Here is a 56,218-nt window from a genome sequence, read left to right as displayed (position 1 = left end):
GCTCGATCTGCGAGCCCGATCAGCACGCCGCCGATTTCGGTCTTATGTTCAATGTCGGGGGAGACGATCTTCATCACGACAGGATAGCCGATCGTATCGGCAGCAGCCGCCGCGTCTTCGGCATCGGTCACGAGATGTTCGCTGAGGAATGGGATACCTGCCTTGCCAAGCAAGGCCTTTGCCGCGTGCTCGGACAGAGCCTCGCTCGCAAGGGAATCGGCCACAGCAACAAACGGCGCCACCGCCGCCCGGTCAAACGACCAGGCAAAACGCGTCAGAGCGGAGAGCGCAAGAATTGCCCGGTCGGAATCCTCGAAGATCAGAAAGCCGCTCTCCTCATAGGAGCGCACGACATCATCATCGCCGACCATCGAGAGCGCGATCAAACGGTCAGGGAACTTTGAGCAACCATCGGCAATCGCCTTTCTCAACGGGCCCGAAAGAGTGCGGGTATTCGGAACCGTGGAGAAGAAGCCGATGAGCGCATCGTAGCCGCCTTCATCGAGAATGACCTCCAGGTTTTTAGCAAGGAGGTTCATATCGTTCAGCGCCTGTGCCGTCGTGTCAACAGGGTTCTCAACCGATGCGAAGGGCAGCAACTCCTTGAGCTTTTTCTGGGCCGCGAGCGGCATCGGCGCGACGTCGAGGCCGTGACGCTCTGCCGCATCGGAGATCAACACACCCGCCCCGCCCGACAGCGTGACGACGCCGAGCTTGTTGCCCTGCGGAAAAACGCCTCGCGCGCAGGCATAGGCCACGTCAATCTGCTCCTCCGTCGTCGTCGCGCGATGCACGCCATATTGCCGGAAAAGAGCATCGTAGATCGCATCGGAACCCGCGAGAGAGGCGGTGTGCGAACTCGCGGCCTTCGCCCCCACCTCAGACCGCCCAACCTTCATCATGATGATGGGTTTGCGGTTCCTCTGGGCGAGTTCAAGGGCAGCACGGAAACGCGCACCGTCACGCACACCCTCGACATAGGCCATGATCACCTTGATGTCCGGCTGCGCCGCCATCCATTCGAGGCATTCGGCGATATCGATATCGGCTTCGTTGCCCGTCGTAATCCAATAATTGATGCCGATGCCGCGACGACGTGCCAAATACGCGATATGCGATCCGTAGGCACCACTTTGGCTGACGATGCCGAGCGGTCCGGGCTTCGGCATCTCCTTGTCGAGGGACTGGGTAAAAGTGCCGTAGAAACCGATCTGCGGGTTGAAGATGCCGAGGCAGTTCGGCCCGAGGAGACGCAAACCGCCGGCCCGCGCCATGGCGCTGATGCGCTCCTGGATGGCGAGGCCTTCCTCGCCGCTCTCGGCGTAACCCGCGGAGAAAATCACTGCACCGCGCACGCCTTTCTCGATGCATTCATTGACTGCCGCCTCCGTCAGCCCGGCGGGCACCGCGATCAACACGATGTCGGGCACTTCGGGCACCGCCGCAAGCGAGGAATAAGCTTTCAATCCCTGAACGGTTTCCCGGTTCGGATTGACGGGGTAGATCGGCCCCTTGAAGCCACCTTCGAGGAGGTAGCGGACCGGGCGTCCTGAAATGCGGTTGCCGTCATCCGACGCCCCCAAAATCGCCACCGATTTCGGGCGAAAAAGGCTATCGAGACTGCTGGGTGTTACATGCTTCATGGTTCAGTTCGCCTCAGAAGTTCACGCCGTTCGCAATCAGGTCACGGGCGATGGTGCGCCGCTGGATTTCGCTGGTGCCGTCGGGAATGCGCATCGAACGGGCGAAGCGATAACCCGCCTCGAGGCGTAGCTCGTTGGTCAAGCCCATGCCGCCATGCACTTGCATGCACCGGTCGAAGACGCGATTTGCCGCTTCGGTGCAGTGGAGCTTGACCATGGAGGTTTCGGCCAGGGCACGTTCGCCGCGTTCAAGTTTCAATGCACAATCGATCAGCATTGTCTCCGCCGCATAGATATCAGCCGCGCTGTCCGCAATCAGGATTTGCACCGCCTGATGCTCGCCGATGGACGTGCCGAACGTCTTACGCACCTTTGCATATTCCACCGCCTGGTCGAGCGCCCAGCGCGCGAGGCCGATACAGGTTGCAGAAAGACCGAGCCGGCCAGTATTGACGCCCTGCAAGGCGACCCTTAGCCCATGGTCGACTTCGCCCAATCGGTGATCATCCGCGACACGCAGACCGTCGAAAGCCAGAATGCCGATCTCTGCGCCGAGCTGTCCCATGATCGGGATTGTCGAAACGACGGAAAAGCCCGGCGATTTCGTGTCGACGAAAAAACCAGTGATGCCGCCCTTCCGCTGTGCAGCAAGTTCCGGATCTGTGACGGCGAAGATCATCGCATAGTCAGCGTAGGGACCGTTGGTGATCCATTGTTTCGTGCCGGTGATGACCCAATCGTCGCCGTCTCGCGCGGCACGCGTTTTCATCGCGAAAACATCGGAACCCGCATCGGGCTCGCTCAAGCCGAAACAGAGCGTCTTGTCGCCGCTGGCAAGGCTCGGAAGATAGCGATCCCGAAGAGAAGGATCGAGATTTCTCAGAATCGGTGACAACCCGTTGGTAAACGGCGACGGAATGACCACGGGATGGACAAGGACGCGGCCAGGACCACAATGGCTCGACAGGCGCGCATTGAGATAGACCGCCGCCAGCGGCCCCAATCCGCCGCCGCCGATTTCCTCGGGCCCGAACATCGTATAGAAACCCTGCTCGGCGGAGCGCATACGCACCTCCCGCTTCAGGGTCTCGACTTCGGGCGTGAACCGTCCCTTTTCGTCGAAGATCGTGCGTTCGCTCGCCAGGATCGCTTTGTTCGCGTTCTCGATTGGAACAATGACCTGCTCGACGAAGCGAATCAAACTTTCGCCGACAGCGACAATGTCTTCGGGGACATGCGTCGAATTCATCTCAGGCCTTGTCCAAGGTAAATTTTGGCAGGGTTATTTCAGGCGTCACGTCATCGAAATGAACAGTCACGCGGTCGCCGATGCGGACGTCCTCGACATCCGCGGTGACAATATTTGTCAGCATGCGCGGGCCTTCATCAAGGGCGATCATGGCGATGACATAGGGAACGTCGGCGGCAAAGACCGGACCGGCGGGCTTGCGGGCAATCGTGTAGGAATAGATCTCGCCCTTGCCGCTGACATCCGTCCATTCGAGATCCGCCGAATGGCAATGCGGGCATAGCTCGCGCGGGTAGAAATGATGTTTGCCGCACGACCGGCAACGTGGGATCGACAGGCGGTGTTCGCGCGTCGCATCCCAGAACGGCTTCGTGCCCGGATCGATAACAGGAATGGGCTTTTCATATGTTGCGTTCTCGGACATCTCAAAGCCCTCAATGGTTCGCGAGAATAACAGTGCTGCCGGAAGAAAGCGTTCCGCCGGTTCCGTGGACGAGTGCCGTTTTGGCACCTTGCACCTGGCGTTCGCCTGATTCTCCACGCAGCTGGCGCACCGCTTCGATGAGCAGGAAGATGCCGTACATGCCGGGATGGCAATAGGACAGACCGCCGCCATTCGTGTTGAGCGGGAATTCGCCGCCCGGAGCAGTACGTTGGTTGGCGACGAACCGGCCGCCGGCGCCCCGCTCGCAAAAGCCTAGTGCTTCAAGAGTAAGAAGGACTGTAGCCGTGAAGCTGTCATAGCACTGGACGACGTCGATAGCGTCGTGAGTGATACCCGCCATGTCAAAGGCCGCCTTCCCCGACATCTCCGCCGCCGTCAGGCGCGCGAGATCCGGCATCGCGCCGATGCTCCAATGGGTATGTGCCTCGCCATAGCCGCGAATGTTGATCGAACGGCACCCATGCGCCTTCGCATTCTCAGCCGTCGTCATCACCACCGCGCCCGCGCCGTCCGTGACCAGGCAGCAATCGAGCAGTTTCAGCGGATCGGAGATGGGTGTGGATTTCATCACATCGTCGATCGAAATCGGATCGCGCATCGTCGCGGCCGGGTTGAGGCTCGCCCATTTGCGCGTCGCGACCGCGATTTCAGCCAATTGCTCCGGCGTGGTCCCGTGCTCATGCATATGACGCATCGTTGCGAGCGCGTATCCACCGACCGGCTGCGGAATACCCCAGACATTCTCAAATTGCATGGTGAGAATAGGCGGGCGTCCGCCGAGCGTCCGGCTGCGCTCGCTCTTCTGCATGCTGCCGTAGGCAATCAAGGCCACGTCGCAATAGCCGGCCTCGATGGCCATGGCCGCATGTGCCACATGGGCCTCGAAAGCGGAGCCGCCGATGTTCGTCGTGTCGGCGAACCGCGGAAAGATGCCCAGATATTCGCCCAGCGTCACAGACGGCAACTGCCCGGGCCCCGGAACGCCCCACAATCCCGCGACGAGAAGTCCATCGACATCGCGCATCGCGATGCCTGCATCATCCATCGCCGCTTTCGCCGCGCGTGCCTGAACCTGCAGAACGGAACCGCCGCCGACAACTTTCCCATCCTTCAACGGGACATCGCCAACGCCCACAATCACTGCTTCACGCGCCATGACTTATTCTTTCTCTGTCGATTCCAAGGGCTGCATGGCGGTTCCGGCGAGAACCTGCCGCTCGCCGGCTTTGCATGTCAGCCTGACTCGCGCCGCTGCATGCCCTTCGTGCGAAAAGATTTCCTCGACCGTACCCGAAATCGTCAGGACGTCACCGGCGAAGACGGGACCGATGAACGCGACGTCGATCTCGCCGCACTCATCGAAGGTCCCTTCACTCCACGCGTTCAACATCTGCGCGGCAAATGCGAGTGTCATCAGACCGTGCGCGATGGTGCGCCCGAACGGACCGGTTCGGGCGAATTCCGGATCCACATGGATCGGGTTGAAATCGCCGGACGCTTTCGCGTATTCGTCGATCATCTGCTGGGTGATCTGACGAATGATCAAAGGCAACTCGTCGCCAGCGACAATGGAACTCTGTCTTCCGTGGATAGGGAGGTCGAGGCTCATAGATCCCTCCCCCAAATCGAGGTGATCCGACCACTGGCGGCGAGACCGCCGTCGCTGCCTCGGGCCTCGAAATCCGACACGACATAGGGTCGTTCCTTGCGGACGTATTTGTCCACGACCCGTGCCTGGATCTCCAATGTTTCACCGACCGCGAGGGGCCGGTGGAACCGGATGGCCTGCTTGGCGTGGATTCCGCCGGGTGGGGAGCGGCGAGCCATCAAGAGATCGATCAGATAAACCGAGGCCACCATCGACGGCGCACGACGGTTGTCATCCGCGCCGGCGTAAAGGCCCGTGTCGTCTCCAGTCGCTACAAGAAAGCCGTCCACGACCGCGGCGCTGACCTCGAAAGCCAAGGGTGCCGTCGGATAGACGTCACCGATCTCGACTTCGTCATAGCGCTGAAACGGTTCCATTGTCAGACCGGCATCCAGGAGAACACGTCGCGCGACATGTCGAGCGGGATGAAAGATGTCTTGAGTGTCGGGAGCAGATGATCGCGCAATGTCTCGGGCGTCCAGCCCTCCGAGCGATGGACCGAGCGCAACGGGCGCGGCTGGCTCATGAGGAAAACCTCATTGCCGCGCACCGCCAGAATCTGGCCGTTCACCGCCTTCGCGGCGTCGCTGGCAAGGAACACCGCGACCGCGGCGGTTTTGTCCGGCGTGAGCATCTTCAAGGTCTTCAGTCGCTCCTCCTGATCCGGCGTGTTCGGGATCGAACCGACCATGCGGCTCCACGCGAAAGGCGAAATGCAATTGGAGCGGACATTGAAGCGCGCCATGTCAAGCGCCAGAGATTTCGACAACCCCACGAGGCCCATCTTGGCTGCGGAGTAGTTCGCCTGACCGGGATTTCCGACGAGTCCGGAGGTCGATGTCATATGCACGAAGGTGCCGCTCTCCTGCTTACGGAAATGCTCCGCGGCGGCGCGGCTGACATTGTAGCTGCCATAGAGGTGGACTTTGAGGACCGAATCCCAATCTTCGTCGGTCATCTTGTGGAAGATGGCGTCACGCAGGATGCCGGCGTTATTGACGACGATGTCGATCTTGCCGAACGTCTCGACTGCGGTGTTCACCATGGCCCGCGCCTGGTCCGCTTCGGAAACCGATCCGAAATCGGCAACCGCCTCGCCACCGGCTTCCTTGATCTCGCGCACGACTTCGCGCGCAGGTGCATCGGTCTCGTCATTGCCGTCGAGCGAGACGCCGCGATCGTTGACAACGACCTTCGCACCGTAGGATGCCATCAGCATGGCAACCTCGCGACCGATGCCACGACCAGCACCTGTTATGAGCGCCACCTTGTTTTCCAACATCTTTTCCATTCTAAGCGCTCTCTCGATTGATGTGCCTGTGAATTCAAACTTTTGTTCGATTTTTCGCGTTGGACGTAGACGACGCTTGCCTTCGCGTCCTGGTCTGCCCGTCAGATCATCCAGCGCCCGCCGTCGACCACGACGGATTGGCCCGTCATGTAACGGGAATCGTCGCTGGCGAGGAAAGCGGCGGTCGCCGCGATGTCCTCGGGTTCGGCGAAGAATCCAAGCGGGATCGATTTGCGGATCTGCTCGAGAATTTCATCGGAGATGCGTTCGATGACCCGGGTCTTCGTGACGCCGGGGCAAACCGCATTGACGTTCACCTTAAATGGCGCGAGTTCGCGCGCAAGCGAGCGCGTAAAGCCGATCACGCCCATCTTGGCGGCGGCGTATTCCGAAAGTCCGATCTCGCCCGCCATGCCGGCATTCGACGCGACATTCACGATCTTACCGCGACCCGCCTCACGCATCGACGGCACCACCTGACGGGATGCGATCAGTGTCGACATGAGCGAAACGTTCAGCGTGAAGCGCCAGACTTCCGAGGACGATGCGTAGAATTCGGATGCCCGTTCACGTGCGCTTTGCCCGACATTGTTCATCAGAATGTCAACGAAGCCGGCCTCGGTGTAAATGCGCTTGAAAGCGTCCGTAACGATTTTTTCATCGGTGCAGTCGGCGGTGATAGCCCACACCTTCGCGCCTGCTTCACGAGCTTTCTCCGCTGTGGCGGAGAGGCCCTCCTCTTCCATATCGAGGATGGCGACGTTTGCCCCTTCTGCAGCGAAACGCAGTGCACTTGCGCGACCGATTCCGTTTCCCGCGCCGGTGACTACGGCAAGTCTACCTTCGAGACGACGCATCGCTTTCCTCCTTCTCAGCCCCACGAGCGCAGACGCGTCCGATAGGCTCTCGCGAGCACAAATGGCTGCTTTATCGCCGCCTTTCGGGCGACTTCAAACAAAAACTAACACTCGTTCGAAAATGCTGCAAGTGTCGATTTTCTTCCGCATTCATTTTCGCATCGTCAAAGCACATTGAACCCCGCCAAGCGCGCTCTCTGAGATACGAGGAGAGCATCTTGGGATCGAGCGTCCGCGCAGACAGTGGACACCCCCCTGGATACTCGACTATAAAAACAAACATCTGTTAGATTTTAAAACAAGTCGAGCCTGCGAGAGAAAACGATCATGACAAGACGAATTCTGGTGACCGCAGCGACCGGCACCGTCGGCGGTGCCGCAATGCGACTTCTTGCGAGCGACGCGAAATCTGGTGAGTTCGAGCTGATCGGCGCAGCACGCAGCGCCGCGAGCGCGGACCGTTTACGCGCCGAAGGTTTTGATCCTGTCTCATTCGACTATGATCGTCCCGAGACCCTGCGGCCGGCGCTCGAAGGCGTCGATTCGGTTTTCCTGATCACAGGGTATACGGTTGACATGCTGGTGCATTCCAAACGCCTGCTTGACGCTGCCAAAGCAACGGGCGTGCGTCACATCGTTCATCTCGGTGCGCTCGCGTCAGATGACACGCCGCATGCTCATTTCGCCTGGCACCAGCTCATCGAGTGCGCGATTGAATCGATGGGATTTTCGTTCACCCATCTGAGACCCAATTTCTTCATCGACACCGTCTGGGCAGGATTCAGGCACAGGCCGGACCGTCTCGTCCATTTTATGGGCGACCGAAAAGTCAGTTGGATTTCTTCAGAGGATATCGCGGCCGTGGGGGCAGCGGCTTTGCGCGATCCGGACAGACATAGCGAAAAGACGTATCCGCTCGCCGTCGAGGCACTGTCCCTGACAGAGATCGCGACGCTCCTTTCGGAAGTGACGCACCGCTCGGTTGAGTACCGCCCGCGCGAACCCGCCGAACTTCTGCCGATCCTGCTGAAGCAGGGCATGGACCCAGTCTACGCTACGAGCCTTGCGGGCGGCGTCGCAGCAATCGAAGCGGGCAATATGCCGCTTGCCGACGCCGTTTACGACACGGTCAAGAGTGTCACTGGCCGCATGCCGCTAGGCTGGCGCGCGTTTGCCGAAACGAGAAAAGGCGAACTCACCGCGAGCTAGGCCGCCGCTCTCATCTTAGAGCGTCCGGCCGATCAGTTCCTTCATGATTTCATTCGTGCCCGCGTAGATCCGCTGGACGCGCGCATCTGCAAAGGCCCGTGTGATCGGATATTCCCACATGAAACCATAGCCTCCGTGAAGCTGAAGGCACGCATCGAGCACCTTTCCTTGCATCTCGCTCGTCCACAACTTCACCATCGCGGCAGTGGTGGTGTCGAGCTTACCCTCGAGCACCAGTTCCAGGCAGCGATCGAGGAAAATCCGGCCGACCTGCACTTCGGTCTTCATCTCGGCCAACGTAAAACGTGAGTTCTGGAACTCGATCACCGCCTTGCCAAAAGCCCGGCGACTTTTCGTGTAGTCGATCGTCCAGTCGAGCGCTGCCTCGCAGCACGAGACCGCCTGAATGCCGACATGCATGCGCTCCCAGGCAAGCTCCTGCATCATGTAACCGAAGCCCTTCCCCTCCTCACCGATGAGATTTGTTGCCGGCACACGCACTTCATTGAAGAAGAGCTCCGAAGTGTCTTGCGCCTTGGTGCCGAGTTTCTTGAGCCGACGCCCGCGTTCGAAACCGGCACGATCAGCCTCCACCATCACGAGACTGATGCCGCGTGCGCCCTCGCTACGGTCGGTCTTGCAGGCGACAAGGAAGAGGTCGGCCGTCTGACCGTTGGTGATAAAAGTTTTCTGACCTGAAATGACGTAATCATCACCGTCGCGGATAGCCGTCGTACGGATTGCCTGGAGATCGGAACCACCGCCCGGCTCCGTCATTGCGATGGCCGCGATGTAATCCCCCGTCGCCATCTTTGGAAGCCATGCCCGCTTCTGATCGGGCGTGCCGTAATGATGGATGTATGGTGCTACAATGTCAGAATGAAGCGGAAATCCGAGACCCGTGAGATTGAGTCGAGCCTGCTCTTCCATCAGAATGATCGAATAGCGACGATCTGCACCCACGCCGCCCCATTCCTCGGGGATCGCGACACAAAGGAAGCCCTGCTCGCCAGCCTTTTTCCATGCCCAGCGAGGCACCTCCCCCTTTTCCTCCCATTCTTCATGGTGCGGCGCCAGTTCGCGTTCCATGAAGCGGCGAACCGATTCGCGGAACATTTCATGCTCTTCGGAAAATAGGGTGCGCGCTATCATTTTTCCTCCGGCGAGATCTTGGCGTGGGAGACACACTCCGCGACGTTTCGGGCAAAATGCGTACAAATCTGCAATTATTTTTCTAACATCTGTTTGAATTTAATTGCAAGCCGGATTAGCGTATGGCCCCGACACTCGGCATGAGGAGCTTTGCTCGATGATCATCGAGAAACGCACTTACACATTCCACCCCGGCAAGGTGCAGGAATTCCTCGCATTATACGAGGCTGACGGGCTGGCTCTGCACACCAAATACCTACCCATGATCGGCTATTTCGTCTCCGAGATCGGGACGTTGAATCAGGTCGTCACCATGTGGGGCTATGAAAGCATGCAGCAGCGCGACGAGCTGAGGGCAAAGCTCTATGCGGATCCGGAATGGATTGCGTTCGGTCCCAAAACCACGCCCTTCATTCAGAACATGGAAACGGTGATCCTGCGACCGACGAGCTTTTCACCGATCCGTTGACCCGCAGCGACGCCGTTACGGGCCGGCTATCAGCTTGCGAGCCTTCAACCCGGCGATTTCCGCACACGACAATCCAAGCCCGGCGAGCACCTCATTGGTGTCTTCACCGACGAGTGGTGCCCTGCGGAATACGCCACCGGGCGTGGCTGTCATGCGGATCGGCGTCGAAGCGATCGTGACCGGCTTGGACGATCCCGGATGCTCGACCTCGACCAGCATGTTCCGCACGGCGACATGCGGATCGCCGTAGATGTCGGCTGCCGTATTGACAGGTCCGAATGGCACCCGGCCATCGAGGGCTTCCGCGATTTCGGCCTTGGTCCGTGCGGCACTCCATGCCTCCACGATCGCCACCGTTTCAGCCGCGTGAGCCAAGCGGGCGTTGTTGGTGGCGTATTTCGGATCGTGTGCGAGTTCAGGGCGACCCATGATGGCAGTGAGGTCGCGCCAGAAGGAATCGCGCGGACACCCGATCGTGACTTGTCCGTCCTTGGCGGGGAACGTGCCGAACGGACAAAGAATCGGATGCCGATTTCCCTCTGGAACCGGAGATTCCCCAAGATACGAATATTGATAGACGATGCGCTCACACATGGCGAGAATGCCATCGTACATGGCGACATCGACAAACTGGCCCTGACCGGTGCGGCCTGCATGATGAAGCGCCGCCATGATGCCGAAGGCGGCGAGAGAGGCTGGAAAAATGTCGCCGATGCCCGGGCCGATTTTCATCGGAGTCACGGAATCCGGCCCGGTTATTCCCATGGCCCCGCCCATCGCCTGCGCGACAACATCGAAGGCTGGACGGTTGGTATAAGGGCTTCTTCCCGTCCGCGGATCGCCAAATCCACGGATCGCCGCGTAGACCAACCGCGGATTGTCGGCCGCCAACACTTCGTAGCCGATGCCCAGCCTGTCCATGACACCGGCGCGAAAGTTCTCGACAACAATATCCGCATCCTTTGCCAGTCGGCGAAATAATGCTTTGCCTTCGTCAGATTTCAGATCGAGCGCGACGCTCTTCTTGTTGCGATTGGTGCTCTGGAAATAGCCGCCGAAATAGTGAGCTGTATCGTCCTTCGGAAAAGGTCCGAATTGTCGCGTGGGATCACCTTCGACCGGTTCGATCTTGATGACGCTCGCCCCCTGATCGGCAAGGAGCATCGTGCAATAGGGACCGGCCAGCATCTGCGTCAGATCGACGACCTTGATGCCGGCCAATGCACCCGAGACCTCAGTCATTTCATAACGCCTTTTTCAGTTCAGGCAGGATTGTGAACAGATCGCCAACGAGGCCGTAATCGGCGACCTGGAAGATTGGGGCCTCTTCGTCCTTGTTGATGGCGACGATGACCTTGGAATCCTTCATGCCAGCGAGATGCTGGATGGCGCCGGAAATGCCGACTGCGATGTAGAGATCGGGAGCCACGATTTTGCCGGTCTGCCCCACCTGCCAATCGTTCGGCGCGTAGCCCGCATCGACCGCGGCACGCGAGGCTCCGACTGCGGCTCCCAGTTTGTCTGCGATGGGAAGAATGACCTCCGTGAAACTCTCCGACGATCCGAGCGCCCGACCACCGGAAATAATGATCTTCGCCGAGGTGAGTTCGGGACGGTCGCTATCCGAGAGCTTGTTTTCGACGAAAATTGAGACGCCTGGATTCTCGGCGACTTTGACGGTCTCGATGGGTGCCGAGCCACCCTCCCCCGCAGGGTGGAAAGACGCCGTGCGCACGGTGACCACCTTTCTTGAATCGGTGGATTGCACGGTCTGGATGACGTTGCCCGCATAGATCGGTCGCTTGAAAATATCCGGCGACACCACTTCTACAATTTCCGACACCTGCGCGGTGTCGAGCAGCGCTGCGATGCGCGGCATGACGTTCTTGCCCGATGCGGTGGCAGGCGCGACGAAGGTGTCGTAATCTCCGGCCAACGCGACGACAAGGGCGGCTAGCGGTTCAGCCAAGCGCTGTTCGAGTTCGTCGGCCTCCGCCAGCAGAACCTTGGCCGCCCCATGCAGTCTCGACGCCGCGTCGGCTGCCGCTTTTGCGCCTTTGCCAGCGACGAGAATATGAACATCCGGACCGATCTTCAACGCTGCCGAAAGCGCTTTGGACGTCTGGTCGGAAAGCGACGCATTGTCATGTTCTGCGATAAGAAGAATTGTCATTTCCCTCGTCCTTTTCTTACCGCCCGATCAGAGGACGCCGGCTTCGTTCTTCAGTTTGTCGACAAGCTCGGCCACCGACTTCACCTTCACGCCTGCCTGTCGACCGCCGGGCTCCTCGGTCATGAGCACTTTCAGCCGCGGCGCGATGTCAGCGCCGAAGTCGGCGGCCGTTTTTTCATCGAGCGGCTTCTTCTTCGCCTTCATGATATTGGGCAGAGATGCATAGCGCGGCTCGTTCAGCCGCAGGTCGGTCGTGACGATCGCCGGCAAACTAAGCTCGATGGTCTGCAGTCCTCCATCGACTTCGCGCGTCACCCTGGCCTTGTCGCCGTCGATCTCCAGCTTGGAGGCGAAGGTCCCTTGCGCCCAGCCCAGAAGGGCGGCCAACATTTGACCGGTCTGGTTGGCATCGTCGTCGATCGCTTGCTTGCCGAGGATCACAAGGTTCGGTTTTTCCGCCTCGACAATGCCCTTCAAAACCTTGGCGACACCGAGAGGCTCGACCGGATCCTCAACCTTGATCAGGATCGCGCGATCCGCCCCCATTGCAAGCGCCGTGCGCAGCGTTTCCTGCGCCTGCGCGGGACCGATCGACACCGCGATGATCTCTTCGACTTTGCCGGCTTCCTTGAGGCGGACGGCTTCTTCAACGGCAATTTCGTCGAATGGGTTCATCGACATCTTTACGTTGGAGAGCTCGACACCTGAACCGTCTGATTTGATCCGGACCTTCACGTTGAAGTCGACAACCCTTTTAACCGGGACCAGCACTTTCATAAGCTTGTAACCTATCCGACAATTTGGAGCGCATCAGCGCTCGTGAATGGGCGACAATCAGCCCGAAATGGCGCGCGGGCGCTCGACCCGTTCAGTGATCGGCTGGTATATCCAGACCATGCGTTCCGGAGAGAGTGCAGGGGAAAGAGGCATTCGATCGGTCCCGCTTGCAGCTTTCAATGCAGACAGCGTCTCCGAGATATCATCGATCTCGATTTCGTAGACGGCCATGTAGGACCACTCCAACGGCCCCGGCCGATGCTGCACGTCAGCAAGGCGATAGCGCTGCGCCGCCGTTACACCCGGCAACTTCAGAACATCTGCGAGATGGACGTTCGTGTACCATTCGTTGAATTCATCGTCCCGCCCATCGCGTGGGTTCGTGAGTGCGATCAAATTGTACTTCGGCATAGCGGCTTCCTTCGACTGCCGGCAGGGGCCGGCGCGGCATTTGTCGAAATCTAACAAACGTTCGAAATATTGGCAATAGGGTCTGCAGTGCCGTCCGGAGTCGCACTACTGCGCGGTATAACCGCCATCGACAAGGAGGTCCGCGCCGGTCATGAATGTTGAGCGATGGGAAGCGAGATACCAAACCGCGTTCGCAATATCCGCCGGCTTTCCGGTATGTCCAACCGGATGAAGTTGCGCAAGATGGTTCTCCGCGGCCTGCTCTGATCCGAACAATTCGATCAACCGTTCAGTGGCTATGCCACCCGGCGAAATTGAATTGACGCGAATGCCTTGCGCCGCGATGTCGAGCGCCAGGCTTCGGGTGAAGGCGAGGATCGCACCTTTCGTGGTCGAATAGGCAACGCGTCCCGGCGAGCCGACATGAGCGAAGGTCGAAGCGATGTTGATGATCCGTCCGCCCTTGCCCATGAGAGCGAGCGCACTGCGCGTGACATTGAAAGCACCGGTAACATTGACGTTGATCGTCCGCTGCCATTCCTCGGGCGAAAGGTCCGTGATCGGCACTGCGCGAGTGACGGTCGCAGCATTGTTCACGAGCACGTCGACGCTCGTCCCGGAGGCGCGCAGCCGTGCGAAGAATGCCTCGACCGTGGAAAGATCTGTTATATCGCAGTGCTGAAAATGCACATTGCGGTGACCGACAAGGCTTTGCTGAGCAGCCGCGTCGAGCGAATGCACCTCGGCACCTTCGACTGCAAACATTTCAACGATTGCCCGACCGATTCCTCGACCTCCGCCCGTAACTACGCATGTCTGCCTCTCAAACTCGGCCATTCATCCCCTCCAAGAGCCACCACGGCGCATGACCTGAAAATATCAAACAAATGTTAGATTAACGAAAGGCCTCTTTCATCAATTGACGGATCCGCCGTTCGCTGCCCTTCGTTTTTCTCTCCATGGGATGACTTCGTCAGCGCAGAGTAGTTGACGCGAATATCTAACGGCTGTTAGATAACTGAGAGTTCGCCGATGAGAAGGACCTGCCATGCAGCCGCCATCGAGAGACGTGAGCTTCGATTTCACCGGCAGAGTTGTGCTGGTCACAGGTGTTGCGTCCGGAATTGGCGAGGCGGTTGCCCGTGCTTTGGCTAAAGCCGGAGCAGCCGTCGGCATTGGGGATGTCCAGGCGGAAACGGCTGAAGCGTTTGAGTCGTCGCTTCGCAAGGCCGGCGGCAACGCCATCGCATTACCCTTCGACGTGCGGGACGCTGAGGCGACCGATCACGCTGTCGCGAAATTCGAAGCGAAATTTGGCCCCCTCAGCGGGCTCGTGACGGCGGCGGGTCTGTCTCGACCCGCTCCCGCTGAGAGCATGGACGAAGCGACCTGGGATCTTGTCGTCGACACCAATCTGAAGGGGATGTTCCTCTCTTGTCAGGCCGCGGGACGGCGGATGCTTGTCCATGGACGCGGCGCGATCGTGAACATTGCTTCTGTCAACTCGCTGGGCGGCTTTGCTGGACGGTCGAACTATTGCTCGGCGAAATTCGGCGTCTCCGGCCTCACCGACGTACTCGCGATCGAATGGGGGCGCCGGGGCATCCGAGTCAATGCGGTCGCGCCAAACGGCGTCGACACGCCATTGGTTCGACAAGGGATTCCACCCCGCTTCGTCGACGAGGTCCTGAACAATCGAACGCCTCTGGGACGTATGGCCCATCCGGACGAGGTCGCCGCCGTTGCCCTCTTCCTTCTGTCCGATGCCGCCTCCTACGTGACTGGTGCAATTCTGCCCGTCGATGGTGGCCTCTGCGCTGGCTTTTACACCAATCGGCAAGGCGCCGACCTTGCTTCCGCATCACTTCTGAAAGCCGGAGTCTACGCCGAATAGTGTTGCCGGACGCTCATCAATGTCCATTGACCGGCCTAAAAATCTAACCACTGTTAGATACTTAAAACAAAAGAGAGGGAACCATGTCCAACGATTTCTCACGACGCCAGATCACAAAGTCTCTGGCCGTTTTCGGTGCCGCCGGCGCCCTTGGAAGCTTCACGCGACCGAGCTTCGCCCAAGGCGCGCCCATTCGGCTCGGTCTGATCGCGCCGCTTAGCGGCTCGCAGGAGGTGATCGGACGCTACCAGCTTGCCGGCGCGACAATCGCAGTGAACCAGATCAATCAGGCGGGCGGCATCCTCGGTCGGAAGATCGAACTTGTGACCCGCGACGACAAGGCGGCCCCTGCTGCAGGTGTTGCCGCTGCGAAGGATCTGGCAGGCAACGGCGTGAACCTGATGTTCGGTGTATTGTCGAGCGGCGTCGCGCTGGCGATCGCGCCAACCCTTCAGGCTGACAAGTCGGTGCTCGTCGTATCGGCGGCTGCGGCCAACGAACTGACGCATGATCAGTTCAGTCCCAACGTTTTCCGTACCGCCGACCATGCCTATTCACGTCAGCGCGCTCTCGCAAAACTAGTGGCCGCCGACTACCCGGCTGTCCACGACTGGACCGCCATCAATCCGCAGACCGCCATCGGCACGTCGAACTGGGATTCTTTCGTCGACGGCATGCTCCAATTCTATCCTGAGCTCAACAAGAAGCCCGTGACGATCACGGATCCGATTTGGGCGAAGTTCGGTGCGACAGATTACAAGAACGAGATCGCGCAACTCATGCGCAGCAAGTCGGAAGGCCTTTATTGCGGCGTCTATGGCGGCGATGCCGTCACAATGTTCGGGCAGGCGGCCGCCTATGGTCTCACAAAGAAGTTCAAGGTTCTGGTGGACCCCGGAAGTGAATTCATCATCGCGCAGGCCATGGGCAAGAATACGCCACCGGGCCTCTGGTCCGGATTCCATTGGTTCTACGGCGCGTACAAGGGCCATAAGATCAACGACGATCTTTATGAAACCTATGTGAAGATGACCGGCGATAAATATCCGGCCGGGTATGTAGGCGAAGCGCACACATCCGTGCTCGCCTACGCAAGCGCAATCCAGAAGGCCGGCAGCACGGATACCGACAAGGTTATTGCCGCGCTGGAGGGTCTTGAATTCGACTCCTGCAAGGGCATGCGCAAGATCCGCAAGGAAGACCATCAGGCCATCTGCGACATCAACTTCGTTCAGTTCGGTCCCGACGACAGTGAACAAGGGTGGAAGATCACCGGGCACAAAGTTATCAAAGACGAGGGCTTGAGCGAAGAGCCGTCGCCGGGCCAACCACTGAAGTTTCTTTACAACAAGCGCTGAGCCGACGCCTTGGTTGCTGAGTTGAACTCCCTCTCAAGACCTGCCGGCGCATCGTCGGCAGGTTGAAGGACAGGTGAACATTCGTGCTTGCGCTATTTCTCGGCCCGCTCTTCAACGGTCTATTTACGGCCATGGTGGTGTTTCTCTTCGCCACTGGGCTAACGCTCGTCTTCGGCATCCTCCGCATCCTGAACTTTGCCCATGGCGGCTTCTTCATGATCGGCGCCTATCTGGCCTTCTCTCTCGTCAAGACATTCGCGAGCGACACCTCGACGATCGCGTACATCTTGATCAGCATCGTGGCGGGGATCATGGTCGGCCTGTGCGGGCTCGTGGTGGAGAGGTTGGTATTCCGGCCGCTTCAGCATGTGGACGAAGCCTATTCGTTGATCGCCACCTACGCACTGCTGTTGATCTCCGAGGGCGCCGTCAAGGCGATCTGGGGCGTATCGTTCTACAGCGTCATGACGCCCGCTGCGCTCGGCGGCGCTCTGATCGCAGGTGATCTCGTCATGCCGGTTTTCGCCATCTTCATCATCGGCCTCGGCATTCTCTGTTACGGTTTACTCGAGTGGATTCTTCAACACACCGCAACAGGCAAACTCATGAAATCCGTGGCGAGTGATCCGTGGATGGCCGGCATGCTCGGCGTCAACGTGCCGCGCTTTTACGCGTGGATCGTCGTCATCGGCTTCTTCCTCGCGGGACTCGCAGGCGGCTTGCTGCTGCCGAACCAGACCCTTTCACCGAACCTCGCCAGCGTATTCGTGGTGCAAGCTTTCGGCGTTCTGATCGTTGGCGGAATGGGCAATATTCGCGGCACGTTTCTCGCCTCGATCCTGCTCTGCGTGATCGATTCCTATGGGTCCGTCATTTTCTCCGAGGTGCCCGGGGTGTTCTTCTATGTAGCCATGGCCGCGATGCTTCTGATGCGTCCGCAGGGACTGATCGCAGGAGCACGCCTATGACGTCTCAGGCAAGCAACAGCACCTGGAAGCGGGACGCGGCCATCGCGTCCATCATCCTCGTGGTCCTCGTCTCCCTCCCGTTCGCGACCAACAAAGGCATCGTGTTCGTAGCCGGCACTTTGGCGCTGCACATCGTCTTCGGTCTCAGTTGGAACCTGATGTTCGGCCAGACCGGACTGGTCAGCTTCGGTCACGCGTCATTCTTCGCCATCGGCGGCTACGCATTCGCGTGGGCTTCTAAAATTGCACCCGGGCTACATCCGCTGCTGTTGTTTGCCGGCGTGGGTCTACTTGGATCGTTTGTCGCGCTCATCGTCGGGATTCTCGCTCTGCGCCGCTCCATCGGCGTCTATTTCGCGATTTTGACGCTCGCGTTGAGCCAGATCGTCTATCTGCTGCTGTCCTACATCCCGGCTCTCGGCCGAGAGGATGGCTTCACGGGCATCCGCCGCCCCCATCTGTCTCTTGGCTTCACGACGATCGATCTCGCGAGCGGCAACAACTATTATTACTTCATGATTGTCATGTGCACGCTTCTGGCCATCGGCTTGTGGTGGGTCATGCACGGGCGCATGGGCCGCGTGTTCAAGAGCATTCAGCAGGATGCGGAACGCGCAGCGTTTCTTGGCATCGACGTGCAAGCCTATCGTCTCCGTTCCTTCGCCATCGCGTCGGGAACGACAGCGATCGCCGGCGCGCTTTATGCCCCCTGGCTGCAATTGCTGACGCCCGAGATCGCACACTGGACATTCTCGGCAAGACCGATCCTCTATACGCTTCTCGGCGGTGTCCAAAGCTTCTGGGGGCCCGCAGTGGGAGCTTTCGTCTTCGCGGTGCTCGAATACGGAACCCGCACCCTGCACGGATTGTCTGAGATCATTATCGGCTCGATCCTGTTGGTTGTTGTTCTTGCATTCCCAGGTGGTCTCCTCGGTGGCCTGTCACGATTGCGGACACGGATGACCCGCAAGACGGCTGTCGCTGCGAGACCGGAGATCGTTCGATGATCCTCCACGACGCCACCACCAATCCCTTGCTTGTCGCCACGAATGTGGTGAAGGATTACCCTTCCGTCAAAGTTCTCAAGGGTGTCAATCTTTCGGTCACCGAGGGCGATAGCTTCGCGGTCATCGGCCCCAACGGGGCAGGCAAGACGACCTTGTTCAAAGTGCTGACCGGCGAAGTTTTCGCCGACAGAGGCACGGTTCGGTTCGAAGGGAATGACGTCACCCGCATGCCGGAATGGAAACGCGTCCGACTCGGGTTCGGCCGATCCTTCCAGGTCGCGCGTGTCTTCAAGGAACTGAGCACGCAAGAAAACGTCGTCATCGCCATCGAGGCCCATGAGCGCAATACGGGTCGTCGCCCCGCGCGGCGTCTCGCTTGCCGTCCTTCGCCCGACGTGCGCGAAGCGGTCGAGCAAACCCTTTTAGAGGTCGGCCTGATCGACAAACGCGACGAGCCCGCGCGGCTCTTGTCTCACGGTGACAAGAAGCGCCTCGAACTCGCCATGAGCCTGGCGTTGCAACCGCGGATTCTCATGTTGGACGAACCAACCGCAGGAATGTCACCGGCAGATCGGCGCGCCGCGACGGAGCTCATCGCCGCCATCAGGGTTCGCCACCGTATGACGATCATTCTGACCGAACACGATATGGAAGTGGTATTCGGCCTTGCCTCTCGTGTCGCCGTCCTGCACCAGGGCGCCGTGATCGCCACCGGAACGCCCGCGGAAGTCCGCGACGATGCGATGGTGCGCGAGATCTATCTCGGATCGGAGTCTGCCCATGCTTGAGGTCGGACCGCTCAATGCCTTTTACGGCGACAGCCATATCGTCCAGAACGTAACCCTCGCAATCGGACAAAGCGAGGGTGTCGCTATCCTGGGACGGAATGGCGTCGGCAAAACCACCTTGTTCAAGAGCATCATGGGTGGTGGCCCACGCGTCGTCGGACCGGTCAGGCATCGCGGAGAAAATATCGCCGCATGGCCCGATTTCCGTCGCGCCCGCCGCGGGCTTGGATTCGTGCCCGAGGACCGCCGCATCTATCCTCACCTGACGGTGGCGGAAAACATTGCCATGGGCCGTCACGCCACGCGTCCCAACGTTGCCTCATATTCGGTCGACGAGATATTTGCGTTGTTTCCGATGCTCGCTGACCTGCGGGGGCGCCTCGGTTTCGAGCTCAGCGGCGGTCAGCAGCAATTGCTGGCGATCGCGCGGGCCATGTTCGCGCGGCCGGAATATCTTTTGCTGGACGAGCCGACCGAAGGATTGGCGCCAGTCATCGTCGAACAGCTCGTTCATCAGCTCATCGATCTGCGGCGTCGGAACGGCATGGCGTTGCTTGTCGCGGAGCAGAATGTCTGGTTCGCGCGCATGTGCACCGAGCGGCTCTACCTGCTCGACAGCGGCCGCGTGGTGTTCGAAGGATCCTGGGCGGCGTTTGATTCCAGCGCGGACCTCCAGCAGCGATATCTGGCTGTTTAACATTCGAGAGCACGGCCCCAGAGGCTCTGCGCCTTCACGAAAATCCGCGGCAGCAAGCCCACTACGATATCTCGCTCGCGAGCACCAGTTCGGCATTCAGCAACGGGGCCATGCCGGCGACCACGGTTCGCTCTAACCCATCGGCGCGGGTAGCGATGTGATCCGCGAAAAAGCGAGCGAGAGCAATTCGACCGCGATGCGCGGGCGCGGTCTCGCCTCTCTGAATTGCCTCATGAGCGGCCAACGCCAGCTGCGCCAACGCTACACCTCCTTGAACAATGCCGAAGAGGCTCAGATAGGGTGTCGCGCCTGCGAGAGCCTCCTGCGGCGTATCCGCGGCAAGCGCTCTCAAGAGAAAATTCGTTGCGCGTTCGAGGCTCCCGGCAGCCGCGTCGAGCGTGGGCGCGATAGAAGCCAGTTCTACGCTGTCTGTCTTTGTCAGGCGCGCGACGATCTCTCGCATGGAGGCAATCTGCGCCGCCACCGTTTCACCGCCCGCAAGAGGCAACTTGCGGGTGACCAGGTCGAGGGCCTGGATACCGTTCGTTCCCTCATAGATTGGCGCAATGCGTGCATCGCGATAGTGTTGAGCCGCACCGGTTTCTTCAATGAAACCCATACCGCCATGAACCTGCACGCCAAGCGAGGCGACCTCGACACCGATATCGGTGGAGAAAGCCTTCGCGACCGGGGTCAGGAGAGATGCACGCTCGTTGGCCTTTCGTCGGTCCAACTCGTCCTGTTCGAGATGAGCGCGGTCAATGGCCTCAGCTGTCAGGTAACAGATTGATCGCGCCGCTGCGGTGAGCGCTTTCATCGTGAGAAGATTGCGTTGGACATCGGGGTGTTCGACGATGGGGCTCATCACATCTCTCGCACCGCCAGGCGCCCGGCCCTGCCTACGCTCATGCGCATAGGCCAGCGCCGACTGATAGGCACGATCAGCGATGGCGACGCCTTGCAGGCCCACGGCCAGGCGTGCGTTGTTCATCATCGTGAACATGCAGTTCAAACCGCGATTCTCCTCGCCTAAGAGCCAACCGATCGCGCCGCCATTGTCGCCGAAGATCATAGTGCAGGTGGGTGAGGCATGGATGCCGAGCTTGTGCTCGATGCTGTGGCACCGCACATCGTTACGCGTGCCGTCCGGCAGGAATTTGGGCACCACGAATAGCGAGATGCCGCGCGTGCCGACAGGCGCTTCGGGAAGACGCGCGAGAACGAGATGCACGATGTTTTCAGTCAGATCATGCTCGCCATAGGTAATGAAGATTTTTTGGCCCGTTATCTTGTAGGTGCCATTCCCTGCAGGTTCTGCGCGAGAGCGAAGGGCTGCGAGATCGGAGCCGGCCTGAGGCTCCGTCAGATTCATGGTCGCGGTCCATTCACCGGAGACGAGTTTCTCGAGGTAGCGGCTCTTCAGCTCCTCCGAACCATGTTGGATGAGCGCCTCGATGGCACCCATCGTCAGGACCGGTCCGATGCCGAATGCCATGGAGGCTGCGTTCCACATCTCGACACAGGCGGAATTGAGAAGCGTCGGCAGCCCCTGCCCGCCATATTCGGCAGGCCCTGGAAGAGCATTCCAGCCCGCCTCAGTCCAGGCCTTGTAGGCCTCCTTCCAACCGGGCGCCGTGGTGACAACACCATCTTTCAGAGTGACGCCATGCTTGTCGCCCTCACGATTCAGGGGCGCGATGGCATTGTTGGCGAAACGGCTCGCCTCCCCCAAGATCGTCTCCACCAAATCGGCGGTGAGCTCAGGATAAAGGCCATCCTTCAGAGCGCGATCGAGGTTTGCCACGTGTCGCATAGTAAAAACGATATCGGACACAGGCGCTCGGTAGGTCATGAATTTTCCTTAAATCCTATAAGGATTGCGCGTGGGAGGGAAATGGCGACCAACATGATCGAGCAATATCACCCTATTATAAAAAGCCGCAAATATAATCAAACAAATGTTAGAAAATATACAAGTGCGATCCGCAATCCAGGCTACCAGTCATGCGAGTGCTCATCGCCGCATGTCACTCAGGCGCTCCTGACGCAAGTTCCGCCCCTGAACGTCGCAGTGGGTCGTCGACATCGTGCGTTCGTCGTCGCTCGTGTCATCAAGGCCTTCATCGATCAGCGTCGTGACATTGTTGTCGCTATCGAAGACACGCGTCACCTTTCTCTTGCGCGAGTTCTCAGAAAAATAATCCGTCGCGACTGTGCCTGGGTTCGAGTAGGGTGACCGCATAGGTCTCTTCGCTCAACCGCAGAACTGTGCCTCCCGCTTTCGGAGTTTTCCCTCGTCGGAGGGCAGCGACATCTCGATCGATCTGAAGCCAAGGAACCGGCGAACGCAGGGCGATCAAAAAACGAAGCCGCATAAGTCACTTTCCCAAAGCATCAACCTTATCAAGCAGGTTGTCCTTCACAATGATGCGCAAAGAGCTGGCTATACAGCCGGCGATGGAGAACACGAGAGCCATGAAGAGAATCTCGGTAGCGGCCGCCTCCAGAGACTGCTTTAACGTATGGGCGACGAGCGCAGCACCCATGGTTTGACCGAAGAGGCGAGCCGCCGACTGGAGCGCACTTGCAGCCCCCGTGCGGTGAAGCGGACTACCCACGATGATCGCCTTGCTGTTGGGGGCTTGAAACAGTCCGAAGCCAAACCCGCACAATCCCATGCGCCAGAAGACGTCGGCGACAGATGGCTGATCCGGCACAAGGATAAGCAGGATTAGGCCCAGAGATAGAAGCGCGAGTCCAAGAGTACCGAGCCTCCCGGCTGAGAAGCGGTCGGACAGGCGGCCCGCCACGGGAGAGACGAGAGCGAGCGCCAATGGCCACGCTGACATCAGCAAGCCAGTCTCCAGAATTGAGAAGCCGATGATGGAATGAAAGAGAAACGGCAGGCCGACATAACTGAGGCTCTGCACGACATAACTGAGTGTCGCGGTAAGCGCCGATAAACCAACGCTCGGGATGCGGAGGATATCCAATGGGATGGCAGGGTTCGATTTTCGACGTTGATCGAGGTACAGCCAGAAGAGAAGTGCGACGATCACGAAGGCCTGCATCGACACCTGGAGATGACCCTCACCATCGTAGCCCAATCCATCGGCCGAGACGACGAGGATTCCGATCGTGATTGCGCTCAGGATCGAACCTGACAGATCGAAGCTCTGATTGTGAAGAGGAGTTTTCGGCAGAGCGAAAACTCCGATCACCGAAGCCACAAGCCCCAAAGGCACATTGATGCCGAACAACCATGGCCACGGTGCGACGGCAAGGATTGCCGCCGCGATGGAAGGACCGGCGCTTGCGGAGAGGGCGACGATGAGTGTGTTGTACCCAATCCCGCGCCCAAGCGCGTGCTTCGGGTAGATGTAGCGTATGAGCGCAATGTTCACGCTCATCAGGGCAGACGCGCCGAGGCCCTGCAGAACACGCGCCCCAACGAGCGAAAAGACGGATGAAGCCAACGCGCAGGCCAGCGACGCACCTGTGAAAAGCAGCATCCCCGCTATGAAGACCCTGCCATAGCCGATCCGATCCCCAAGGGCCGAGAACGGAAACAGGGATATGGTAATGACGAGCTGATAGGAGCTGACGACCCAAACGACCTGCGATGGGCTTGCGCCGAGATCCTGTGCCATCAGCGGAAGCGCCAGATTTATCAACGCTCCATCGAGAACGGCCATGACGATGGCGATTGTCACCGCCGTCATGGCCCATCGACGTTGCGGCATGGGCAATCCATCCATGGCGCGAAATCGCTCTAGTACCGACGCCTCCAATCCGCGCGATCATCCATGATAGGGTGTCGGATCGACGGCATGTCTGGCCAGGGGATGAACGACGATATCGTGCATCCACGGATTGGCTGGCAATCCGGTGATGATGTCGTGCAGTTCGGTCGCATCCTTTGCGCGCCAGATCCCCCAATTCTCGAAGCGGCATGGAACGCGCCACATCCGAACCAGATGCCCCTGCTTGATCAGATCGGCAGCGTGGGCACGCTCTTCTTTGACGACCCTTTCCTTAAGGTCCGGATCCATATTCTCCGACCAGCGAAGCTTAATGTTGACGAGGAATTCCATCATTGTCTCCTTATGCACTCGCACGCATCTGCGCGCGATCTTCGAGTACGGCATTGCTGGCATTGAAGCCTGGAATGCCCGTGACGTATCCGCCTGGCCATGTGCCTGCTCCTGACAGGTAAAGGCCCTTCAGCGGGGTTCGATAATTGTGAATGGAATGGTGAGGCCTTGCGCCGAACAGAGCTCCGGGGAGCATGTCGCCATGTGTGATATGTGATTGCACGAGGCCGAGCTCGCCTTCCATTTCAACGGGATCGATGAAGCGATGATCCACGATATGGCTCCGCAGATCCGGCATGAGGTCGGAGAGAACGTCGATGCAACGATTGCCGAACACGTCCCTTTCCGTCTCCCAGCTCCCGTCACGCAATTCATAGGGTGCATGCCAGACGTTGACGCTCAGGAGATGACGCCCCTGTGGGGCAAGATCCGGCGATGTCACTGTCGGCATCAGCCCCCACATGATGGGCTCGCGAGCTGAGACACCGGCCAAGCCCTCGGCAACGGCGCGCTCGATATAGGCAAGCGAAGGCGCAATGCGGAACTGAACTCCGGCAAGCTGCTTAGGATCGATACCGGAAGGAAGCCCCGCGTAATCGGGCACGCCGTCCAAAGCGAGGACGAGTTTGAAAGCCGATCCACGCATCGGGACGGCAGAAACTGCGCCGCGAAGATCGGCTCCAACAGCATCGTCGTCCAGGAGTTCGGTGAAGAGACTACGTGGATTGATCGCGGAGACGACGACCGGCGCATGATACTCATCGCCGTTCACGGCAGCGACTCCGACAGTTTGCCCATTCCGATGCAGAATGCTCGCGATGGGCGTGTCTGTCTTGATCACAGCGCCGTAGGATCGACAGCAGGCCTCGAGAGCGTCGATGATTGCACCCATGCCTCCGACAGGAAGCCCCGTCGAGCCTCGCAAGGCGGCCCGACGAGGATCGTCCGGATCGAGGGCGGGAGAGGATGCCAGGGACAACGGCCTCAGCATCAATCCGACAGCCGTACCGGGTGCCGATGGAGGCGTGAGCGTCGCATTCAACGCAACCATGCCCAGAAGAGCTTTCGCCTCCTCGGACCTCAACTCCTCATCCAGAAGCTGGCGAAGGCTGCCGAAGAAGACCCTGTTGAACAGGGTTTCCTGTTCCTTCGGCAGCGTCTTGGCGATCGACAAAAGGTCGGGTGAGGGTTGAAAGAGCGAGGTTCGCAGATGGCGACCCAGCTCCTCGAGGGAACTCAAAAAATTGAAGTAACGATCCGCTTCGCCGGGCGCATAGGCGTTCAGTTGAGCAGCAATCTTTTCACGATCCCGCCAACCCAAAAAGCATCCGCGGGAGAAAGGATGAACGACGGTCGGATCTGTGCGGACGAACCGCAGGCCGAACTGCTCCAGATTCAGTTCGTGCAGGAAGCGTGGCTCGAAGCTTCCCGGCGAGTTGGTGAAGGCCGTGCGGTAGCCAGGCATGAACTCGAAGGTTCCGCAGGGACCTCCGAGGCTGCCCCGGGCCTCGAGAACAGCCACCTTGAGTCCAGCCCGCCCGAGATAGGCCGCTGCGATCAACCCGTTATGACCGCCGCCAATTACGATCGCGTCGAAGCGGTGGACCGGCGTATTCGTCGTATTTGGCATCTCTCTTGTCCTGGCATGCGTCACCGATCACCTCTCAGGAGGCGCACGGCTCTTTCATCTTGCGGGAGGGGCTGTCGCGACAGCCCCGGCGTTTGACCTATTTGGACAGATAATCGTTGGTGAAATAAGTGCTGGGATCCTTGCGGCCGGTCATGCCGCCATACTGCTCAAGGGTCTTGTTCATCGCATCCCAGTCCTCGGAAGCCATCCAACCGACAGGTTTTCCCTGTGTCGCGCCGGTGTGGAGCGAGCTCTCATAGGCTTCCAGTACGCTCTTATGGAAGTTCGCAGGCTGTGTATTGCCCGTCACCTTCAGGAAGATCTGGATGGCCTCATCCTTGTTCGCCAGCGTGTAATCGAGACCCTTCTTGGTAGCTTCCAGGAAGCGGCGGACGACATCGGGCTTCTCCTTGAGAAAGGAGTTGTTGGCGATGATTCCAAAGCTGAGATTGGTGACGCCCCAGTCGGCATACCGAAGAACCGAGATCTTCTTGCCCTGAGCGATCAGCTGGGGGCCGTAGTAATAGTCATCGCCGCTGATGCAGTCCAATTGCCCGGACGTGATGGCGGCGAACTTGGCATCGCCCGGCATGTTGACGAGCGAGATATCATTAACGTCGAGACCATTGGCCCGTAGGAAGGCTGGCAGCACCTGTCCGTCCGAGCCGGTTGGGGTCGAACCGATGCGTTTGCCCTTCACATCAGCAGGCTTCTTCACGTCCTCGCCCGAGCAGATCAGCGAGATCGGCCCCTTCTGCCAGAACCCGGCCACGACAGTGATCGGAACGCCCGCCGATATGGATTGCGCGGCTGTCGATAGACTCGCATGTCCGAGCGGCTCTCGGTTCTCGCCGACGACGAGGGTCGTGGTTTTCGATCCTTGCCCCTGCTGGATCTCTATGTCGATTCCGGCGTCCTTGTAGAAGCCCTTCTCCTTAGCCACCAGCATGGGAGTCTGCCCCGGCCACCAGCTCCAGTCGAGGCGCATGCTGAGCTTGTCTGCAGCCTGCCCGGCCCCCGTGCTGAGCAACGATGCTACCGTCGCAATCAGAGCAATTCGCGGTGTGACTTTCATAGAGCCATCTCCATGGGGGTGGTGTCTGGGGTTCCGCCATCATCATCGCGGATCACGCCCATCCGCTGGAAATGATGCAGGATCTCGTCGACGATTGCGTTGAACTCGGCCGTCCCTCTCATGGATAGCCGTCTGGAGCGGGGAAGAGGCACGTCGAGAACGGCTTCGACACGGCCCGGGCGTGGTGCCATCACGATGATCCGGTCTGAGAGGAAAACTGCTTCCTGAACACTGTGAGTGACAAAGATGACCGTCGGGCGCGAGCGAAGCCAAAGCTTCTGGAGATCCACCATCATTTGATCGCGGGTCAAAGCGTCGAGGGCACCAAAAGGTTCGTCCATCAACAGAAGCGACGGATTGTGAACGAGAGCCCGGCACACGCTGACGCGCTGGCTCATGCCACCGGACAGTTGATAGGGATAGGCGCTCTCGAAGCCCTTCAGGCCCGCAGCTGCCAGCAAATCCCGGGCGCGCGCCGCATACACGTCATGAGGGAGCTTGCGCGCCTCGGCCTGAATCAGGACGTTGTCGAGAACGCTTCTCCAGTCGAGAAGGACCGGGCTTTGAAACACGACGCCGATATCGGTTTCTGGCCTCGTCACGACCCGATCCGCGACGGAGACCCTTCCGCTTGTCGGCGTATCCAGGCCGGCAACAATTCTCAGAAGTGTGCTCTTACCGCAGCCGCTCGGTCCAACAATCGATACGAACTCTCCTTCCTCAATATAGAGCGAGGTCGGAGAGAGTGCTTCCAGGCCTTTGTAGCTCTTGGTCACGTGCTCGATGCGAATTGGCTTACCCATCATTTCCTCCTATGTCCTCAATGCCCTGCATCCTGGCGGACGGAGCTGTGCCATGGCATGAGGTGCGTCTCTGCCCATTGCACGAGAGCGAAGCTCACCATTCCGATCAGGACGAGGAAAATGAGGGCGGCGAACATCAGAGCGGTCTGCATCTGTCCGCTTGCCAGAAGGATGAGATAGCCGAGGCCTTTGTCCGCCCCGATGAACTCGCCGACGACGGCACCGACGACAGCGAGGGTGATACAAACCTTCAGTCCACCGAAGATGCTCGGAAGCGCAAAGGGAAAATAGATCTTCTGGAACATGTCCCGTGCCGAGAGACCCATCGAGCGTCCCAGATAGACCATGTCTTTGGGGACGCTCTTCAACCCCACCACCGTGCTGATGATGACGGGAAAAAATGCAACGAGGACACCGATCATAACCTTGGTGCTCAGTCCAAAGCCGAGCCAAACGAGGATGAGCGGAGCAAGAGCGACCTTCGGCACAGCCTGGCTGACCACCAGCAACGGATAGACCGTCTCTTCGAACCAGCGAAATCGAGCGATGAGAAAAGCAATCGGCATCGCGACGAGTATGCTGAAGGTAAAGGCCAGAGTCGTTTCGAAGGCGGTGATGCCCGAATGATAGATCAACGATGGAAACTGGCTGACGATGACATTGGCCACGGCCATCGGCGGAGGTAGCAGGTAGGGTGCGGGCTGAAACACCATCACCCCGGCCTGCCACGCCCCAAGGAGCACGAAGAGCGATATCATGGGATAGAAAACTCGCACCCTGCGCCATGTCGGCGCAGATGTTAGAGAGATCGAAATGGTGCTATCGGCCTGTCCCATAAAATCCTCCGTGATCGAGTGAGTGACTCATCTTCAACGGGTCACATCCGATTAACAAGCGGTTAGAATTTCAAGCGGCGCTTGCAGTGGCCGGCATTTGAAGCGGCAGGAAACTGTCCCTAAACAGGCGGACCCAATTGCCTCCCGCAATCTTTGCGATCTCCTCGTTGGAGAAGCCGCGCTTTTCCATTCCTTCCAGAATATTCGGGAAATCGACCGACGACTTGAACCAGGCCGGCCACGCGGAGAAACCCTTGATCGGGATGGCGCTTTCTCGCGACCACCGTCCAGCGCGCCACCACTTGATCTGGGATTCCGGCCACCCGTCGTAATAATCCGTGCCGAAGCCGATCGTATCGACGCCGACAAGATCGGCGGTCCACGATATCATGTCGAGAAAGGTATCGAGGGTGCAGTTTGAACCGTCGCGCATGATCTTGGGATACATGCTCAAGCCAAGGACACCGCCAGTCTCGGCAAGGCGCTTGATCAACGTCGTCGATTTATTCCTACGATTCAGTTCAATATCTGTTCCCACAAACTCGGATGGGTTGGCATGGGTGATCGCAATAGGACGCGATGAATACTCGATGGCATCGAAGCAAGTCCGCTCGGTGCAGTGCGAGACATCCACGAGCATGCCGAGACGATTCATCTCAGCAATGACATTGCGGCCGAAGAATTTTGAAACTCCATTCTCGTCGGGCTCCCAGCATCCGGAGGCGACCCGGTTCTGAACGTTGTATGTGAGCTGGGCAATGCGCACGCCGAGCTGGTAGAAGATCTCGACAAGTTCAATATCATCCTCAAAGGGTGAGGTGTCCTGGAAGCCATAGACCACCGCGGTCCGGCCTGAGGCCGCGATCCGCTCGATGTCCTCGGCCGTCGTTGCCAGTGCGATCAGATCGCTATTCTGCTCGAGAAGCCGGTTCCATTCGCCGATTGCCGTCAACGTCTCGCGAGCGTTCTCCCAGATGGCGAGCGTGACATGGACACACCCGATACCACCCTCGATCCATTCCTTGAACCGGGCGCGCTCAGGTTTGTTGTACTGCAGCGCATCAACGACGATCGGCTTACGTGCCAGTGCATAAGACATTTCAGGTCCTTTCTTAATCCTGGAAACTCAATGAGCGAATGGATCGGCAGCGGGGCCGTAATCCGTGACGACAGCTTTGATCTGGGAGAATTCCTCCAGCGCCTCGAGACCGTTCTCGCGACCGATGCCGGATTGCTTGTAACCACCGAACGGCACGCGCAGATTGATTGCGCGATAGGTATTGACCCACACCGTCCCGGCCTGAAGGAGCCTGGAAACGCGGCGTGCGCGATGAAGATCTTTCGTCCAGAAACCCGCGGCCAGACCGTATTCGACCCCGTTCGCGATGGCGACGGCTTCATCCTCAGTCTGAAATCTTTGGACGGTCACGACAGGACCGAAAATCTCTTCGCGACAGATGCGCATATCGTTCGTCACATCCACAATGATCGTGGGCTCGATCCAGAAGCCCTCCGCCAGCTCAGAATCCACTGAAGGAACTCCGCCTCCGAGGACGATGCGTCCGCCGGTGGCAACGGCCTCGGCGATGTAGGCATTGATCCGGTCATACTGGCGCCGCGAGGCGACAGGGCCAATGTGGCTTTTCGCGGAGGCAGGATGTCCGATCCTGATGCGGCGCGCCGAGGCGATGTAGCGCTCGACGAAAGCGTCATACAGCGAGGCGTGCACGAGAACACGGGAGCCCGCGACGCAGGTCTGTCCTGTCCCCGAGAAGGCCCCTTGCGTGGCAGCAATCACGGCTGAATCGAGATCGGCGTCCTCAAAGACGATATGCGCCGACTTGCCGCCCGCCTCGCAGACGAACCGCTTCATACCGCCTGCAACTTTTGAGCCGAGAACGCGAGCCGTCGCGGTGCTGCCTGTGAAGCTCACCATGGCGACCTTGGGATGCGTTGCAAGCTTCTCGCTCACCACCGCATCACCAATGGCAACATTGACGACACCCTTCGGAAATCCCGCTTGGAGCGCGAGGTCCGCAAGCATGATGCTGGATCCCGGCGCGTCGGCCGGCGGCTTGAGGATGACCGAGTTGCCCATGGCTAGCGCCGGCGCGAGCTTCCAGGAACCGAGTGATAGCGCCCCATTGAACGGAGTGATGGCGACCACGACGCCGAGAGGCTCGCGGATAACCCGGGCTTCCATGGTGCGGGATACCGTTCTCAGGACGTCGTCGTGCGTTTCCAGCGCGCTGGCGTAGAAATGATACCATTGGGAAGTGGCGCGCATTTCCGCAGCGGTGGCCGCATGGCTTTTTCCATTGGCCAGACTTTCCAGCCTGCCGAGGGCCTCCGCGTTGCTGGCGATGAGGTCACCGAGTTTGCGCAGAAGAGCAGCTCTCTCCGCCGGTGCCAATTCTGCCCACGCCGCGCTCGCATAGGCGTTAGATGCGCTCTCGACAGCAAGCTCGACGGCACTCTCATCGACGTAGGAATGCGCCCAGATCTTGCCTGTCGAGGGATCGACAAGCGGGAGCGGCTGGCCTTGGACGGGCAGCTTTCGACCATCGACAAACGATGTGAACGTCGTATCGCTTTTGGATTCAAAAGGATTCAAGAGACGGCTCCTTGTGCCGCACGCGAGAGCGCTTCACGCACGTGCGGTTCTTGCATGTGATGGCATGCGGCAAGATGGTCGAGGTCGCGACCTGCTACGGAACGAAGCTGAGGCCGGCTCGTCCGGCAGACTTCGGTGGTGAACAGGCAGGATTTCTGAAAGCGGCAACCCGGCAAGGGTGCGGAAGGATCCGGCGGTTCCGACCGCACATCGATCCGGGGACGCATGCGCTCGACCGCCGGGTTGGGAACCGGTACCGCCGAAAGCAAGGCCGACGTATAGGGGTGCAGTGGCGCGGAGAAGATGCTCTTTCGCGGTCCCTTTTCCATGATCTGCCCGCCATACATGACGACGATGCTATGGGAGACATGCCGCACGATGCTCAGATCGTGGGTGATGAAGAGATAGGTCAACCCCCGTTGCTGCTGCAGATCCTGAAGGAGATTGACGATCTGGCCTTGAATGCTCACGTCGAGTGCGGAGACGACCTCGTCGAGCACGATGAATTTCGGCTCGACGGCAAGTGCCCGCGCGATGGCAACCCGTTGACGCTGCCCGCCGGAAAGCGCGTGTGGGTAACGCCCGGCCAGATCGCGGCGAAGTCCGACATCGTCGAGGAGCCGACCGACCCGTTGGTCCGCATCGCGCCCCTTGGCGAGCCCATGAACCTCGATCACCTCCTTGAGAGTCTCGCCGATGGTCATGCGCGGATTGAGGCTCGCATAGGGATCCTGAAACACGATCTGGGACATGCGAGGCAACGCACCTGGTGACTGCCTCAGCGTTCTGAGATCGCGGCCAAAGCACTCGACGGTCCCATCGACAAGCGGCGCGAGACCGATCAGTGCACGACCTGTCGTGCTCTTGCCGCTACCGCTCTCACCCACAAGACCCACGGTCTCGCCTTCTGCGATATCGAATGAAACGGAATCGACGGCATGGACCTCGCCTGAAATCCGGCGAAGGATGCCCTTGCGGATCGGAAAGCGAACGGAAACATCTTTTAGCTGAATGGCGGGAGTGCTCATCGTGCTTCTCCACCGGCAATCCTGAGAGAGGGCCCGACAAACGGATCGACATGACACCTCACAGGGTGGCGTCCTCCCTCCACGCTGTCTGCAAGAGCTGGCAGCTCGGACCCGCATACCTCGCGGACATAGTCGCAGCGTGGATTGAAGGGGCATCCCTGGACGGGGTTTCGCGGATCCGGCGGAAGACCCGGGATCGGATTAAGCCGTTCCGAAACATCACCCTCAAGCTGCGAGATCGTGTCGAGAAGCGCTTTCGTGTAGGGGTGTCGAGGGCTTGCGAACAGCGTTTCTGTTGAGGCGGTTTCGACAACGCGGCCGGCATAAAGCACCGCAACGCGATCCGCGACCCCGGCGACCACTCCGAGATCGTGGGTAATCAGAATGAGCGCCATTCCCAGCTCCTTACGCAGCGAATCGATCAGGCGCAGGATCTGGGATTGGGTGGTCACGTCGAGCGCCGTTGTCGGCTCGTCCGCAATGAGTACCTTGGGGTTGGCGCTGATCGCCATTGCAATGAGCGCACGTTGACGCATGCCGCCTGAAAGCTCATGAGGATAGCTCGCAAGCCGGGTCGCAGCCCCAGGAATGCCAACAAGATCCAAGAGTTCAATGCAGCGCGTCCGGGCTGCCGATCGGGGCATTCCGCCGTAATGAATCATCGGTTCGGCCATTTGCGTGCCGATGGTCATCGCGGGGTTCAGAGATGTCAGGGCATCCTGGGAGATCAGCGCAATGCCGCTTCCGCGAACCGCCCGCATGTCATGAGGGGAAAGATCGACCAGGTTACGTCCTTCCAGCAGAACCTGACCGGAGGTGATGCGTCCGCCACGGGGCAAAAGTCCGAGAGCCGCGAGCATCGTCTGGCTCTTGCCGCATCCCGACTCGCCAACAACGCCAAGAGTTTCGCCGCGCCCGACCGACAGGGAGACATCATGAACGACCTGGATCGATGCTGCATCGCGCCCATAGGCGATACCCAGATTCTTGACCTCGAAAACCGGGTCGCTGGAGCGGATCGCCTGCGACGTGTGTGATTTGGCGAACATCATCATGCCAACTTTACCTTCGGGTTGAAGTAGGCGTAGAGGATGTCGACCGCGAAATTGATTAGGACGAAGGCGACGGCGAGAACGAGGATGCCTCCTTGAATCAGAGGAATGTCGCGCGTCGATATGGCCTGATACATGGCAAGACCAATGCCCGGCCAGGAGAAGACCGTCTCCGTTAGGACTGCGCCGCTCAAGAGAAAGCCCATCTGCATACCGATGACCGTGATCACGGAGGGCATGGCATTCGGAAGCGCGTGACGTAGTACGATGCGGGCTTCACCGACGCCTCTGCTCCGGGCCGTGCGGATGTAGTCGCTGTTGATCACATCGAGAATGGCGGACCGTGTCATGCGAGCGATAACGGCGAGAGACCAGGCGGCCAGCGTGACAGTCGGCAGCACCATGTGAGCAACCAGGCTTCCAATTCCACTGCCGCCAGTCGCGTCCTGCATTCCGCCGACGGGAAGAAGGCGCAGATAAAGGCCAAAGGTCAGGATGAGGACAAGGCCGAGCCAGAAAGACGGCATGCTGTTGAAGAACAGCACGACGACGGACAATCCCTGATCCCTGAGAGATCCCGGCTTCAGGGCGGCCCAGGTTCCGGCAGCGACGCCGGCCACAGATGAAAGAACGATGGCCGCGATTGCCAGAAGGGAGGTGTTGAACAGACGCTCGACGATGACCTGCGTGACGGGCTGCGCGAAGGTGAAAGATTGTCCCAGATCGCCCTGAAGGAGATTCTTCAGGTAGAGGGCATACTGAACATAGATTGGCTCATTCAGCCCCAGGGACAGGCGCAACTGCTGTCTTGCCTCCTCCGACGCCATGCTTCCGAGCAAGACGTCGGCCGGATCGCCAGGTATGATTTGCGCCAGCAGGAAAGTCGCCAAAGTCACTCCGATGATCACAGGGATGATCTGGAGGGCGCGATTGAGGATGAATGAGATCATTGGTCAGCTCCGATCCTTGGTGAATCGGGGATCCAGCATGTCCCGCGCGGCGTCGCCGATCAGGTTGAACCCGACGGCAAGGAAGACAATCGCCAGTCCGGGAATTGTTGCCACATGCGCTGCCGTTGCGATGGCAGTTCTTCCACTTGAGAGCATCTGCCCCCACTCTGGCGTCGGAGGCTGCGGGCCGAGACCGAGAAAGCTCAAGCTGGCGGAGAGAATTACGTTACGCCCGGTTTGCAACGTTCCGTACACGACTGCAGGTCCGAGGACGTTAGGCAGGATGTGGCGGAGGGCAATGCGCGTATGGCTGTAGCCGAGCGTGCGTGCCGCTTCGATGTAGAGCTCCTCCTTGATCCCCAGCGCCACACCACGGACAATGCGTCCAAAGGCGGGGATCGTGACAACGATCATTGCAATGATCATCGAGCTGAGGCCGGGGCCGAGAGCGGCGCTGATGCCGAGTGCGAGAAGAATACCCGGGAAGGCAAACATGACGTCGAAGACGCGCATGACCACGCTATCCCAGACCCCGCCGATATACCCGGCGGAAAGCCCGATCGCGCCGCCGATCAAAAGAGCGATCACTGTGGGAAGAATTGCGACAAGCAGCGCGAAGCGTGCGCCATAAATCAGACGGCTGAGAATATCCCGACCGAGCTCGTCCGTTCCCAGGATATGCCAACCGGAGAAGGGACTCTGGTATCGCGCCAAAGGACCCACATGAAGGGGATCGAATGGCGCGATCCAATCGGCAAAGAGGGCCAGAACGATGATGATAGCGATGATTGCGAGACCGACAGTCAGGGAGGCATTCGACAACACGCGCTTCAAGAGCGCGCTGCTAACGCGTTTCGTGACTGGAGCTGCTTGCGTGATCGCTGTCATCGCTCGTTCCCTCAGTGAGCCGAAATCAGGCTACGGTCCAAAGCTTCCCGAGATTGGGGATCTGGTCGGGCAACCCGCAGGCCCGCAAGGCGCGCCAGAGCGTTGCTTGATTGCTCGATACCACCGGGGTGCGCGTGTCCATCTCCAGGTAAGGCAGCGTCGCGAAGGTGCGATAGGTGCCGCACGAGATGAGAATCGCGTCAGCGTTGCCTGCTTCCTTGAGCGCCTGCTTGCCGAGCCGGTAGGCACTGTCGGCATCGTGAACGCTGGCCTCGAACGGGTCCGTGATCTGGAGCCCGACCATCGACTTCACGGAGAAACCGTAGGCCTCCATGTAACTCGCCATCTTCCGGTTGACCTCATCGGAATAGATGGTTGCGACAGCCACAGTCTTGGCACCGAGCGCCTTCAGAGCATCCATCTGGGCGCCCATCATCGTGATGGCGGGGATGCCCGTGGTTTCCTTGATCTGAGCGCAGACCTCTTCGTCGTGGCCTAGGCCACGCAGGAAGGTCCCTGGTGCGCCACATTGAACGATCAGATCGACCTTGGCCGTCGCGAGCTGGCGTGAAGCTTCGAGCACTTGGCTCATCATGACCTTCAGGCCTTCATCGTCCACACGCGGCACGATCGTGCGCGCATCGGCGAATGCGACTCCCACAGGCGCAACGCTACGCCACTCCTCGGCACCCTCGATTGCGGTGGCAGGCCTCATCTGGCCAATCCGTGCGCGCCAACCCAGCATCATGTGACAGACTCCTCTCTTGAATTTCTGGAAGAACGTTGGACAACTGGGATGTCAGCGCACCCCAATCCTTGAGTAGTCGAAGAAGACGGAGCGGGCCGGAACGACACCCGTGACACGCGCGCGGAGAATTCGCGGCAGCTTGTCCTGATAGAGAAAGATCCAGGGGGCATCCTTCGCAATCAGATCCGCGGCCTGGCGATAGAGGTCGTTCCGCTTGGCCTCGTCGGGTTCCGCCCGCGCAGCTGTAAAGAGATTGTCGACTCCGGGGTTGTTATACCAACCGCGATTCACGCCGCCTGGCGGTTGTTGCGAACCGCTGAACATGCGCTCCAGCCAGTAGGTGCTATCGGCGCCGGTCGTCCATCCGTTGAAGGAGCCTTGCACATCATCCTTGTAGCCTGGGCCCTCGGTCGTCACGAGCGTTGCAAATTCCAGGAACTGCGGCTGCAGGTTGATGCCGACAGCTTTCAGGTCCTGCTGCAGCAGCGCGATAATCTGGGCCGCCTGCCCGAAGCCCGGTCCGCTGTTCGGCGCCAGGAGTTTGAGGACAACCGGCGTTGAGATCCCGGCTGCACTCAGGAGTTCCTTCGCTTTCGTCGGATCGTAGCGGTATGGATTGGCCGCCCGGTCGCGTGGCAATTCATTGCCGAGCGGAACGGGTCCCATTGCAGGCGTGACTTGGCCATCGAGCAACGCTGCCAGGCTGTCACGATTGACTGCATGATTGAGCGCCTGGCGGAACAACGGATTCTTGGTCAACTCCGAGCGGGTGTTAAGGCGCACGAAATATTGATTGGCGGGCTCGGGATACTGAACCTGCAAGCTCGGATCGACCTTCAGCTGAGCGACCTGTTGCGAACTTGCACTTGGAATGATGTCGATCTGTCCCGTCTGCATTCCGATCGCCATGGCCGTTGGATCGGTAACCGGACGGATGACGATCTGATCGACACCAGGCTTGTGGCCCCAGTAGGAAGAATTGCGAGACAGATTGAGTTGCTGCCCCTGCTGGAATGCCTGAAGCGTGAATGGACCCGTGCCGACAGGGCGAAGGCCGAGCTGATCGCCCTTGTTCTGCTCGAGCGCGCTCGGGCTGACGATGCTGGCGCGGCGATCACTCAACAGACGGGGCAACCCGGAGAACGGCTCCTTGAGGACGATCTGAAATGTTGATGCATCGACAACCGAAGTGCTTTTGATCCACCTCGTTAGGAACGTCATGTTCCCGCTCGCACGCGTGTCATATACGGGCGAGTCCTTGTCCATCATGCGGCTGAAGTTCAACTGCACTGCGGCCGCGTCGACGGGCTTTCCATCGTGGAACGTAACACCCTGACGAAGCTTCAGCGTATAGGTGAGGCCGTCCGGGGATACGGACCAGGATTCGGCGAGGGCGCCGACCAATTCGGGCGCTACTTCCGTCGGCTTACTGAGATCTTCACGAATAAGCGGATCAAAGATGGCGTCGATCACTCTGAGACCGGGAGTCCCGGTCATCCGGTGGGGATCGAGCGGCGGCACGGCGCCTTCGGATCCAATCACGATCGCCGCAGCGGAAGCTGAGGTGGACAATCCTACGGGCGCCAATAATAACGCAGACGCCAAAGCAACCGCCGTGCGGCGGGCAGTCATATAATTCAGCATCTCAGTTCCCTCTTCGAGCGGAACGTCTGCAATCGGCTTGCCGAACGCGCATTCCGTTACGTTCATTGAAACTTGACGCCGACGAATTATTCAAATTGAAATGTTTAGGTGATTAATTTGATCTCTTTATAAATTGATTTTTTCAGCAACTGGATGGAGGCATGATGCAAAAAATACCATCAAGCGAAACGAACGTGCATTCGCGCGCAAACTATAATGTAACGATAAAGCATCTACGGGCTTTTTTAAGCCTCGCCCAGCATCGCAGCTTCACTCGTGCCGCCATCGCACTTCATGCATCGCAGCCGTCGTTGACGATGACTATTCAACAATTGGAAGACATTGTGGGGTGCAACTTGTTCGATCGGACAACTCGAAATGTCCTTCTAACTCCCGAAGGAGAAGATTTCCTTCCTGTCGCGGAACGTCTCATCGTCGATTTCGATCTTGCTCTTGAGAACATCCGAGTCACAGCGTCGGCGCGCAAGGGGCGCGTTGGAATCGCCGTCGTCCATTCGGTCGCGACACGGATCATGCCGCGTGTTCTCGGCGGGCTTTTGTCCGCCTATCCAGGTCTTCATGTTCAGCTTCGCGACGGCAATTCGGCGGATGTCCGCCGCCGCGTGAGGCAGAACGAGGTCGATTTCGGATTCGGGAGTAAGGACGAAGAAGACACGGATCTTGAATTCAGTCCCCTGTTTCACGATCAGATGGGACTTCTCGCGCGCAACGATCACCCGCTGATCAAGTCCAAGAAGGCCCTGAAATGGGCTGATCTGAATGGATATGACTTCGTTGGCCTGACATCAGACACCGCAACCGGCCCCATCATTCGCCAGATCTCCCATCTTCCTCAGTCCGTCATCGCCCCTCGGTTCGAGGTTTCAACGAACACGACCTTATGGGCCCTTCTGGAAAGTGGGATCGGCATAACGACCGCCCCCGCGCTCTCTATCGAGAACAATCGAAACCAGACTCTTCGCTTCCGAGCCCTCAACGATCCGATCGCATGGCGTCACGTCTACGTTATTTCTCGACGAGGGCGGACTTTGACACCGATGGCCATTGAAATCCTGCGGCGCGTAAAGGCCGAAGTAGCCACCATTGCAAGCACGCACCAGCTCATTGAAGCCATAACCGTATGATTGTTGCGCGCCGAAAATGGCATTGAATATGCGCCGCGAGCCTCGTTGGAATTGAGACCTCAAGCATGGACCGCCTTCGATTAGGACGGCAGCTTGTCAGTCGTGATGGATAATGGAAGATGCTCGCTCATCGTCTTCCACTTCCCGACGCCGACTACGGCCGGAAAAGGTGATCGCGATCGGCGCGAAGTTGGGGACCGCCATGCCCTCCATGGTGGAAAGGACCTGCGCATTTCCCGGCAAGACGGGTACGTCGATCAACACAACCTTGCAAGCGAACCGGTCAGCCAGCTCCTGCACGCCGGAGAGCACTTTTTCATTCACCTCCGCGCCGGGCAGCCGCCCGACAATGAGATCAGTCACGCGCAGGCACGCATTGGAACGGCGATCCTGCTCCACTGCGTAGGCGAAGAGGGCGTGCATCACCCCGCGCCTGTCGCGCACAGTCATGAGTCCGTTCTGCTCAGGCTTGCGCCGGGCGAGGCGGCGAGCGAAAGCCAGCCAATCCTGCAAAGCCACTCCGGGGTCGAACATCTGGACTAGCGGATAAGCCAGATGTGCCTCTTTCGGTGACAGGGGAGCGACGTGAAACAGATCCTGCATGCCCAAATAATTGTCCAAAGAAGCGGCACCATCTCACGTGGCGAGATCCGCGACATTGATGCAGGTCAAGTGTGCACGCAGGTTGAACCTTGTCCGATAAATTGTGCTACTAAGGCCGCGGACAGGAGTAAGGTCACCTTGGAGCGAACTGGAACGGCAACACAGCGGACGCATTCTTCAGGGCCCGAGTCGGGCTGCCCGCATGGAGCTAACGTGAATTCCTGCACCGATTGCCGGGTGCGGGGAATCAGTGTCTGCTCGGCCTTGGAGCCGCAAGAGCTGTCCGAAATCGACTCCTTGAGCCACCCGACCACCTATGCCGCCAAGACCACCCTGTTCTCCCAGGACGAGCCGGCAAACGCGGTGTTCAATATCACCGAAGGCGTGGTGCGGCTCTACAAGCTCCTGCCCGACGGTCGTCGCCAGATCGTGGGTTTCGCGCTTGCCGGCGACTTCCTCGGGCTTGCCCTGCTCGATCATTACGGCGTCTCGGCGGATGCAGTCACAGACACCAAGGTTTGTCGCTTCGCGCGCAGTACATTCACGACGTTCCTGGATCGCAAGCCGCACCTTCTGCGCCGGCTGCACGAATTCGCCAGTCACGAACTCAGCCTCGCCCAGGATCAGATGGTTCTCCTCGGCCGCCGCACGGCGGATGAGCGCATCGCGGCCTTTCTCATGAGCCTGGTCGAGCGTTTCGCCAGAATCGGTCACACCTCGATCACCCTGCCCCTCCCCATGAGCCGGCAGGACATCGCGGATTTCCTCGGCCTCACCATCGAGACTGTCAGCCGGACCTTCTCGAAGCTCGCAAAAAGCGGCGCCATCGTCGTCGTTCCGGACGGCGTGCGCCTCACCAATCTCCCGCAGATCAAGGCGCTGGCGACCAAATAGGGCTGCTGCGAGGGCGGAGACGACCGCAAAGGAACGCCGCCCGCCATTTGACCTACATCAATGCCGTGCCCGGATTCTGCCCTTAGAGCCTCGTCTCAAGGGTGAAGCTAGTGCCTCGCCTTTGGAAGAAGGTTCGAGGCCCATGGCTCACGCGGCAACATCCCCAAAAAGCATGACCTTCGGCGAGGCGGGCTCCGCCCTCGCCTTCGCGGCGCTGGCAATGCTCTGCATCGTCATCGCAGCGAAGGCCCATACGCCGGAATATGCGTTCCACGCCTACCTGTTCGCCGCGGCCAGCGGTTGGGCGGTCTTCAAGATCGTGGACAGGTATTATGACCGTCCGCTCGACTTGCCGCCGCTCACGATCAACGGCAAGCCCAACTACAATATGGGCCCCGTGAAATTCGCCACGCTCATTTCCGTGTTCTGGGGCATTGCCGGTTTCACCATCGGCCTTCTCATCGCTTCGCAGCTCGCCTTTCCGGCGCTGAACTTCGACACGGCATGGCTCTCCTTCGGACGCATGCGCCCGCTGCACACGTCGGCGGTCATCTTCGCCTTCGGCGGCAATGTGCTGATCGCGACCTCGTTCTACGTGGTGCAACGCACCTGCCGGGCACGTCTCGTCGGCGATATCGCGCCCTGGTTCGTGGTGCTGGGCTACAATTTCTTCATCGTCATCGCGGGCACGGGCTATTTGCTCGGCATCACGCAGGGCAAGGAATATGCAGAGCCCGAATGGTATGCGGATCTGTGGCTCACCATTGTCTGGGTCACATATTTTCTGGTCTTCCTCGGCACGATCATGCGCCGCAAGGAGCCGCATATCTACGTGGCGAACTGGTTCTACCTCGCCTTCATCCTGACCATCGCGGTTTTGCATCTCGGCAACAACGCGGCGATCCCGGTCTCGATATTCTCGCCCAAGAGCTACATCGTCTGGGCGGGCGTTCAAGACGCCATGGTGCAGTGGTGGTACGGTCACAACGCGGTGGGCTTCTTCCTCACCGCCGGCTTCCTCGCCATCATGTACTACTTCATCCCGAAGCGGGCCGAACGTCCGGTCTATTCCTACCGGCTGTCGATCATCCACTTCTGGGCGTTGATCTTCCTCTATATCTGGGCCGGTCCGCACCACCTGCACTACACCGCCCTGCCCGACTGGGCGCAGACGCTCGGCATGACCTTCTCGATCATGCTGTGGATGCCCTCCTGGGGCGGCATGATCAATGGCCTCATGACGCTCTCCGGCGCATGGGACAAGCTGCGCACCGATCCGGTGTTACGCCTCATGGTCGTGTCGGTCGCCTTCTACGGCATGTCCACCTTCGAGGGTCCCCTCATGTCGGTGAAAGCGGTGAACTCGCTCTCGCACTATACCGACTGGACCATCGGGCACGTCCATTCCGGCGCGCTCGGCTGGGTCGCCTATGTGTCCTTCGGCGCGATCTACTGCCTCGTTCCGTGGCTGTGGAATAAGGAGCGCCTCTATTCCGAGAAGGCCGTGAGCTGGCACTTCTGGATCTCGACGCTCGGCATCGTTCTCTACATCACGTCGATGTGGGTCGCTGGCATCCTGCAAGGCCTCATGTGGCGCGCCTACACCAGCCTCGGCTTCCTTGAATACTCCTTCATCGAAACGGTCGAGGCCATGCATCCTTTCTACGTCATCCGTGCTCTTGGCGGCGCACTCTTCGTCGGCGGCAGCCTGATCATGGCCTGGAACGTCTGGAAGACGATCACCGCCGCAAAGGACATCACCGTCGATGCCGCCGAGCCGGCTCTCGTGGCCGCGGAATAAAGGAACCGATCATGTCTCTCTGGTCCCGTCACAAAATCTTCGAGACCAACTCGATCATCCTCGTCATCGGCGTGCTGATCGTGATCTCCATCGGCGGTCTCGTGGAAATCGTGCCGCTCTTCTATCTGAAGAGCACCATCGAGAAGGTGGAGGGCGTACGGCCCTACACGCCGCTCGAACTGGCCGGACGCAACGTCTATGTCCGCGAAGGTTGCTACAACTGCCATAGCCAGATGATCCGTCCCTTACGCGACGAGGTGGAACGCTACGGCCATTACTCACTCGCGGCCGAGAGCATGTACGACCGGCCGTTCCAGTGGGGTTCGAAGCGCACCGGTCCTGATCTCGCCCGCGTCGGCAATAAGTATTCGGACGATTGGCACCGCGATCACCTCAAGGATCCCCGCGCGGTGGTGCCCGGCTCCATCATGCCGAGCTACCCCTGGCTCACCGAGCGAGAAATCGATCCCGTTCTCGTCACCGACGACATGAAGGTTCAGGCCGCCCTCGGCGTGCCCTACACCGACGACATGATCGCGAAGGCGGCCTCGGATCTCAGAACCCAGGCGACGACGGACGATCCGGACGCGACGGCCCTCGCCTCCCGCTATCCCAAGGCGCAGTCGCGCGATTTCGACGGCAATCTTCAGCGTATCACGGAGGCCGATGCTCTCATCGCCTACCTGCAGATGCTCGGAACGCAGGTCGACTTTAAACTCTACGACAACAAGGCGAACATTCGCTGAAGGTGTGAGAGATGTTCGAAACCTACAAATCCCTCGCCGAATTCGCCCAGACCTGGGGGCTTCTCTACTTCGTCGGCGTCTTTCTCGCGGTCGTCGTCTATGCCCTCTCCCCTTCGCGCAAAAAGCGTTTCGAAGACGCTGCGCGTATCCCTCTCCGGGAGGATTGATCGATGGCCCACGACACGAAAGAACAGGTCGATGCCGTCACCGGCGTCACGACAACCGGGCATAGCTGGGACGGGATTTCGGAACTCAATAACCCACTCCCGCGCTGGTGGCTGTGGACCTTCTATCTCACGATCGTTTGGGCGATCGGCTATTGGGTCGTCTATCCCGCCTGGCCGCTCGCGGCCTCATACACGAGAGGCGTCTTCAACTGGCAATCGCGTGAAGCCATCGTCGGCGATCTCGATGCGTTGAAGATCCTGCGCGCGGGCATGACGACGAAACTTGCGCAGAGTTCGCTCGACGAGATCAAACAGAATCCCGAGTTGTTCGCCTTCTCGCGGGCGCAGGGCAAAGCAGCCTTCGGCGACAACTGCGCGCCCTGCCACGGCGCGGGTGGCGGTGGCGCCAAGAGTTACCCGAACCTCAATGACGACGATTGGCTCTGGGGCGGTTCTCTGGCGCAAATCGAGCAGACGATCCGCTTCGGCGCGCGCTCCACGAACGAGAAAAGCCATCAAGGCTCCATGCCTGCCTTCGGTCGTGACGGTATGTTGAAACGCGCTGAGATCTCGAATGTGGCGGATTATGTGCGTTCGCTCTCTGGCTTAAGCATCGAGAAGGGCGCGGACCTCGCGGCCGGGGCGAAGATATTTGCCGATAACTGCGCCGCCTGCCATGGCGACAAAGGCCAGGGCAATCGGGAGCTTGGCGCCCCAAACCTCTCCGACAAGATCTGGCTTTTCGGATCGGACAAAGCCACCATCATGGAGGGACTCTGGAACGGGCGAGGTGGCGTGATGCCCGCATGGCACGAGCGCCTCGACGACACGACCATCAAGGCCCTGACGCTCTACGTGCATTCACTGGGCGGCGATCAGAGGCACTGAGAACGCCCCGGATTATTGCAAGACAAAGCGGCTCGTGATCACCCACGGGCCGTTTTGCCGTTGATGCAGATCAAGGCGCACTTTCGTTTATCACCTTATTCGAAAGTCGAAACGAGTCGATTTCGGCGGAATCAATGGTTGACGCTTCCCTCGCCCCCAACCTCGCGACGTCATCGCCCGACGATGACGAGGCCCCGCTCTACGTCGCGCGCAAAGCCATCTTTCCGCAGGCGGTAAAGGGGCGTTTTCGCACGATCAAGTGGATCGTGCTCGCCATCACGTTGGGGATTTACTACTTCCTGCCCTTCATTCGCTGGGATCGTGGCCCAAATGCGCCGGGACAGGCGATCCTCGTCGATCTCGCCAATAACCGCTTCTATTTCTTCTTCATCGAGATCTGGCCGCAGGAAGTTTATTATCTCACCGGCCTGCTCATTCTCGCATCCCTTGCCTTGTTCCTGATGAATGCGGTCGCGGGGCGCATCTGGTGCGGCTATCTCTGTCCGCAAACGGTGTGGACGGATCTGTTCTATTCCATCGAGCGGCTGGTCGAAGGCGAAAAGCGCGACCGCATTCGCCGGGAGAAGGAAGGCCGTAGGCTCGAAATCTTTTCACTGCGCCTGCTGAAGCATTCCATCTGGCTGCTCATCGCTTGGTGGACCGGCGGCGCGTGGGTGCTCTATTTCGCGGACGCACCGACCCTCGTCAAAGAGCTCGCGACATTCCAGGCACCGATGATCGCCTATATCTGGATCGGTATCCTGACGTTCACGACCTACACGCTCGCCGGTTTCATGCGCGAGCAGGTCTGTACCTATATGTGCCCGTGGCCGCGCATTCAGGCCGCGCTGACGGACGAATACGCCCTCAACGTCACCTATCGCTGCGATCGCGGCGAGCCGCGCGGCTCCATGAAGAAGAACGAGGCCCTGCGCAAGGCGAGGCTTCCTGCGGGCGATTGCGTAGATTGCAACCAATGCGTCGCAGTCTGCCCCACCGGAGTCGATATCCGCAAAGGCCTGCAGCTCGACTGTATTCAATGCGGGCTCTGCATCGACGCCTGCGACAGCGTGATGGCGAAGATCGGACGCCCCACCCGCCTCATCGCCTACGATACCGAAATGAACGTGCAGGCGCGGATCGAGGGCCGCCCGGAGGTTAGGCGTATCGTTCGCGCGCGTACGCTGCTCTATGCAGGTCTCATCGTCCTCGTCGGCGCGATCATGGTCGCATCGCTCGGCATGCGCGAGCGGCTTGACCTGAGCGTCTTGCACGACCGGAACCCGATGTTCGTGCGACTCTCGGACGGCTCGATCCGCAATGCCTACACCATCCGCGTGGGCAACAAGCATCTGGACGACAGGCGCTTCACCCTGATCGTCACGGGGCTCGGGGCCGCGAAACTCGATATCGTCGGCGGAGAGATCGATGCTCAAGGCCGTGCCGTCCTTCTCGTCAAGCCGGACCAGACCCTCGAAGCGCGCGTCCTCGTGAGTTCGAACAACGATGGGCTCGCGTCCTCGACAAACCTTCTCTTCACGTTGACCGATCTCGCCAGCGGCGAAGCCGCCCATGCGAGCGACCATTTCAAAGCGCCTTGAGGTGAACACGATGCAAAACACCATCGCCCCGCAACGCCATCCACGCCCTCTCACCGGCCGCACTGTTCTGGTGTGCTTCATCGTCTTTTTCGGCACCGTCTTCGCCGTGAACGCGATCATGGTCCGCGCCGCGACCACGACGTTCGGCGGCGTGGAAACGGAAAGCTCCTACAAGGCCGGTCTGAACTTCAAGAATGACGTCGCTTCTGCTGAAGCACAGGACGCTCTGCATTGGAAAGTGGAGGCTATTCTCGTAGGGGACGGTGTAAAAACCCGCATGACGGTGACGGCGCGCGATGCGGACAGCCGCCCTCTCGGCGGGCTGACCATCGACGCGCGGCTCCACCACCCGACGGACAAGCGCCGCGATGTAGCGCTCGACGTCGCCGATTTCGCACCGGGACAGTTCCAGTTCGCCACGCCGCTTCCCCCGGGCCAATGGGATCTCATGATCGGCCTCAAGCGCGGCGAGGAAACCGTTTTCCAGTCCAGGAGCCGCATCACCGTCAAGAGCCTCTAGGATTGTCAGGAAGCGAAGCGATGGCCGAAACCCTCGATCTCTCGATCTTCGTCAAGCACGAAGACAACGGAACGGCGCATCTCGATCTCGCCATCGAGGGCATCGACTGCGCCGCCTGCATCGACGAGATCGAGACCGGTGTGCTGCGCCTACCCGGCATGGTGGATGCGCGTCTCAACTACACCAACCACCGCCTTGCCGTGGAATGGAAAGAGGGAGAGCTAGCACCCGCCTCTGTGGTGGAGGAACTGCGGCGGCTCGGCTATCGCGCACATCCCTTCCAGTCCCGCCTCGTGGAAGAGGAAGAGGCACGGCGCGCGCAGTGGCTTTTGAAATGCCTCGCGGTCGCGGGCTTCGCCTCTATGAACATCATGCTTCTCGCAGTCTCGGTCTGGTCCGGTAACGTTACGGACATTACCCCGGAAACCCGCGACTTCTTTCATTGGCTCGCCGCTCTCATCGCCCTGCCGACTGTGGCCTATTCCGGACAGCCCTTCTTCCAAAGCGCGATGAAGGCCCTGCGCAACCGGCGCACCAATATGGACGTGCCTATCGTTATCGGCATTCTGCTGGCGCTCACCATGTCGGTCTTCGAGACCCTGAACCATGCCGAGCACACCTATTTCGACTCGGCGGTCATGCTGCTGTTCTTCCTGCTTTGCGGCCGCTATCTCGATCAGTCCATGCGTCGCAAAACCCGCGCCGTCGCGGGCAACCTCGCCTCATTGAGAGCCGAAGTCGCGCACCGACTGGACGAGAGAGGTGAAATCGTCCTCGTTCCCACCGCCGCGCTGAAAGCCGGCGACCGCGTTCTCGTGCGCCCGGGCGAACGCATCGCCGTCGACGGCGTCGTTCTTTCCGGCTTGTCCGAAATCGACGAGAGCCTCGTGACGGGCGAGACGACCCACCGCGCCACCCGCGCGGGCGATCAGGTCTATGCCGGGAGCCTCAATTACAATGGCACGCTGACGCTGCGCGTGGCAGCCGCAGGCCAAGGCACGCTTCTCGACGAGGTCGAGCGACTTCTCGGAAATGCGGCAGCGGCGAAGTCGCGCTATGTACAGCTCGCCGACCGTGTAGCCCGCGCCTATGCGCCCGTGGTGCATGCGGCGGCGGCGCTGACGGCACTGATCTGGATCGCAACCGGCGCATCCGTTCATGATGCCATCATCACCGCAATCGCCGTCCTCATCATCACCTGCCCCTGCGCGCTGGCGCTCGCAGTGCCGGTCGTTCAAGTCGTAGCATCCGGCGCGCTCTTCCGCGCTGGCGTGTTGCTCAATGCAGGCGACGCTCTGGAGCGACTTGCAGCCGTCGATACAATCGTTTTCGACAAGACCGGCACGTTGACGCTGCCCGATATGCAGATCGTCAATAGTGCCGAAATCGCGCCCGATCTTCTCGCAGCCGCCACGCGAATCGCTCAGTCGAGCCACCACCCCCTCGCGACAGCGCTGGCCAGGGCGAGTGGTGCGCATCGCCCATTTGAGGATGTCGTCGAAGAACCGGGACAGGGCGTTCGCGCCATCGTCGGCGGTGCGGAGATGCGACTCGGTTCGCAAACCTTCTGCGGCCTCGACCATCAGGCCCGTGAGGCAGCGACGCTCCATCCCGATTGCTCGCTCATTGCTTTCGCCTGGGGCGACAGACACGCTATCCTGCTCGTCCGTCAGGCGCTGCGCCCCGATGCGGTCGCCGTTGTGGACGCCTTGCACGCGAGCGGCCTCGATTGTCGCATTCTCTCCGGCGACAGGCCGGAAGCGGTTGCCCCGATTGCCGATGCACTTGGGATCATCATGTGGCGCGGAGGTGCAAAGCCCGCCGACAAGATCGCGGTGCTTGAGGAACTCAAGACGCAGGGCCGCAAGGTGCTGATGGTGGGCGATGGGCTCAACGATGCGCCCGCGCTCGCAGCAGCCCATGTCTCGCTCTCCCCAATCTCGGCTGCCGATCTGACGCAGGCGCAGGCGGACGCCGTCTTTCTCGGAGATCGCCTCGCCCCGGTTCTCGACACCGTCGAGATCGCAAACCGCGCGCATCGCCTCATGCGGCAAAATCTCTGGCTCGCACTCATCTATAATATGATCGCCGTGCCCCTCGCCTTTCTTGGCTATGTCACACCGCTCGTCGCAGCGCTCGCCATGTCCGGCTCGTCCACGCTCGTAACGTTGAACGCGTTACGTGCGCGGAGAAAGACAATCACGGCAGAGCCGATCGCATCGCGTCGCTCCCAACTTTTCATTCAAGGAGCCTGACCTCATGGATGTGTTGATCTACCTAGTTCCCATGGCGCTCCTTCTCGGTCTCACGGGGCTTGCGGCCTTCATGTGGTCTTTGAAGAGCGGCCAATATGACGACGTGGAGGGCGCGGCCGTGCGCGTGCTCTCGGACGACGATATCCGTCCGTGACGGCTTCCACCTCGATACCGCGCGCAGGCCAACTCGAATGCGTTTGCGGACCCGGCGCACTCGGCGAAGGATCGTCGGATCGCAGCGGCATCGCGCTTCTCGCCATCGCCTTTGCATTTTCGATCCTGTCGCAGATCTTTACTTTAAGCATTCTACCGCTTGCAGGGCTCGCGTTTGCGCCGAGCAAAGGGATCGCGACCCTGCCTTACGCGGCCTTCTACGCGGGAGCGGCCGTCGCGAGCTTGCCGGCATCGCTCCTGCTCGATACCTTCGGTCGGCGCGCCGCCTTTTCGCTCGGCGCCAGCCTCGGTGCAGGGGGCGGTTTGGTGCTCGTCTGGGCACTGGTGAATTTCCATTTCGGTGCTCTGGTGCTCGGTGCGTTTTGGCTCGGAATCGCCAGCGGATTCAGCTTGTTCTATCGCCATGCTGCGGTGCCCATCGGAGCTAAGGGAACGAGCGCGACCCTCATCGTGTTCGGCGCGGCCACCGTCGCGGGGCTCATCGCGCCGACCATCGGCGTGACCGCTGAGACATTTGCAGCGCCGCGCGAATTTGTCGGCCTCGCCGCCGCGGCCGCCTTCGCCCATGTGGGTTCGCTCATCGCCACCGCAGCCCTGCCCTATCGACGAATTCGCGAAACGACGGATGAAGCGAGAGGCTTGCATGGCTGGCGTGCGATTGTTCTGCCAACCGCCATCGGCGCTCTGGCGTGGTTCGTCATGACGGGGCTTATGGGCGCGACCCCTATTGCGATGGTCGGCTGCGGTTTGTCCGATGCGGTCGCAGGCACCATCGCCTGGCATGTCATGGCGATGTATGCCCCCTCGCTCGTTCTTCTTACTTTCCGCAATGCCGTGAAACCGCTCGCCGTGGTTATCGGCGGCGCGCTGCTTCTGGCCGGCGCCGCAATGGTCTTTGCCCTGTCGAGCAAGGTGGCGGGCTTTTCCGTCTCCGCGGTTTTCCTCGGCATCGGCTGGTCGTTGGTCACGCTCGGCACGACCCTATGGATTCACAGGGACGGCCGCCCTTCGCGATGGCTCTTGGGGCTACACGACGGAGCTCTGCTTAGCGCGACCCTTCTCGGTGCGCTCGCGGCGCAAGCTTTTGCGTGACGACACGAAGCGTTGCGGCGAGTAGGGCGTCGCCTCGGTAGAACCTTTAGATCGAAGCTCAACCCAATACATATCATTTAAGCGGTTTTGACAGGCGCAAGGTTGGCTCGCGGATCGTGGCGTGCCACGCGGGAGAGCAGAAACTCGATCTCAGACTTTGCCGTGACTGTCAGCGCGGTACCGGGCTTGCGCTGAGCATCGGACGAGAGGATGCCACGCCGCATCATGACATATTTGCGGACGGCAAGTCCGATCCCCTGCTGCTGCTCATAACGCATGAGAGGCAGATGTGCATCGAAGAGGTCGTGCGCGGCATCGCGCCGACCTTTCTGGGAAAGGGAAACCACATCCGCAAGCATGTCGGGGAAGGCGTATCCCGTCATGGCTCCGTCTACACCGCGCTCCATCTCGAAATCGAGAAAAAGCCCACCGTTGCCACACAGAATTGAAATGGGTCGCAAGGATCCATCCTTCTGAAAACCCCGTAGCGTCGAGATCTTCTCAAGACCCGGCCAATCTTCGTGCTTGAGCATGACGCACGAAGGATTTTCCACGATGATCCGCCTGATCACATTCGGCGTCATGACGACGCTCAGTGTCAGCGGGTAATCTTGCAGGACCCATGGTACACCCTCACCGATCGCCTCGACCGCTTGGCGGAAATACGCGACAATCTGATCATCCGTCCTCAGAGACGGGGTCGGTGCGATCATGACACCGGCAGCCCCCGCGGCCATGACCTGATGCGTCAGGGATTTCATGGCGGCAAAGCCCGGTGCGGAGACGCCGATCACAATTGGAATCTTCGAGCGGCGAATGACACGGGTAGCGATCTTCAATGCCTCCTCGGCATCGAGTTTAGGCGCCTCTCCCATGATGCCCAGAACCGTGATCCCCGTGCAGCCAGCCTCGGCATAGAAATCCGTCATACGGTCAAGCGAGGTCTCGTCGACACTGCCATCGGCATTGAAGGGCGTCGGCGCGATTGCGTATACGCCGTTGGCTTCGGGGGTGAGTTTCATAGCAGATCTCCAATTCAAACGCTGAGCCGTCAGACATCACTGTTCGGCTCTGACCATGGTGTAAAGCAACTTCTGGCCAGCTACTCCTTGCTACCTGAGGATGTGAATGAGGCGATGAAGTACTTCTGGAATATCAGATGATGCCCATCGGCAGGAATGCCGTGAACACAGCTCCGCCGATTCTATCGGATGCGATGCGCTCATCGCGTCCCACCACAGGTGGCATTACCACGAGAAGAGACACTCCGATGACGATGAGAAGTTGCAGCCAGATGCGCCTTGTTCATTTCGCCCTCGACCGGATGACTCCACCGTCGATGCGGATAGCTGGGTCGCACCGTCGGCGACAGAGAGGAATCTCGAGCACTTTGTATGATCCACTCCCTAGAAAGGACTTCTCTCGGCTGATGGTCGCGACGAGAACCAAATGTCCGTGCCTTGTATTTCCAGGAATTAGGAACCTTGAAAGGACCTTTTAGGAAACATTTAGGAACGAGAGTCCGAGGATCGTCTAAAGTGCGTAGTTGAAAGTTAAATCGCTTCTGCAGGAAGTAGTCATGGCGACTTGTTCTAACGTTACATTAGAATACGCTGCTCCATCCGGCAATGGCCCGGTAGGCCTGATCCTTGCAAAGCATCTCAAGAGGCAGGGTCTTATTACGGTTATCTTCGAGCAGAGCGGCGATATCGGTGGCCGATGGAATTCCGACACTGCGCATAGTGTCGTCTGGCCTGAGCTGCGCGCGAATACGAGCCGCACCACCACCCAGTTCAGTAATCTAAATCATGCCACGGGCACGCTGACCTGCCCTAGAGCGGCCGGAGTAAAGGCTTACCTGAAGCGATACGTCGACGTGCAGTTGCGCCCACGGGCGCGATCGATTCTGGAGTCATAGGATGAAGGTTCTCATTATAGAGGACGATCCATTCATTGGGTTGAATCTTGAATGGATCGTGGAGGCAGAGGGCCATGAGGTCGTCGGTATCTTCAGCTCCACGTGTTCTGCCAGAGACCAGCTCGATCGTGACTTCGATTATGCTCTACTCGATGTCGACGTGATTGGCGGAAAGACCTTCGATATTGCCCTCGAACTCCAACGCCGGGGAACTCTCTTCGCATTCGTGTCTGCGTCGGACCCTGGCGAGTTGCCTGCACCTTTGAGTGCCGCCAGCTTTATATCCAAACCATTCGCTGATGCTGCGATCCTCGAGTTGCTCAAAAAGGCTTCGCCTGCACACGGGAACTGGAGCTCCTTAGATAGCCACTAACCGACGCGATCTAATAACGGGGTTCCATACAATTGGAGTCGGATTCTACCGCGGCCGGCGCGAACGAGTTTCACAGGACTCTCCTTGTCTTCCAGCCGACGCCGGAGAAGAAGAAGTCTCGTCTCCAGATTGTCCTTGATGTCAGGCAACCGAAGCGCGGTCGAAAGTCGAATTTCGCGATTTGTGAATTCGTCTCGCCCCTCCCGTTGATAACCATCGAGCATAAACATCAGCAATCTGCCCGCAACGCCCTTGATGATGTAGTCGTTGTCGATGAATACGCTGTTATCGAAATCGTGATACGTTACACGGAAAGGCCTTCCCGTCGACGCAGCACCCAGCTGTGGTGGTTCGGGTGCGTGCGCTTCGGCCACGAAGCTGTCCGCCAGAACCAGAGAAGCCGCTGCCTGGCGCGCAACAATTGTCAGGGCCGCCTCGTCTTCAGTCGTAAAGGCGAGACGCTCTCTGCTCTCAGCAAAGAGGACGCCGTGGATTGTCCCCTGCACGATCATCGGGACACCTATTTGGCTCATGGCGTCCGGCATGCCCGGCAACGCGATCATCCGATTCACGTTCTCGTCGTCCGACGATTCACGAACCGCATTGGCGAACCGCTCAACGCGGCTCATGTCACTCACTTTTATAAGGCGCCCATCGGATACGGCTCCGCCAATGACGCCCTCACCGACAGGTACTTCCGATCCAATACCCGTCCACTCGTAACCACGGCTTCCCAGAGTGGTCAAAACTCCACGCGACGCGTCGTGGAGAAGCATTAAAGTGTGCTTGTATCCGAACTGCTTGCTCAGACCGTTGAGAACGGCATCGACGATGTCATCCACCTCATCTTGCCGTGCAATAGCGTCTACGAGTATTGCCGCACTCGCCAATGGAGACGATTTCGATACGGCCGATGACAGGGGCAACTCGACAGGAGAAGGAACCTTATGAATCGCATCGACGCGATACACGTCGAGCCCTCGAAGCTCCATGATCCCCGCCATTCCGACTTGAGCGCTGGTCGCGTGCAGCTGGGACCTAACGTGTTCAAACAAATTCCCGGCACTAATTCCTTCTATAAAAGTTACATCAAGTCGAAACTCTTCATAGTAGCGCCCATCAACCAACAAGAGTGCGGCCCGCGGATTGACGCTAATATTAGCGGCGGTTTTCGAAAAGAACTGATTGGACAGCGCTACGTGGTGATCGTCGACCATCACGACGTGTGAAAGATAAGAAATGTTGGGCGTCCCATTCGCGTCCACTGTCGCGACAATCGAAGGAATCACACCTTCAAAACAGGTCCTCAAGTCAGCAAGGCGCAATGTCACGAGGCAGCGTCCTTCAACTGCCCGGCTTTTGCTCCGGGTGTCTGCACATAAACAGCATCGACGACGAGACGGACAACGACCGCTTCACGGTTCGTGAACCAGGGCATGAACGCCACCTCCAATCCGAGACCTCCCATGACACTGTTCATCATCGCTGTGTATCGCTCAGACGATACGATGTCGTCCGCGGTGGCCGTCCGAATTGTAGCGGTTCCTTTCAGTTGATAGGTGACGTAATCGGACGGTCTCACAAACGTGACGGCTGCTCGGCCGTTCGCTCGCAAATTCTCGACACTCCTCGGCCACTGCCAGGATGAGAGTACGAGCTCAACAGCGTCAGCGCCTGCGTCCACGGCGGCGCCCACACAACGCCCGATTTCGGCTCGCTTCTGGTCATCGGCAGTACCGATGATGATCATGGCCGGGCCGGCCAGAAATGTCGCCAAGTCGTCGTCGATCAATATCGGGAGCCTCCCCACGCGATATCCTAACACAATTAGTATTTTTTTAGCGAGCTATTAGTGAGCTCTTAAGAAAGCCGAGGTTGGCCGGCATCCTCTCTTTTTCATATAATAACTATACGAACGAGAAACAATATTTCGTTCGCGATCGAAAATACGGAGTCGCGAAGTGCTAAACATATTGCGAGCCAACGGCCGGTGTATCGATCAATGTTATCCTATCAATCAAATTGCTGCTCCTATTCCTAGGAATGCAATTCAACGCCAGAAGACCGACCCGAAACCTGAAGCCGTCGATGTCGCAGGACTGTTCTTTTTTATAATTTGCTTTTGGGGCGCGGCGTTGACTTCTTCATTTAAGTCGGTCGATGGGCAGCTCGACAGCGAAAATTTTTCCGCTTTCGCCACTCTGCTTTTGCTGATGAAGTTGATTGCGTCGGGGATGATTATTTTTCGCGGTTTCCCCCGTACCAGCATTCTCGTTTTGTTTGTATGCGTGCTGTGTGAACTTGGCGTCGCTCTTTGGCCGAGTCTGCAGTTATCCGATGTTTCGATTCTGAAAACAGGCGACATTGCGATGCAATTAATCTCGCTTTCGGCGTGGGGATTCTGTGTGCTGAATTCCGCTCAGAGCGCGAAGTCGAATATTTTGATGCTACTCCTCGAAGAGGCTGAGGACATAGAAAAGAAGCAAAAAAGCTGGCGATACAACTACCCTCAGCGCAACTTGGGTCGAAGCGGGACAACGTTATGAGCAAAAACTCGAAGAAAGACGTCCAGTTGGGCGAGGCGAGGGAGTTTTGCCTTGAAAAGGGACTCAACTTTACGCCAATGCGTCAATGGGTCTATCGTGAGATCGCGATGCATGGGAGCCTCGGTGCCTATGAGATTGCCGATCACCTAAGTTCCGGTGGGCTCCAGATAAATGCGGTCAGCGTATACCGGGCATTGGAGTTCTTGATGGAGGCCGGCCTCGTCTATAAGATCAATTCCCACAAAAAATATGCAATTTCACCGCTCAATGACATCGACGCGTCGAACACGATTAGCGTTGTTTTGGTTTGCACGCAGACAGGTGCCGCGATGAAGTATAGCTCTGCAGCTTTAGCCGAATGCATTTCGAGAATGGCCACCGAAATTGGTTTCAAAATAAGTCGTGCAGTTGTGGAAGTTGAGGGTGACGGACGTTCCATGATGCCGCAGTTGCCCGAGACACGGGAAGTCAAATTGCAGTCAAAGGGCTCGAAGTTAGACAGGTTCCCTATTTGACACCGACGTCACCCCCCGCAGGCGCCGATACCGGCATCGATTTGCTGTAGTCGATCACGCCCAGGTCCGCGCCGGCGTCGATGCTATCGGAACCTTCGGACCAAAAGATGATATCATTTCTTGCACCGCTCTTCAGCGTATCGTTAGTGTTGCTGCCGCGGATCGTATCGCGCCGCCGCCAGTCGTGACAACCGAGTAAGTACGTCTTCCTCACCATTGCAACCTCAGCCCGCACAACGAAAATCGTTCCGACTGGCGAGGAATGGGGAGGCGCGTGGAGCATCGCACAAAGCGCCCCCATTTTCTCACTGGGCCGATGCGTCTCGGGAGCGCCCTTGCCCGCATAGCGGCGAGGTATCGCAAGTTCCGCACAAACGAGTCTGTGGCCGCTTGCAGACGCTCAACTTCGGCAATCGATAGGCCGATATGAGCCTCGGTCCGTTAGGCTAGAACTTGATCGTGTCTCTTTGAAACGCGATCAAGTTCTCGATTCCGTCTTGCCGCATGATCGGGCGAAGAACCGGTTTCCAATTGTTCTGATCATGCTCTAAACGATAAAGAATTCTTTGTGATTGAACTTGACCACCTTCGTCGTTTTGAAAATCGCGACGGCCTTTCCGGCACCGTTACCATCGGCGTCGTAGTACAAGGCTTTCTTCGCGGGGTCGTAGATCAAATAATCATTCGCATCCTGGGCCTTGTCGCCAAAGGTGAAAAATTCTTTTTTGAGCTTGCCCGGCTTCAACGACGTGCCCTTACCGAGTTTCTTGAAGATGGCGTTATCAAGCCAAACGCTGTCATCTTTCACACCATAGTCTACGATCTTATCGACGTTCGTTTTGCCCAACTTGGTGTCAAAGGCGAAGATATCCTTGCCGCTGCCGCCCGTCAGGAGGTCGTTCCCGGCGCCACCGTAAATCGTATCGTTTCCGGCATCGCCAAAGAGTTGGTCTTTGCCCAGCCCACCATACAACGCGTCATTGCCGAGATTTCCTCGCAGGATATCGTCTCCGGCATCGCCCTTGAAAATATCGTCGAAGACAGAGCCGTTGGTGGATTCGGGACTCCAATCGGAAACACCAATCGTGAGAGTTTGTTGCGAGATGCCGCCCTTACCGTCTGAGGCAAGAATGGTGATGTCATGCGATATCGCCTGCTCGTGGTCGAGCTTGTAGCCGTTAGCCACGACAATCGAATTTTCCTGCAACGCGAAGCGCCCGCCGGCGCCGTCGCCGACCAACGTATAGGTCAACTTATCTCCGTCACTGTCAGTCGCACTCAGCGTGCCGACAGTCGCTCCTTCTTCGGCAAGCTCGCGGACCGTGGAACTTGAAAGAACGGGCGCGGGGACGTGATTGACCGGCGCATCGGCGGCCGCAATGGTGAACACGTAGTCCTTCGTCGGCCCGACCAGCGAACCGTCATAGGCCACCACGTGCAGCGTCTTCTGGCCGGCATCCGTCCCCACTACGGCGCGCGTCGTCGTAATCTGGCCCGTCTGCGCATCGATCTGGAACAGGCCGCTCGCATCCGTCGTCAGGCCTGTATCCGCGAACTTGTACAGATTGTTGCGCCATTCCGG

Annotated in this window: 59 protein-coding genes (1 of these 59 cut by a window edge); 23 read left to right on the top strand and 36 right to left on the bottom strand. The window is 59.1% G+C overall.

Annotation, left to right across the window (positions count from 1 at the left end; genetic code table 11):
• The 8 genes from AB4072_RS09295 to AB4072_RS09260 form a co-directional block, all read right to left on the bottom strand.
• Positions 1-1,643, bottom strand: partial view of an acetate--CoA ligase family protein gene (locus AB4072_RS09295; RefSeq protein WP_441967390.1) — the 5' portion only. The gene continues 463 nt to the left of window position 1, outside the view; only the first 1,643 of its 2,106 coding nucleotides appear in the window; its start codon is at positions 1,641-1,643; its stop codon lies beyond the left edge, outside the window.
• A 13-nt stretch (positions 1,644-1,656) separates the two neighbouring features.
• Positions 1,657-2,892: an acyl-CoA dehydrogenase family protein gene (locus AB4072_RS09290; RefSeq protein ID WP_441967388.1), complete on the bottom strand. Its 1,236-nt coding sequence runs from the start codon at positions 2,890-2,892 to the stop codon at positions 1,657-1,659.
• A gap of 1 nt (position 2,893) precedes the next feature.
• Complete coding sequence (locus AB4072_RS09285; protein WP_441967387.1) at positions 2,894-3,316, bottom strand: Zn-ribbon domain-containing OB-fold protein; 423 nt, start codon at positions 3,314-3,316, stop codon at positions 2,894-2,896.
• Positions 3,317-3,326: 10 nt separating this feature from the next.
• On the bottom strand, positions 3,327-4,493 hold the full coding sequence (locus AB4072_RS09280) for an acetyl-CoA acetyltransferase (protein WP_441967385.1): 1,167 nt from the start codon (positions 4,491-4,493) through the stop codon (positions 3,327-3,329).
• Positions 4,494-4,496: 3 nt separating this feature from the next.
• The gene (locus AB4072_RS09275) at positions 4,497-4,946 is read right to left on the bottom strand and encodes a MaoC family dehydratase (RefSeq protein WP_441967383.1); all 450 of its coding nucleotides are present in this window, start codon (positions 4,944-4,946) and stop codon (positions 4,497-4,499) included.
• The gene (locus AB4072_RS09270; RefSeq protein ID WP_441967381.1) at positions 4,943-5,362 is read right to left on the bottom strand and encodes a hypothetical protein; all 420 of its coding nucleotides are present in this window, start codon (positions 5,360-5,362) and stop codon (positions 4,943-4,945) included. The genes AB4072_RS09275 and AB4072_RS09270 overlap by 4 nt, the downstream gene beginning before the upstream one ends.
• A 2-nt stretch (positions 5,363-5,364) precedes the next feature.
• Positions 5,365-6,276: an SDR family oxidoreductase gene (locus AB4072_RS09265; RefSeq protein WP_441967379.1), complete on the bottom strand. Its 912-nt coding sequence runs from the start codon at positions 6,274-6,276 to the stop codon at positions 5,365-5,367.
• A 101-nt stretch (positions 6,277-6,377) separates the two neighbouring features.
• A complete protein-coding gene (locus AB4072_RS09260) occupies positions 6,378-7,133 on the bottom strand; it encodes an SDR family NAD(P)-dependent oxidoreductase (RefSeq protein WP_441967377.1) in 756 nt (251 codons plus the stop codon).
• Positions 7,134-7,460: 327 nt separating this feature from the next.
• Here AB4072_RS09260 and AB4072_RS09255 point away from each other — a divergent pair, with 327 nt between their 5' ends.
• The gene (locus AB4072_RS09255; RefSeq protein ID WP_441967376.1) at positions 7,461-8,342 is read left to right on the top strand and encodes an NmrA family NAD(P)-binding protein; all 882 of its coding nucleotides are present in this window, start codon (positions 7,461-7,463) and stop codon (positions 8,340-8,342) included.
• Positions 8,343-8,357: 15 nt separating this feature from the next.
• Here the strand turns inward: AB4072_RS09255 and AB4072_RS09250 are convergent, their stop codons facing one another.
• Positions 8,358-9,494 (bottom strand): acyl-CoA dehydrogenase family protein, encoded by a 1,137-nt coding sequence (locus AB4072_RS09250; RefSeq protein WP_441967374.1) that lies wholly within the window; start codon positions 9,492-9,494, stop codon positions 8,358-8,360.
• Positions 9,495-9,651: 157 nt separating this feature from the next.
• On the opposite strand from AB4072_RS09250, the gene AB4072_RS09245 reads away from it, so the two are divergent.
• Positions 9,652-9,963, top strand: coding sequence for an NIPSNAP family protein (locus AB4072_RS09245; protein WP_441967372.1), 312 nt, complete (start codon positions 9,652-9,654; stop codon positions 9,961-9,963).
• 15 nt (positions 9,964-9,978) lie between these two features.
• On the opposite strand, the gene AB4072_RS09240 is transcribed toward AB4072_RS09245, so the two are convergent.
• The 5 genes from AB4072_RS09240 to AB4072_RS09220 form a co-directional block, all read right to left on the bottom strand.
• Positions 9,979-11,205: a CaiB/BaiF CoA transferase family protein gene (locus tag AB4072_RS09240; RefSeq protein ID WP_441967370.1), complete on the bottom strand. Its 1,227-nt coding sequence runs from the start codon at positions 11,203-11,205 to the stop codon at positions 9,979-9,981.
• Between the two features lies 1 nt (position 11,206).
• On the bottom strand, positions 11,207-12,136 hold the full coding sequence (locus tag AB4072_RS09235; protein WP_441967368.1) for an electron transfer flavoprotein subunit alpha/FixB family protein: 930 nt from the start codon (positions 12,134-12,136) through the stop codon (positions 11,207-11,209).
• Between the two features lie 27 nt (positions 12,137-12,163).
• The gene (locus tag AB4072_RS09230; RefSeq protein ID WP_441967366.1) at positions 12,164-12,913 is read right to left on the bottom strand and encodes an electron transfer flavoprotein subunit beta/FixA family protein; all 750 of its coding nucleotides are present in this window, start codon (positions 12,911-12,913) and stop codon (positions 12,164-12,166) included.
• A gap of 57 nt (positions 12,914-12,970) precedes the next feature.
• Complete coding sequence (locus tag AB4072_RS09225; protein ID WP_441967365.1) at positions 12,971-13,324, bottom strand: hypothetical protein; 354 nt, start codon at positions 13,322-13,324, stop codon at positions 12,971-12,973.
• Positions 13,325-13,429: 105 nt separating this feature from the next.
• On the bottom strand, positions 13,430-14,161 hold the full coding sequence (locus tag AB4072_RS09220) for an SDR family NAD(P)-dependent oxidoreductase (protein WP_441967363.1): 732 nt from the start codon (positions 14,159-14,161) through the stop codon (positions 13,430-13,432).
• Between the two features lie 211 nt (positions 14,162-14,372).
• Between AB4072_RS09220 and AB4072_RS09215 the strand changes: the two genes are divergently transcribed.
• The 6 genes from AB4072_RS09215 (at position 14,373) to AB4072_RS09190 (ending at position 20,036) form a co-directional block, all read left to right on the top strand.
• Positions 14,373-15,218: an SDR family NAD(P)-dependent oxidoreductase gene (locus AB4072_RS09215; protein WP_441967361.1), complete on the top strand. Its 846-nt coding sequence runs from the start codon at positions 14,373-14,375 to the stop codon at positions 15,216-15,218.
• Positions 15,219-15,301: 83 nt separating this feature from the next.
• Positions 15,302-16,576, top strand: a complete 1,275-nt coding sequence (locus AB4072_RS09210) for an ABC transporter substrate-binding protein (protein WP_441967360.1) — start codon at positions 15,302-15,304, stop codon at positions 16,574-16,576.
• 83 nt (positions 16,577-16,659) lie between these two features.
• Positions 16,660-17,544 carry a branched-chain amino acid ABC transporter permease gene (locus tag AB4072_RS09205; protein WP_441967358.1) on the top strand — a complete coding sequence of 295 codons (885 nt, stop codon included), beginning with the start codon at positions 16,660-16,662 and terminating at the stop codon, positions 17,542-17,544.
• Positions 17,541-18,551 carry a branched-chain amino acid ABC transporter permease gene (locus AB4072_RS09200; RefSeq protein ID WP_441967356.1) on the top strand — a complete coding sequence of 337 codons (1,011 nt, stop codon included), beginning with the start codon at positions 17,541-17,543 and terminating at the stop codon, positions 18,549-18,551. Before AB4072_RS09205 ends, AB4072_RS09200 begins: the two co-directional genes overlap by 4 nt.
• Entirely contained in the window at positions 18,548-19,339 is a 792-nt protein-coding gene (locus AB4072_RS09195) for an ABC transporter ATP-binding protein (protein ID WP_441967354.1), read from the top strand. The genes AB4072_RS09200 and AB4072_RS09195 overlap by 4 nt, the downstream gene beginning before the upstream one ends.
• Positions 19,332-20,036 carry an ABC transporter ATP-binding protein gene (locus AB4072_RS09190; RefSeq protein ID WP_441967352.1) on the top strand — a complete coding sequence of 235 codons (705 nt, stop codon included), beginning with the start codon at positions 19,332-19,334 and terminating at the stop codon, positions 20,034-20,036. Before AB4072_RS09195 ends, AB4072_RS09190 begins: the two co-directional genes overlap by 8 nt.
• Positions 20,037-20,097: 61 nt before the next feature.
• Here AB4072_RS09190 and AB4072_RS09185 read toward each other — a convergent pair whose 3' ends face one another.
• The 16 genes from AB4072_RS09185 to AB4072_RS09110 all read right to left on the bottom strand — a co-directional run bounded on the left by AB4072_RS09185 (position 20,098) and on the right by AB4072_RS09110 (position 37,398).
• Positions 20,098-21,888, bottom strand: a complete 1,791-nt coding sequence (locus AB4072_RS09185; protein ID WP_441967350.1) for an acyl-CoA dehydrogenase — start codon at positions 21,886-21,888, stop codon at positions 20,098-20,100.
• 162 nt (positions 21,889-22,050) lie between these two features.
• Entirely contained in the window at positions 22,051-22,278 is a 228-nt protein-coding gene (locus AB4072_RS09180) for a hypothetical protein (RefSeq protein WP_441967348.1), read from the bottom strand.
• Between the two features lie 136 nt (positions 22,279-22,414).
• Entirely contained in the window at positions 22,415-23,779 is a 1,365-nt protein-coding gene (locus AB4072_RS09175; protein WP_441967346.1) for an MFS transporter, read from the bottom strand.
• Positions 23,780-23,836: 57 nt separating this feature from the next.
• Positions 23,837-24,130 (bottom strand): muconolactone Delta-isomerase, encoded by a 294-nt coding sequence (locus AB4072_RS09170; RefSeq protein WP_441967344.1) that lies wholly within the window; start codon positions 24,128-24,130, stop codon positions 23,837-23,839.
• Between the two features lie 10 nt (positions 24,131-24,140).
• Positions 24,141-25,760, bottom strand: a complete 1,620-nt coding sequence (locus tag AB4072_RS09165) for a phytoene desaturase family protein (RefSeq protein WP_441967342.1) — start codon at positions 25,758-25,760, stop codon at positions 24,141-24,143.
• Positions 25,761-25,857: 97 nt separating this feature from the next.
• Positions 25,858-26,835 carry an ABC transporter substrate-binding protein gene (locus tag AB4072_RS09160; RefSeq protein ID WP_441967340.1) on the bottom strand — a complete coding sequence of 326 codons (978 nt, stop codon included), beginning with the start codon at positions 26,833-26,835 and terminating at the stop codon, positions 25,858-25,860.
• Positions 26,832-27,638, bottom strand: a complete 807-nt coding sequence (locus AB4072_RS09155; RefSeq protein ID WP_441967338.1) for an ABC transporter ATP-binding protein — start codon at positions 27,636-27,638, stop codon at positions 26,832-26,834. Before AB4072_RS09155 ends, AB4072_RS09160 begins: the two co-directional genes overlap by 4 nt.
• A 17-nt stretch (positions 27,639-27,655) precedes the next feature.
• Positions 27,656-28,474 (bottom strand): ABC transporter permease, encoded by an 819-nt coding sequence (locus AB4072_RS09150; protein WP_441967336.1) that lies wholly within the window; start codon positions 28,472-28,474, stop codon positions 27,656-27,658.
• Between the two features lie 70 nt (positions 28,475-28,544).
• Positions 28,545-29,573 carry a dipeptidase gene (locus tag AB4072_RS09145; RefSeq protein WP_441967334.1) on the bottom strand — a complete coding sequence of 343 codons (1,029 nt, stop codon included), beginning with the start codon at positions 29,571-29,573 and terminating at the stop codon, positions 28,545-28,547.
• A gap of 27 nt (positions 29,574-29,600) precedes the next feature.
• Positions 29,601-31,088 carry an aldehyde dehydrogenase family protein gene (locus AB4072_RS09140; RefSeq protein WP_441967332.1) on the bottom strand — a complete coding sequence of 496 codons (1,488 nt, stop codon included), beginning with the start codon at positions 31,086-31,088 and terminating at the stop codon, positions 29,601-29,603.
• Positions 31,085-32,116 carry an ABC transporter ATP-binding protein gene (locus tag AB4072_RS09135; protein WP_441967330.1) on the bottom strand — a complete coding sequence of 344 codons (1,032 nt, stop codon included), beginning with the start codon at positions 32,114-32,116 and terminating at the stop codon, positions 31,085-31,087. The genes AB4072_RS09140 and AB4072_RS09135 overlap by 4 nt, the downstream gene beginning before the upstream one ends.
• On the bottom strand, positions 32,113-33,171 hold the full coding sequence (locus tag AB4072_RS09130) for an ABC transporter ATP-binding protein (protein WP_441967328.1): 1,059 nt from the start codon (positions 33,169-33,171) through the stop codon (positions 32,113-32,115). Before AB4072_RS09130 ends, AB4072_RS09135 begins: the two co-directional genes overlap by 4 nt.
• Positions 33,168-34,118, bottom strand: coding sequence for an ABC transporter permease (locus tag AB4072_RS09125; protein ID WP_441967326.1), 951 nt, complete (start codon positions 34,116-34,118; stop codon positions 33,168-33,170). Before AB4072_RS09125 ends, AB4072_RS09130 begins: the two co-directional genes overlap by 4 nt.
• Positions 34,119-34,121: 3 nt before the next feature.
• Positions 34,122-35,006, bottom strand: a complete 885-nt coding sequence (locus AB4072_RS09120) for an ABC transporter permease (protein ID WP_441967324.1) — start codon at positions 35,004-35,006, stop codon at positions 34,122-34,124.
• A 25-nt stretch (positions 35,007-35,031) separates the two neighbouring features.
• The gene (locus AB4072_RS09115) at positions 35,032-35,754 is read right to left on the bottom strand and encodes a maleate cis-trans isomerase family protein (RefSeq protein ID WP_441967322.1); all 723 of its coding nucleotides are present in this window, start codon (positions 35,752-35,754) and stop codon (positions 35,032-35,034) included.
• A 51-nt stretch (positions 35,755-35,805) separates the two neighbouring features.
• Entirely contained in the window at positions 35,806-37,398 is a 1,593-nt protein-coding gene (locus AB4072_RS09110) for an ABC transporter substrate-binding protein (protein WP_441967321.1), read from the bottom strand.
• Positions 37,399-37,559: 161 nt separating this feature from the next.
• Here AB4072_RS09110 and AB4072_RS09105 point away from each other — a divergent pair, with 161 nt between their 5' ends.
• Complete coding sequence (locus AB4072_RS09105) at positions 37,560-38,543, top strand: LysR family transcriptional regulator (RefSeq protein WP_441967320.1); 984 nt, start codon at positions 37,560-37,562, stop codon at positions 38,541-38,543.
• A 96-nt stretch (positions 38,544-38,639) separates the two neighbouring features.
• Here AB4072_RS09105 and AB4072_RS09100 read toward each other — a convergent pair whose 3' ends face one another.
• Positions 38,640-39,164 carry a hypothetical protein gene (locus AB4072_RS09100; protein ID WP_441967318.1) on the bottom strand — a complete coding sequence of 175 codons (525 nt, stop codon included), beginning with the start codon at positions 39,162-39,164 and terminating at the stop codon, positions 38,640-38,642.
• Between the two features lie 195 nt (positions 39,165-39,359).
• Here AB4072_RS09100 and AB4072_RS09095 point away from each other — a divergent pair, with 195 nt between their 5' ends.
• The 10 genes from AB4072_RS09095 to AB4072_RS09050 all read left to right on the top strand — a co-directional run bounded on the left by AB4072_RS09095 (position 39,360) and on the right by AB4072_RS09050 (position 49,284).
• Entirely contained in the window at positions 39,360-40,040 is a 681-nt protein-coding gene (locus tag AB4072_RS09095) for a Crp/Fnr family transcriptional regulator (RefSeq protein ID WP_441967316.1), read from the top strand.
• Positions 40,041-40,182: 142 nt separating this feature from the next.
• A complete protein-coding gene (gene ccoN / locus AB4072_RS09090) occupies positions 40,183-41,841 on the top strand; it encodes a cytochrome-c oxidase, cbb3-type subunit I (RefSeq protein ID WP_441967315.1) in 1,659 nt (552 codons plus the stop codon).
• A gap of 11 nt (positions 41,842-41,852) precedes the next feature.
• On the top strand, positions 41,853-42,587 hold the full coding sequence (gene ccoO, locus AB4072_RS09085; protein ID WP_441967313.1) for a cytochrome-c oxidase, cbb3-type subunit II: 735 nt from the start codon (positions 41,853-41,855) through the stop codon (positions 42,585-42,587).
• Positions 42,588-42,598: 11 nt separating this feature from the next.
• Complete coding sequence (locus AB4072_RS09080; protein ID WP_441967312.1) at positions 42,599-42,754, top strand: cbb3-type cytochrome c oxidase subunit 3; 156 nt, start codon at positions 42,599-42,601, stop codon at positions 42,752-42,754.
• A 3-nt stretch (positions 42,755-42,757) separates the two neighbouring features.
• Positions 42,758-43,642, top strand: coding sequence for a cytochrome-c oxidase, cbb3-type subunit III (gene ccoP, locus AB4072_RS09075; protein ID WP_441967310.1), 885 nt, complete (start codon positions 42,758-42,760; stop codon positions 43,640-43,642).
• A 134-nt stretch (positions 43,643-43,776) separates the two neighbouring features.
• On the top strand, positions 43,777-45,243 hold the full coding sequence (gene ccoG, locus AB4072_RS09070) for a cytochrome c oxidase accessory protein CcoG (protein ID WP_441967309.1): 1,467 nt from the start codon (positions 43,777-43,779) through the stop codon (positions 45,241-45,243).
• A gap of 10 nt (positions 45,244-45,253) precedes the next feature.
• Positions 45,254-45,763, top strand: coding sequence for a FixH family protein (locus AB4072_RS09065; protein WP_441967307.1), 510 nt, complete (start codon positions 45,254-45,256; stop codon positions 45,761-45,763).
• Between the two features lie 20 nt (positions 45,764-45,783).
• Entirely contained in the window at positions 45,784-48,018 is a 2,235-nt protein-coding gene (locus AB4072_RS09060; protein WP_441967305.1) for a heavy metal translocating P-type ATPase, read from the top strand.
• Between the two features lie 4 nt (positions 48,019-48,022).
• On the top strand, positions 48,023-48,172 hold the full coding sequence (gene ccoS, locus AB4072_RS09055) for a cbb3-type cytochrome oxidase assembly protein CcoS (protein WP_441967303.1): 150 nt from the start codon (positions 48,023-48,025) through the stop codon (positions 48,170-48,172).
• Positions 48,169-49,284, top strand: a complete 1,116-nt coding sequence (locus tag AB4072_RS09050) for a hypothetical protein (protein WP_441967301.1) — start codon at positions 48,169-48,171, stop codon at positions 49,282-49,284. Before ccoS ends, AB4072_RS09050 begins: the two co-directional genes overlap by 4 nt.
• A gap of 77 nt (positions 49,285-49,361) precedes the next feature.
• On the opposite strand, the gene AB4072_RS09045 is transcribed toward AB4072_RS09050, so the two are convergent.
• Together AB4072_RS09045 and AB4072_RS09040 are read right to left on the bottom strand one after the other, a co-directional pair.
• On the bottom strand, positions 49,362-50,306 hold the full coding sequence (locus tag AB4072_RS09045) for a dihydrodipicolinate synthase family protein (RefSeq protein WP_441967299.1): 945 nt from the start codon (positions 50,304-50,306) through the stop codon (positions 49,362-49,364).
• Between the two features lie 581 nt (positions 50,307-50,887).
• Positions 50,888-51,025 carry a hypothetical protein gene (locus tag AB4072_RS09040; RefSeq protein WP_441968094.1) on the bottom strand — a complete coding sequence of 46 codons (138 nt, stop codon included), beginning with the start codon at positions 51,023-51,025 and terminating at the stop codon, positions 50,888-50,890.
• Here AB4072_RS09040 and AB4072_RS09035 point away from each other — a divergent pair.
• Positions 50,963-51,202, top strand: coding sequence for a hypothetical protein (locus AB4072_RS09035; RefSeq protein WP_441968077.1), 240 nt, complete (start codon positions 50,963-50,965; stop codon positions 51,200-51,202). The genes AB4072_RS09040 and AB4072_RS09035 overlap by 63 nt on opposite strands.
• Position 51,203: 1 nt before the next feature.
• Positions 51,204-51,575: a hypothetical protein gene (locus tag AB4072_RS09030; RefSeq protein ID WP_441967297.1), complete on the top strand. Its 372-nt coding sequence runs from the start codon at positions 51,204-51,206 to the stop codon at positions 51,573-51,575.
• Here the strand turns inward: AB4072_RS09030 and AB4072_RS09025 are convergent.
• Positions 51,572-52,906, bottom strand: a complete 1,335-nt coding sequence (locus AB4072_RS09025) for a GAF domain-containing protein (protein ID WP_441967296.1) — start codon at positions 52,904-52,906, stop codon at positions 51,572-51,574. The genes AB4072_RS09030 and AB4072_RS09025 overlap by 4 nt on opposite strands.
• On the bottom strand, positions 52,903-53,367 hold the full coding sequence (locus tag AB4072_RS09020) for a pyridoxamine 5'-phosphate oxidase family protein (protein WP_441967294.1): 465 nt from the start codon (positions 53,365-53,367) through the stop codon (positions 52,903-52,905). Before AB4072_RS09020 ends, AB4072_RS09025 begins: the two co-directional genes overlap by 4 nt.
• Positions 53,368-53,536: 169 nt before the next feature.
• Between AB4072_RS09020 and AB4072_RS09015 the strand changes: the two genes are divergently transcribed.
• On the top strand, positions 53,537-54,121 hold the full coding sequence (locus AB4072_RS09015) for a hypothetical protein (RefSeq protein WP_441967292.1): 585 nt from the start codon (positions 53,537-53,539) through the stop codon (positions 54,119-54,121).
• Positions 54,118-54,636 carry a Fur family transcriptional regulator gene (locus AB4072_RS09010; protein ID WP_441967290.1) on the top strand — a complete coding sequence of 173 codons (519 nt, stop codon included), beginning with the start codon at positions 54,118-54,120 and terminating at the stop codon, positions 54,634-54,636. The genes AB4072_RS09015 and AB4072_RS09010 overlap by 4 nt, the downstream gene beginning before the upstream one ends.
• A gap of 547 nt (positions 54,637-55,183) precedes the next feature.
• Here the strand turns inward: AB4072_RS09010 and AB4072_RS09005 are convergent.
• Positions 55,184-56,218: cadherin domain-containing protein (locus AB4072_RS09005; protein ID WP_441967288.1), on the bottom strand; the 1,035-nt coding region annotated here is incomplete at its 5' end.

The sequence above is a fragment of the Microvirga sp. 2MCAF38 genome, assembly GCF_052115485.1.
GTDB lineage: Bacteria > Pseudomonadota > Alphaproteobacteria > Rhizobiales > Beijerinckiaceae > Microvirga.
Note: the sequence above shows the minus strand (reverse complement) of the source record. Positions and strands in the feature narration are given on the sequence as shown.

Bases quoted from the DNA above. Each gene is read 5' to 3' on its own strand.
- AB4072_RS09290 (WP_441967388.1), bottom strand. From the start codon at position 2,892: ATGAATTCGACGCATGTCCCCGAAGACATTGTCGCTGTCGGCGAAAGT.
- AB4072_RS09285 (WP_441967387.1), bottom strand. From the start codon at position 3,316: ATGTCCGAGAACGCAACATATGAAAAGCCCATTCCTGTTATCGATCCG.
- AB4072_RS09280 (WP_441967385.1), bottom strand. From the start codon at position 4,493: ATGGCGCGTGAAGCAGTGATTGTGGGCGTTGGCGATGTCCCGTTGAAG.
- AB4072_RS09275 (WP_441967383.1), bottom strand. From the start codon at position 4,946: ATGAGCCTCGACCTCCCTATCCACGGAAGACAGAGTTCCATTGTCGCT.
- AB4072_RS09270 (WP_441967381.1), bottom strand. From the start codon at position 5,362: ATGGAACCGTTTCAGCGCTATGACGAAGTCGAGATCGGTGACGTCTAT.
- AB4072_RS09265 (WP_441967379.1), bottom strand. From the start codon at position 6,276: ATGGAAAAGATGTTGGAAAACAAGGTGGCGCTCATAACAGGTGCTGGT.
- AB4072_RS09260 (WP_441967377.1), bottom strand. From the start codon at position 7,133: ATGCGTCGTCTCGAAGGTAGACTTGCCGTAGTCACCGGCGCGGGAAAC.
- AB4072_RS09255 (WP_441967376.1), top strand. From the start codon at position 7,461: ATGACAAGACGAATTCTGGTGACCGCAGCGACCGGCACCGTCGGCGGT.
- AB4072_RS09250 (WP_441967374.1), bottom strand. From the start codon at position 9,494: ATGATAGCGCGCACCCTATTTTCCGAAGAGCATGAAATGTTCCGCGAA.
- AB4072_RS09245 (WP_441967372.1), top strand. From the start codon at position 9,652: ATGATCATCGAGAAACGCACTTACACATTCCACCCCGGCAAGGTGCAG.
- AB4072_RS09240 (WP_441967370.1), bottom strand. From the start codon at position 11,205: ATGACTGAGGTCTCGGGTGCATTGGCCGGCATCAAGGTCGTCGATCTG.
- AB4072_RS09235 (WP_441967368.1), bottom strand. From the start codon at position 12,136: ATGACAATTCTTCTTATCGCAGAACATGACAATGCGTCGCTTTCCGAC.
- AB4072_RS09230 (WP_441967366.1), bottom strand. From the start codon at position 12,913: ATGAAAGTGCTGGTCCCGGTTAAAAGGGTTGTCGACTTCAACGTGAAG.
- AB4072_RS09225 (WP_441967365.1), bottom strand. From the start codon at position 13,324: ATGCCGAAGTACAATTTGATCGCACTCACGAACCCACGCGATGGGCGG.
- AB4072_RS09220 (WP_441967363.1), bottom strand. From the start codon at position 14,161: ATGGCCGAGTTTGAGAGGCAGACATGCGTAGTTACGGGCGGAGGTCGA.
- AB4072_RS09215 (WP_441967361.1), top strand. From the start codon at position 14,373: ATGCAGCCGCCATCGAGAGACGTGAGCTTCGATTTCACCGGCAGAGTT.
- AB4072_RS09210 (WP_441967360.1), top strand. From the start codon at position 15,302: ATGTCCAACGATTTCTCACGACGCCAGATCACAAAGTCTCTGGCCGTT.
- AB4072_RS09200 (WP_441967356.1), top strand. From the start codon at position 17,541: ATGACGTCTCAGGCAAGCAACAGCACCTGGAAGCGGGACGCGGCCATC.
- AB4072_RS09195 (WP_441967354.1), top strand. From the start codon at position 18,548: ATGATCCTCCACGACGCCACCACCAATCCCTTGCTTGTCGCCACGAAT.
- AB4072_RS09190 (WP_441967352.1), top strand. From the start codon at position 19,332: ATGCTTGAGGTCGGACCGCTCAATGCCTTTTACGGCGACAGCCATATC.
- AB4072_RS09185 (WP_441967350.1), bottom strand. From the start codon at position 21,888: ATGACCTACCGAGCGCCTGTGTCCGATATCGTTTTTACTATGCGACAC.
- AB4072_RS09180 (WP_441967348.1), bottom strand. From the start codon at position 22,278: ATGCGGTCACCCTACTCGAACCCAGGCACAGTCGCGACGGATTATTTT.
- AB4072_RS09175 (WP_441967346.1), bottom strand. From the start codon at position 23,779: ATGCCGCAACGTCGATGGGCCATGACGGCGGTGACAATCGCCATCGTC.
- AB4072_RS09170 (WP_441967344.1), bottom strand. From the start codon at position 24,130: ATGGAATTCCTCGTCAACATTAAGCTTCGCTGGTCGGAGAATATGGAT.
- AB4072_RS09165 (WP_441967342.1), bottom strand. From the start codon at position 25,760: ATGCCAAATACGACGAATACGCCGGTCCACCGCTTCGACGCGATCGTA.
- AB4072_RS09160 (WP_441967340.1), bottom strand. From the start codon at position 26,835: ATGAAAGTCACACCGCGAATTGCTCTGATTGCGACGGTAGCATCGTTG.
- AB4072_RS09155 (WP_441967338.1), bottom strand. From the start codon at position 27,638: ATGGGTAAGCCAATTCGCATCGAGCACGTGACCAAGAGCTACAAAGGC.
- AB4072_RS09150 (WP_441967336.1), bottom strand. From the start codon at position 28,474: ATGGGACAGGCCGATAGCACCATTTCGATCTCTCTAACATCTGCGCCG.
- AB4072_RS09145 (WP_441967334.1), bottom strand. From the start codon at position 29,573: ATGTCTTATGCACTGGCACGTAAGCCGATCGTCGTTGATGCGCTGCAG.
- AB4072_RS09135 (WP_441967330.1), bottom strand. From the start codon at position 32,116: ATGAGCACTCCCGCCATTCAGCTAAAAGATGTTTCCGTTCGCTTTCCG.
- AB4072_RS09130 (WP_441967328.1), bottom strand. From the start codon at position 33,171: ATGATGATGTTCGCCAAATCACACACGTCGCAGGCGATCCGCTCCAGC.
- AB4072_RS09125 (WP_441967326.1), bottom strand. From the start codon at position 34,118: ATGATCTCATTCATCCTCAATCGCGCCCTCCAGATCATCCCTGTGATC.
- AB4072_RS09120 (WP_441967324.1), bottom strand. From the start codon at position 35,006: ATGACAGCGATCACGCAAGCAGCTCCAGTCACGAAACGCGTTAGCAGC.
- AB4072_RS09115 (WP_441967322.1), bottom strand. From the start codon at position 35,754: ATGATGCTGGGTTGGCGCGCACGGATTGGCCAGATGAGGCCTGCCACC.
- AB4072_RS09110 (WP_441967321.1), bottom strand. From the start codon at position 37,398: ATGCTGAATTATATGACTGCCCGCCGCACGGCGGTTGCTTTGGCGTCT.
- AB4072_RS09105 (WP_441967320.1), top strand. From the start codon at position 37,560: ATGATGCAAAAAATACCATCAAGCGAAACGAACGTGCATTCGCGCGCA.
- ccoN (WP_441967315.1), top strand. From the start codon at position 40,183: ATGGCTCACGCGGCAACATCCCCAAAAAGCATGACCTTCGGCGAGGCG.
- ccoO (WP_441967313.1), top strand. From the start codon at position 41,853: ATGTCTCTCTGGTCCCGTCACAAAATCTTCGAGACCAACTCGATCATC.
- AB4072_RS09080 (WP_441967312.1), top strand. From the start codon at position 42,599: ATGTTCGAAACCTACAAATCCCTCGCCGAATTCGCCCAGACCTGGGGG.
- ccoP (WP_441967310.1), top strand. From the start codon at position 42,758: ATGGCCCACGACACGAAAGAACAGGTCGATGCCGTCACCGGCGTCACG.
- ccoG (WP_441967309.1), top strand. From the start codon at position 43,777: ATGGTTGACGCTTCCCTCGCCCCCAACCTCGCGACGTCATCGCCCGAC.
- AB4072_RS09065 (WP_441967307.1), top strand. From the start codon at position 45,254: ATGCAAAACACCATCGCCCCGCAACGCCATCCACGCCCTCTCACCGGC.
- AB4072_RS09060 (WP_441967305.1), top strand. From the start codon at position 45,784: ATGGCCGAAACCCTCGATCTCTCGATCTTCGTCAAGCACGAAGACAAC.
- ccoS (WP_441967303.1), top strand. From the start codon at position 48,023: ATGGATGTGTTGATCTACCTAGTTCCCATGGCGCTCCTTCTCGGTCTC.
- AB4072_RS09045 (WP_441967299.1), bottom strand. From the start codon at position 50,306: ATGAAACTCACCCCCGAAGCCAACGGCGTATACGCAATCGCGCCGACG.
- AB4072_RS09040 (WP_441968094.1), bottom strand. From the start codon at position 51,025: ATGCGCAGTGTCGGAATTCCATCGGCCACCGATATCGCCGCTCTGCTC.
- AB4072_RS09030 (WP_441967297.1), top strand. From the start codon at position 51,204: ATGAAGGTTCTCATTATAGAGGACGATCCATTCATTGGGTTGAATCTT.
- AB4072_RS09010 (WP_441967290.1), top strand. From the start codon at position 54,118: ATGAGCAAAAACTCGAAGAAAGACGTCCAGTTGGGCGAGGCGAGGGAG.